At 65.7% G+C, this 40,953-nt stretch carries 28 protein-coding genes and 1 pseudogene; 15 read left to right on the top strand and 14 right to left on the bottom strand.

Annotation, left to right across the window (positions count from 1 at the left end; genetic code table 11):
* The 4 genes from AC6LJW_RS23845 to AC6LJW_RS23830 all read right to left on the bottom strand — a co-directional run.
* On the bottom strand, positions 1–849 hold an 849-nt coding region (locus AC6LJW_RS23845), incomplete at its 3' end, for a hypothetical protein (RefSeq protein WP_498088424.1).
* A 14-nt stretch (positions 850–863) separates the two neighbouring features.
* Entirely contained in the window at positions 864–3,434 is a 2,571-nt protein-coding gene (locus tag AC6LJW_RS23840) for a fimbria/pilus outer membrane usher protein (protein WP_498088423.1), read from the bottom strand.
* 138 nt (positions 3,435–3,572) lie between these two features.
* Positions 3,573–4,310, bottom strand: coding sequence for a fimbria/pilus periplasmic chaperone (locus tag AC6LJW_RS23835; RefSeq protein ID WP_498088422.1), 738 nt, complete (start codon positions 4,308–4,310; stop codon positions 3,573–3,575).
* 79 nt (positions 4,311–4,389) lie between these two features.
* Positions 4,390–4,929, bottom strand: a complete 540-nt coding sequence (locus AC6LJW_RS23830) for a fimbrial protein (protein ID WP_498088421.1) — start codon at positions 4,927–4,929, stop codon at positions 4,390–4,392.
* A gap of 170 nt (positions 4,930–5,099) precedes the next feature.
* On the opposite strand from AC6LJW_RS23830, the gene AC6LJW_RS23825 reads away from it, so the two are divergent.
* Positions 5,100–6,212, top strand: coding sequence for a hypothetical protein (locus tag AC6LJW_RS23825; RefSeq protein WP_498088419.1), 1,113 nt, complete (start codon positions 5,100–5,102; stop codon positions 6,210–6,212).
* Positions 6,213–6,233: 21 nt separating this feature from the next.
* On the opposite strand, the gene AC6LJW_RS23820 is transcribed toward AC6LJW_RS23825, so the two are convergent.
* The 3 genes from AC6LJW_RS23820 to mdeB form a co-directional block, all read right to left on the bottom strand.
* On the bottom strand, positions 6,234–6,686 hold the full coding sequence (locus AC6LJW_RS23820; RefSeq protein WP_056567830.1) for a DUF2214 family protein: 453 nt from the start codon (positions 6,684–6,686) through the stop codon (positions 6,234–6,236).
* Positions 6,687–6,783: 97 nt separating this feature from the next.
* Complete coding sequence (locus AC6LJW_RS23815; protein ID WP_056567827.1) at positions 6,784–9,084, bottom strand: NADP-dependent malic enzyme; 2,301 nt, start codon at positions 9,082–9,084, stop codon at positions 6,784–6,786.
* A 224-nt stretch (positions 9,085–9,308) separates the two neighbouring features.
* Complete coding sequence (mdeB, locus tag AC6LJW_RS23810) at positions 9,309–11,996, bottom strand: alpha-ketoglutarate dehydrogenase (protein ID WP_498088418.1); 2,688 nt, start codon at positions 11,994–11,996, stop codon at positions 9,309–9,311.
* 210 nt (positions 11,997–12,206) lie between these two features.
* Here mdeB and AC6LJW_RS23805 point away from each other — a divergent pair, with 210 nt between their 5' ends.
* Positions 12,207–14,258 (top strand): OPT family oligopeptide transporter, encoded by a 2,052-nt coding sequence (locus AC6LJW_RS23805; protein ID WP_427986463.1) that lies wholly within the window; start codon positions 12,207–12,209, stop codon positions 14,256–14,258.
* Between the two features lie 365 nt (positions 14,259–14,623).
* Here AC6LJW_RS23805 and AC6LJW_RS23800 read toward each other — a convergent pair whose 3' ends face one another.
* From AC6LJW_RS23800 to AC6LJW_RS23785, 4 genes and pseudogenes are all read right to left on the bottom strand, one after another.
* Entirely contained in the window at positions 14,624–15,865 is a 1,242-nt protein-coding gene (locus AC6LJW_RS23800; protein WP_498088417.1) for a M20 family metallopeptidase, read from the bottom strand.
* 4 nt (positions 15,866–15,869) lie between these two features.
* A pseudogene (locus AC6LJW_RS23795) lies at positions 15,870–17,129 on the bottom strand (hydantoinase/carbamoylase family amidase); the annotation flags it as partial.
* 62 nt (positions 17,130–17,191) lie between these two features.
* Positions 17,192–18,136, bottom strand: coding sequence for an allantoinase PuuE (gene puuE, locus AC6LJW_RS23790; RefSeq protein WP_427986461.1), 945 nt, complete (start codon positions 18,134–18,136; stop codon positions 17,192–17,194).
* 121 nt (positions 18,137–18,257) lie between these two features.
* Positions 18,258–19,166 (bottom strand): LysR family transcriptional regulator, encoded by a 909-nt coding sequence (locus AC6LJW_RS23785; RefSeq protein ID WP_498088416.1) that lies wholly within the window; start codon positions 19,164–19,166, stop codon positions 18,258–18,260.
* A gap of 147 nt (positions 19,167–19,313) precedes the next feature.
* Between AC6LJW_RS23785 and AC6LJW_RS23780 the strand changes: the two genes are divergently transcribed.
* Positions 19,314–20,555: an MFS transporter gene (locus AC6LJW_RS23780; protein WP_498088414.1), complete on the top strand. Its 1,242-nt coding sequence runs from the start codon at positions 19,314–19,316 to the stop codon at positions 20,553–20,555.
* A 14-nt stretch (positions 20,556–20,569) separates the two neighbouring features.
* Here the strand turns inward: AC6LJW_RS23780 and AC6LJW_RS23775 are convergent, their stop codons facing one another.
* Positions 20,570–21,586: a 1-aminocyclopropane-1-carboxylate deaminase gene (locus tag AC6LJW_RS23775; RefSeq protein WP_056567807.1), complete on the bottom strand. Its 1,017-nt coding sequence runs from the start codon at positions 21,584–21,586 to the stop codon at positions 20,570–20,572.
* Positions 21,587–21,779: 193 nt separating this feature from the next.
* On the opposite strand from AC6LJW_RS23775, the gene AC6LJW_RS23770 reads away from it, so the two are divergent.
* The 12 genes from AC6LJW_RS23770 to AC6LJW_RS23715 all read left to right on the top strand — a co-directional run bounded on the left by AC6LJW_RS23770 (position 21,780) and on the right by AC6LJW_RS23715 (position 37,686).
* Positions 21,780–22,250: an Lrp/AsnC family transcriptional regulator gene (locus tag AC6LJW_RS23770; protein WP_056567804.1), complete on the top strand. Its 471-nt coding sequence runs from the start codon at positions 21,780–21,782 to the stop codon at positions 22,248–22,250.
* Positions 22,251–22,577: 327 nt separating this feature from the next.
* Positions 22,578–25,445, top strand: coding sequence for a 2-oxoglutarate dehydrogenase E1 component (locus tag AC6LJW_RS23765; RefSeq protein ID WP_056567801.1), 2,868 nt, complete (start codon positions 22,578–22,580; stop codon positions 25,443–25,445).
* Between the two features lie 103 nt (positions 25,446–25,548).
* Positions 25,549–26,778: a 2-oxoglutarate dehydrogenase complex dihydrolipoyllysine-residue succinyltransferase gene (gene odhB, locus AC6LJW_RS23760; RefSeq protein WP_056567799.1), complete on the top strand. Its 1,230-nt coding sequence runs from the start codon at positions 25,549–25,551 to the stop codon at positions 26,776–26,778.
* Between the two features lie 134 nt (positions 26,779–26,912).
* Positions 26,913–28,340: a dihydrolipoyl dehydrogenase gene (gene lpdA / locus AC6LJW_RS23755; protein WP_056567795.1), complete on the top strand. Its 1,428-nt coding sequence runs from the start codon at positions 26,913–26,915 to the stop codon at positions 28,338–28,340.
* A gap of 84 nt (positions 28,341–28,424) precedes the next feature.
* Positions 28,425–29,516: a cell division protein ZapE gene (zapE, locus tag AC6LJW_RS23750; protein ID WP_056567791.1), complete on the top strand. Its 1,092-nt coding sequence runs from the start codon at positions 28,425–28,427 to the stop codon at positions 29,514–29,516.
* A gap of 112 nt (positions 29,517–29,628) precedes the next feature.
* Complete coding sequence (locus tag AC6LJW_RS23745) at positions 29,629–30,162, top strand: sigma-70 family RNA polymerase sigma factor (protein ID WP_498088413.1); 534 nt, start codon at positions 29,629–29,631, stop codon at positions 30,160–30,162.
* Entirely contained in the window at positions 30,155–31,129 is a 975-nt protein-coding gene (locus AC6LJW_RS23740; protein WP_498088412.1) for a FecR domain-containing protein, read from the top strand. Before AC6LJW_RS23745 ends, AC6LJW_RS23740 begins: the two co-directional genes overlap by 8 nt.
* A gap of 78 nt (positions 31,130–31,207) precedes the next feature.
* Entirely contained in the window at positions 31,208–33,736 is a 2,529-nt protein-coding gene (locus AC6LJW_RS23735; RefSeq protein WP_498088411.1) for a TonB-dependent siderophore receptor, read from the top strand.
* Between the two features lie 176 nt (positions 33,737–33,912).
* Positions 33,913–34,218 carry a DUF3649 domain-containing protein gene (locus AC6LJW_RS23730; RefSeq protein ID WP_156395225.1) on the top strand — a complete coding sequence of 102 codons (306 nt, stop codon included), beginning with the start codon at positions 33,913–33,915 and terminating at the stop codon, positions 34,216–34,218.
* Positions 34,215–35,924, top strand: coding sequence for a PepSY-associated TM helix domain-containing protein (locus tag AC6LJW_RS23725; RefSeq protein WP_498088410.1), 1,710 nt, complete (start codon positions 34,215–34,217; stop codon positions 35,922–35,924). Before AC6LJW_RS23730 ends, AC6LJW_RS23725 begins: the two co-directional genes overlap by 4 nt.
* Positions 35,921–36,244: a DUF3325 domain-containing protein gene (locus AC6LJW_RS23720; protein WP_056567777.1), complete on the top strand. Its 324-nt coding sequence runs from the start codon at positions 35,921–35,923 to the stop codon at positions 36,242–36,244. Before AC6LJW_RS23725 ends, AC6LJW_RS23720 begins: the two co-directional genes overlap by 4 nt.
* Positions 36,245–36,330: 86 nt before the next feature.
* Entirely contained in the window at positions 36,331–37,686 is a 1,356-nt protein-coding gene (locus AC6LJW_RS23715; protein WP_056567775.1) for a tryptophan--tRNA ligase, read from the top strand.
* Positions 37,687–37,750: 64 nt separating this feature from the next.
* On the opposite strand, the gene AC6LJW_RS23710 is transcribed toward AC6LJW_RS23715, so the two are convergent.
* Both AC6LJW_RS23710 and tex read right to left on the bottom strand, forming a co-directional pair.
* Positions 37,751–38,257 carry a hypothetical protein gene (locus AC6LJW_RS23710; RefSeq protein WP_498088409.1) on the bottom strand — a complete coding sequence of 169 codons (507 nt, stop codon included), beginning with the start codon at positions 38,255–38,257 and terminating at the stop codon, positions 37,751–37,753.
* Positions 38,258–38,593: 336 nt separating this feature from the next.
* Positions 38,594–40,924 carry an RNA-binding transcriptional accessory protein Tex gene (gene tex, locus AC6LJW_RS23705; protein ID WP_498088425.1) on the bottom strand — a complete coding sequence of 777 codons (2,331 nt, stop codon included), beginning with the start codon at positions 40,922–40,924 and terminating at the stop codon, positions 38,594–38,596.
* Positions 40,925–40,953 lie beyond the last annotated feature (29 nt).

Genomic DNA, 40,953 nt, shown 5'->3' with positions numbered 1-40,953 from the left:
GAATTCAACGCCGACGCCTGTCGCCGTTGAATTCGCATCCAGGCCGATAACCGTGTTTGCGGCGTCCACGATAGGCGTGACGGCATCGATCTGGTAGTGAATGGCGCTCATGCCTGCGGGGCAGCCGTTCAACGAAATATCGAACCCAACAAGCTGACTGGAAGAGCCCGTTCCCTTGAATACCGACGCCTGGGGAGACCCGAGGGATACGGAAACGTTGGGCGTGGTGCAGGCCTGCGACATCAGTAACACCGCCATGGTGACAAACTGGATCTCCACGCCGGGGTCCTGAGCGAGCATGCTGCCGACTTCATTCGAGAACGATGCCGCGCTTGCAATGGTTGTCGGCGGAACGATGCCGGTGGCTACGGGGCCCGTTTTGACGAACATCGCGCGTAGCTGCCCGCCGTTGGTGAGCGCGCCCTGCATGTTGCATCCCCGGGTTCTCCAGGTTCGGTTGAGGGCTTGGAATGCCGCCCATCCGCAGCCGTTGACGTAGCTCCGGGCGCCAATGATGATACCCAGGCCATCGACGCCTGTCGCATGGACGTCATAGGTGATTCCGTCAACGACCTTCGTCTGCCCCGCGCTGGGAACGACGGTGTGCATACCGGTTGCCGTGGTGGCGCCTCCGGAAACGCTGCAGTTGAACCAATCGGTAGTGGCTGCGGTTGTCAGCCAGTCGGTGAGGGCCGTGCCGATGGCCGCATCACGGGGTATCGTGATGTGAGGCGGCGTGTTCACGGAAACCGAGCTTATCGTCTGGGTGCAGGTCGAGGCCGCCCACGAGGCCGTGGAACCCAACAAGGCAAGCAGCCCGATCGCCGCACGCAACATGGTCTTGTTCATCAATATTCCCATCATCAATTTTTGGCGATCCGTGCTGGCGCCGTCTTGTCGCAGAGCAGCCCGCTCGCCTGGGGCAGCGATGCATCCTTGAGACGCTGCTCGGTTAGGGCATAGCCAAACGTGCAAGCTTCGCCATCGTTCGCGCCCCATTTCACGGTCAGGATGCCCTGTGTGTCCTTCAACCCGCGCGCAAGCACGCGGCCGCCTTGCGCCACGACACCCACGCTGTTTCCGTCGGCGTCCTGCACGTCGGCGCCAAACGGAAGGGGCTCTCCGCTGCGCGTGGCCACCGTCAGCAGCGCCGCGCTTCCCGCGTTTTCGGTTTCGAAGCTCAGCCGGACCACCGCGCCGGCGGTGGGGGCCACATGTTGCTCGGTCGCCTTGAGTTCGACGTTCAGCGGCAGGCCCTTGGGGTCGAGCTCAATGCTGTTTCTGGCGTAGGGCGTCAATGCCGATACGACCCCGCGGCCCTTGGAATCCAGGCGCACCCCGCTGCTGGTGAGCACCCGCGCGCCAGCGGCGTCTTTCGCCTCGACGATTGCGATTGTTTCGCCGGCGTTTGGCGTCATGACGACGCCGCCGCCATACGCCACGACGCCGCCGGAAAGGCTCGCGCCGTATTGCGTGTAGTTCGAGCTGGTGCTGGCGTTGGCCGACACGGCGGCCACCGGCGTGCGGTACGAGGCGTTCGCCGCGATGTTGGTGTTGGCCGGACCACTTGACGACATGGCACGCCCGGCGCTCACGCCATAGTTGAATGCGTTGTCGGCGCCGAGGGCCCCCGCCACCGATTGCTGGATGCTGCTCGAACCGTCCGATCCCTTCTGCATGCTGGTCGACGCGTAGACCGGGTTTTGGTTGCGGCCCAACGGAATGCCCACGTTGAGCATGACCTGGTTGTCCCACTTCTGCGTACCCACGTTGAGCTGACGCGTCGCCGACACGCTGTAGTTCACGTTCTTGTAGCTGTTGCTGTAGCCGGCCTGGATCTGGGTGTCGCGGCCGCGTTTGTCCCAGTAATCCTGCGTCGATCCGGTGAAATGGATGGATCCATAGCCCTGCGGCAGTTTCTGGTTGATGGTCGCCTGCAGGCGGCCGCGCTGCGTTCCATACTGGCCTGCGCCTTGCCCGTGCTCCTGCCGGGATCTCAGTTCCATGGCGTCGGCCATGCTGAGGTAACCGCGGCTGGAATAGCGATAGGCGCCCAGCGTGAGACTGGTGCTGGTGGGCTCCAGAAATTTGGAGTAGCTCAGTTTGACGCTTTGTCCATTGCGGTTCTTTTCTTTGGACAGGCGCGTGGCCGCCTGGGTGATGTCCAGCCCAAACGCGCCGAAATCCGTGTTCAACGCGGCGCCGCCCAGTACGGCGCCGTAGCCTTGCGCCGCGGTCAGACCGCCGTAGGCGGTCACGAGATTGCTGATGCCATGCTGCACAGTCGCTTGCGCCATCAGGGGCCGATCGGCCGTCTGCGGCGTGCGGTATTGGCCAGCGGTAACGCTGTATCGGGTCACGCCCGGGCGCAAGGAATTCACGGCGCCGGAGAAAGGAACCCGGGAGACCAGGACGCGGCCGTCGGCTTCGTTGACCACCATTTCCAGATCGCCGCCGTATCCCGTGGCATACAGGTCGTCGATGATGAACGGGCCGGGGGCCACGGTCGTTTCGTAAATGATGTTGCCGTTCTGGCGGACCTGGACGCGCGCGTTGGTGTTGGCGATGCCGCGCAGCGTCGGCGCGAAGCCGCGCTGCGATTCGGGATACATGCGATCGTCGCTGGACATCTGCACGCCCCGGAAGCCGACGCTGTCGAACGTGGACCCGTCCGTGAATGCATCGCCGATGACCAGCTGGCTTTTCATGCCGGTGACGTTGCGCCGCAGATTGGTCTGCACGCTTTGATACTGCAGGCCGCTCTTGCTGTCCTTGGTCGCGTTGCCGGTGTGGCGCAGGCGCCAGGGGCCGACGTTCGCGCCGGCGTTCAGACCCGCAAAGCTCTGTGTCGAAGCCTTGCCATCGGCGCGAGAGGTGTAGAAGTTGGTGTTGTAATTCAATAGCGCGGCCGGCACCCCTTCGTCCCAATGCTTGGCGTCCACGAAACCGCGGCCCTGTCGGACCAGCGACGCCTGCGGCACCGTCACGTTCAGCCGCTGCTCGCCCGCATCGAACTCCGCGCGCGCTTCCTTCACCAGGTCGGTCAGCGCGACGCATTGGTCGCCGGACAACTGTCCGGCGCGCGGGGCGTCGACCTTGGCGAGATCGATGCCCGCCAGCTCCACCAGCGCCTGGTCGAAGCACGCTTGAAGCGGCGCATTTGCGGAAGCAGGTTTGCCGATGCGCACGTCAGAACGTCCCAGCCAGCGGTCGTTCACCAGCACGTCGAGGCGGTAGGTGCCCGGGATCGCGCTGTTTGAGCGCGAGAACTGGCTGACGTCCACGTTCGCGCCGCCCAGAAAGGCATCGTTGAACTCCACGTCCGCTTCCACGGCGGCGAGCTCGATGCTGCCTGCGGCCCAGGCAGTTGCGCTGAGCAGGCTTAGCGTGATCGCGGCGAGCGCGAAATGCGGCGTGGTAGCAAGACGTTCCATGATAGGCACGGGCGTGATCAGGCGCGGCGCTGCCGGCAGGCTGGTGCCGGCCGATCGTGCCGCGTTGCTGGCGTCGGGAATGGGGTTGGTGAGCGGACAGCCGGCCGGTCGAGCCGGGCCGGTAATGCTTATGTCGCGCTAGGTGGCGCTGACGGACCGGGCGCCTTTGACCGCGCCGCCATGGTCGTTCAGGAAGCGGTACGTGACTTCGGCATTTGCGCCCTGGACCACGTCGCCCACAAGGGGAAGGATCTTTTTTTCGCCCGGGGCAAGCATGTCCCCGTCGGTGAACTTGGCGCGCTTGCCGTTGCTTGCCACGTTTACCTCGATGAAGGTGACGTGATACGGCGTGGGGTTGGTGGCTTCGATGGCGTTGCGGTTGCCGGACTTGACCAGGCGCCAGCTGACCTGCGAGGGCGCGTCCTCGGCCTTGCCTTTGAGCCCCGCGGGCCGATAGAACAGCTTGATCCGCGACCGGAACGCCATCTGCAAGAGGTTCTGATTGGCTTTGTCCTTGGGCGGGATTTCCAGCACGTTGAGCCAGAAGACGGATTCCTTGTCCTGCGCCATCGGTTCGCCCGTATGCATCAGGCGCAAGGTCTGGCCCTTGCCTTGGTCGATTCGGGTGACGGGCGGCGTCACGATAAACGGCACCTGGATGGATCCGGGCGCTGCCTTGGCGTCGCCCTTGTCGATCCAGGCTTGGGTGAGGGCGGGTTGGTCGCCCTCGTTCTTGAGCTTGACGTTGACTTCCGCCTGCCCGGCCTCATAGACGATCCGCGTACTGCCAATGACGACGGATGCGGTTGCCGGCGCGGCGGCGAAGATATGACCTGCCAACGCTCCGGCAGCTAGGACTACTTGGAATGGGTTCATCGGTTTCCTCGGACTGTAAATGGGGCTTGACTACTGATCCGGGCGTCTTCAGGGCAACGCAAAGGCCAGGCCGGACGGCTTATTGATAAATGATGGTGTACTTGGCGGTGGCGGTTACGTTGCCTGCGCCGGCTTGGCCGAGCGCGAAGTACTGGGCCCGGTAATGAAGCGCGGCCTCGCCACTGTTCAAGGAAACGGCTTTGGAGTTCTGGGCTTCGTCGGCCACGGTGACGTCGATAGGCGTTTCGTCGCTATTGAGGAGGCGGATTTCAACGTTGCTTGCGCCACCTGCGGCGGTGGTCAGGTTGCCGGTTGCGGCATTGCCGTTGGCGCCGGGTTCAAACAGCGTGTGAACCGTGCCCGTATCGGGGGTGCAGGCCGTCAAGCGGATGGTGAAAGGCGTGGTGCCGGCCGTTTGACCTGCCGTCGTCAATGCATCGACACCGACCGTGGGCATGAGCACGTTGAAGCTCTTGCTGCCTGTGCCGTTGCCATCGATGGTGCAGGTGTTGGCGGAGACCGCGCCCGTGAAGGTGATCGTGCCGTCCGCGGCCAATGCCGGTTGCGAAGTGGAAGCGAAAGCGCCGATGGCCAGCGCAATGAATACCTTGGATTTCATAAGTTGATTTCTATCAAAAGGGCTGAAAAGCAATGCGCCGACGGTGCTGTTCAGAGGTTCATGGCGTACATCTCGGCGACATGTGTGATTACAGTCGGTCCTAGAAGCGGCGTCTTTAATAAAATTCTGATAATTCGCCAGAGAGTAATTTTGCGGATAGCATCACCGCCATGATTCCGATAGCACTTCCCAGCGCCAACTTTTTCATCTTGCTTACCGCCGGCTTTTTCGCCGGGCTCCTGCTGTTAGGGTGGGTGCTGGTTCTGGCAGTCAGCCGCGGCGCGCGGCGCGCGGTTCGCAAGTATTGGAAGACGTCGGCCGTCCTCTGCCTGGTGCTGCTGGTGCCGTTCAGCTTCTACGCGTGGTTCCAGACCATGATGTGGCAGCTCGAGCGGGAGATCGAACGCGGTGAAGCGGCGCGCAATGTGATGTTGCAGCAGCCCACGACGGTAAGCGGCGTCGAGATGCCGGCGGGGACACGCCTGAAGCTGCAGGACGAAGGCAAGCTCGATACCTACGTCGAGGCCAGTTTTCCGCAAGCCGTGTCCATGCTGGGTGTAGAGGCGACCTGGGTGCGGCGCTATCTGGATGCCGAGTATGAAAAGGAAACGTATGCGCTGTTGGGCAGGCATCCGCGTTCGGTGATCCTGCGCGGTGCCGGCGTGCAGACGGTGCAAGGCTGGCATTGCGACGCCACGCAGGACATCAAGTTCGACGTGATGCCTGACGGCGCCATCAAGGCGTTCGAGGAATGTGTGCTGGCGGACGGCAATCGGGCCGCGGGCCTGGAGATCGCACCGGGCGCCGTATTGCGCGGGTCGGACGGCACCGTCTATGTCGATGGGTCGCGCGACCCGGACCGCTGGCGAGTGGAAGTGAAGGGCGAGACGGCCGTGCAGGTGTTCGGGCTATATCTGAGCCGGCCCAGCCTCTACCTGGATGCGTCGCGCGAAGTGCTGCGGGTCACGGATGCGGAGCTGGCATGCAGCACGCCGTTTGGCGGCGTGACCTATGCCGCGGGCACGCAATTCAAGACGGCTCGGCGCAAGGCTTCGGGCGAGCGTGAGCCGTACCCGGGCATCCTTGTTTTTTCGCCGTGGGATGGCCAGGCCGCCAAGCGACCGGGACATGAGGACGTGCCCGAGGGCCAGTCCGTGATGCAGACGTTGCAGGGCGAGGTGATCGACATCGTGGAGAACGAAGCGGCGGGGGTGTTCCGCTTCGACACGTTCATCGTCGATGGCAAGGAGCCGGAACGCCCTGCGCGGGCGCGCTGCCCCTAGCAGCCGCGATCCGCCAACCCATCAATAGCCGATGCCCCGCGCCATCAGCACCGCGAAGAGCGGCAGGAAGATGAACAGGTGTGAGGCGATCATCACCCAGCGCCGCGCGCGTTTGATCTCGGGCAGGGCGGGGACGAACTCGGGCTGCTGGCGACGTTGTTTTGCCCAGCGCAGGAACGTGAGCGTGGGCGGGATGGAACAGAGCGCGATGACGACGAAGAGCGAGATCTTGGCGTGGAACCAGGGATTGCTCATGTAGAACACGGCGCCCTTGGCGCCCAGCGTCAGCCGCAGCACGCCGGTGACCAGGACCAGGATCGCGGACACGCCGTAGAGGCGGTCGTAGATGATGAGGCGTTTGACGCCGGCTGGCGTCAGGTCGGGCCGCAGCAGAACGGCTTCGGCGGTCAGGACCACCACCAGTACGAAGATCGCCAGGTAATGGAACCAGGCATACATTGCATCGGCCAGCATGTCGTCTCCAGGTAAAGGACAAGCTAGGTTTTACCATCCCGAATGAAAACGGGCGCACCGTTGGGAGCGCCCGCGTGTCTTCAGTGAGACGCTGCGATCAGCGGCGGCGCTTCTTGGCTTCTTCCGCGGCTTCCTGCTGCGCGTCCACCACGGCCAGCGCCGTCATGTTGACGATGCGGCGCACGGTGGCGCTGGTGGTCAGGATGTGCACGGGACGCGCGGCGCCCAGCAGGATCGGACCCATCGCGACGCCATTGCTGCCGGTCATCTTCAGCATGTTGTACGTGATGTTGCCGGTGTCCAGATTGGGCATGACCAGCAGGTTGGCGCGGCCCTTCAGCGTGCTGTCCGGATAGGCCAGGACGCGGATCTTTTCGGACAAGGCGGCGTCGGCGTGCATTTCACCGTCGACTTCGAGGTCGGGCGCGCGGTCTTGCACGATCTGGCGCGCGGCGGCCATCTTGCGCGACGATTCGGTGACGCGGCTGCCGAAGTTCGAGTGCGACAGCAGGGCGATCTTGGGCACCACGCCGAAACGCAGCATTTCGTCGGCGGCCTGGATGGTGATGCTGGCGACTTCGTCAGCCGAGGGGTTCTCGTTGACATGCGTGTCGGTGACGAACAGCGTCTGGTCGGGCAGCATCAGCACGTTCAGGGCAGCGTACGTCTGGCCTTCCTTCTTGCCGATGATTTCGTCGATGTACTTGAGCTGGTTGTCGTACTTGCTGGCCACGCCGCACAGCAGCGCGTCGGCATCGCCACGGCGCAGCAGCATCGCGCCGATCAGCGTGTTGTGCTTGCGGATCATCGCCTTGGCGATGGCCGGCGTCACGCCTTCACGGCCCTTCAGCTGGTAGTACGCGTTCCACGTCTCGTTGAAGCGGCTGTCGTCTTCGGGATCGACGATCTCGAAGTGCTGGCCGGCGACGAGGCGCAGGCCGGCCTTCTGGATGCGCATCTCGATGACGGCGGGACGGCCGATCAGGATCGGGAACGCCAGCTTTTCGTCGGCGACCGTCTGCACGGCGCGCAGGACGCGTTCGTCTTCGCCGTCGGCGTAGATGACGCGCTTGGGCGCCTTCTTGGCTTGAGCGAACAGCGGACGCATCAGCTGGCCCGAGTGGTACACGAAGCCCATCAGCTTCTGGCGGTAGGCTTCGATGTCTTCGATGGGACGGGCGGCGACGCCGGAGTCGGCGGCAGCCTGTGCCACGGCCGGGGCGATCTGCACGATGAGGCGCGGATCGAACGGCTTCGGGATGATGTACTCGGGGCCGAACGACAGTTCCTGGCCGGCGTAGGCGCGGGCGACTTCATCGTTCTGCTCGGCCTGCGCCAGATCGGCGATGGCCTTGACGCACGCCAGCTTCATTTCCTCGGTGATGCGCGAAGCGCCAGCATCCATGGCGCCGCGGAAGATGAAGGGGAAGCACAGGACGTTGTTGACCTGGTTCGGGTAGTCCGAGCGGCCCGTTGCGATGATGCAGTCCGGGCGCGCGGCCTTGGCGATTTCGGGGCGGATTTCCGGTTCCGGGTTGGCCAGGGCCAGGATCAGCGGGCGGTCGGCCATGGTCTTGACCATGTCGGCCGTCAGCACGCCGGCGGTGGAGCAGCCCAGGAACACGTCGGCGCCATTGACCACGTCGGCGAGCGTGCGCGCGTCGGTCTTTTGCGCGTAGCGCTTCTTGTTGGCTTCCATGTTCTCGTCGCGGCCGTCCCAGATGACGCCACGCGAGTCCACCACGAAGATGTTTTCGCGCTTGATGCCCAGGTGGACCAGGAGGTCCAGGCAGGCGATGGCGGCGGCGCCGGCGCCCGAGCATGCCAGCTTGACCGAGCCGATGTCCTTGTTCACGACCTTCAGGCCGTTCAGGATGGCGGCCGACGAAATGATGGCGGTGCCGTGCTGGTCGTCGTGGAAGACGGGGATCTTCATGCGCTCGCGCAGCTTCTTCTCGATGTAGAAGCACTCGGGCGCCTTGATGTCTTCAAGGTTGACGCCGCCCAGCGTGGGTTCCAGCGCGGCGATGATGTCGACTAGCTTGTCCGGGTCGTTTTCGGCGAGTTCGATGTCGAACACGTCGATGCCGGCGAATTTCTTGAAGAGGCAACCCTTGCCTTCCATCACGGGCTTGGCGGCCAGCGGGCCGATGTTGCCCAGGCCCAGCACGGCGGTGCCGTTGGTGATCACGCCCACGAGGTTGCCGCGCGACGTGTACTTGGAGGCCGCGTCATCGCCTTGGTCGAAAATGGCCATGCAAGCCGCAGCCACGCCGGGGGAGTAGGCCAGGGACAGGTCGTCCTGGTTGGCCAGGGTCTTGGTCGGGGTGACCGAGATTTTGCCGGGAGTGGGATAGGCGTGGTAGTCCAACGCCAGTTTGGTAAGAGTTTCGTCCATGGGATCGGGGCCTGAAAGGGCTAACGGAAAAAGACAGGGATGAAAAAAACAGGGATGCCAAAAGGCGGGCTCGCGGCCCGCCGTATTCTTTGCGAAATGCTTGGGGAACACCCGTATTTCACCAGAAAGCGCGGGTGCTTGGTTGCTGCACTGCAGCGAGTGTTCGCTTTGGTTAGCTTTTAATCAAGCAAACACATGCGCTGCGTCAGTCCGATGGTCGAGGGTCAGACTTCCCAAGGCGGCGCCTGGCGGCTGCCGGCATTCAGGGATTCGCGCAGCGCGCGCGCGTCGTCCTGCCTGCCCAGGCTGTCCAGCGCGTACAGGGCGATCCAGTCCGCGCTCACTTCGAAGAAATCGCGCAACCTTGCCCGGGTGTCGCTTCGCCCGAACCCGTCCGTGCCCAGCGTGCGGTAGGGCGCGGTGACGAACGCGCGGATCTGTTCGGGCACGGCGCGCACGTAGTCGCTGGCGGCGATCACCGGCGCGCCGCTGTCGCCCAGGCACGCGCGCACCCAGTCCTGATCCGCGGGGGCGTCCAGGCCCAGCACGCGGGCGCGCTCGGCCTGCCGCCCGCTGCGGGCCAGCTCGGAAAAGCTGGTGACGCTCCAGACCTCGGCGTCCACCCCGAATTCGTCGTGCAGGCGCGTGGCGGCCTGCTCGGCCTCGCGCAGCATGGGGCCGGCGGCCAAGAGGCGCACCTGCGCCTTGCCGCGCGCGGGCCGCAGCCGGTACAGGCCGCGCAGGATGCCTTCGCGCGTGGCCGGGTCCTGGGGCATGCCGGGCTGCGCCAGGTTTTCGTTCGTGACGGTCAGGTAGAAGAATTCGTCGCGCTGTTCGTCCAGCATGCGATGCATGCCATGTTCGACGATGACGGCGACTTCGTAGGCGTAGGCCGGGTCGTAGGCGCGGCAGTTGGGCACGGTGGCGGCCATGATGTGGCTGGAGCCGTCCTGGTGTTGCAGTCCCTCGCCGCCCAGCGTCGTGCGGCCCGACGTGGCGCCGATCAGAAAGCCCCGGGCGCGCTGGTCGGCCGCGGCCCAGATCAGATCCCCGATGCGCTGGAATCCGAACATCGAGTAATAGATATAGAAGGGCAGCATCGGCAGGCCGTTGACCGAATAGCTGGTGCCCGCCGCGGTCCATGACGAGATCGCGCCGGCCTCGGTGATGCCTTCTTCGAGGATCTGGCCGTCGCGGGCCTCGCGGTAGTACAGCACCGAGCCGATGTCCTCGGGTTCGTAGAGCTGGCCCTGCGCGGAATAGATGCCGATCTGCCGGAACAGGTTGGCCATGCCGAAGGTGCGGGCTTCATCGGCGACGATGGGCACGATGCGCGGCCCGACGGTGGCGTCTTTCAGCAGCGCGGTGAGCATGCGCACGATGGCCATCGTGGAGGACATTTCCTTGCCGTCGGCGGCCAGGGCGAAGCGCGCCCATTGGTCCGCGTCCGGGGGCGCGAGCCGTGGGGCCTCGGCGTTGCGGCGCGGGATGTAGCCGCCCAGCGCGACGCGGCGCGCCTGCAGGTGGCGCATCTCGGCGCTGTCGTCGGCGGGCCGGTAGAACTTGAGCGCCAGGCAGTCGGCATCGGAAATCGGCAGGGCGAAGCGGTCGCGGAAGGCGAGGAGCGCCTCGTCGTCCAGCTTTTTCTGCTGGTGGGTCGTCATCTTGCCCTGGCCCGCCGTCCCCATGCCGAACCCCTTCTTGGTCTGCGCGAGGATGACGGTGGGCTGGCCGCGGTGGCGCGCGGCGCGGTGGTAGGCCGCGTGGATTTTCACCATGTCGTGGCCACCGCGGTGCAGCCGGTCGATGGCGTCGTCGGACCAGTCAGCCACCAGTGCGGCGAGTTCCGGATTCTGGTTGAAGAAATGGGCGCGGTTGAAGGCGCCGTCGTTGGCCGCAAAGGTCTGGAACTGGCCGTCCACCGTGTTGGCGAACGCGCGAGCCAGCGCGCCGCCCGTGTCACGGCGCAGCAGCGCGTCCCAGTCGCTGCCCCAGACCAGTTTGATGACGTTCCAGCCCGCGCCGGCGTACAGGGTTTCCAGCTCGTCGATGATGCGGCCGTTGCCGCGCACCGGACCGTCCAGGCGCTGCAGGTTGCAGTTGACGACGAAGATCAGGTTGTCGAGCTTTTCGCGCGCGGCCAGCGTGAGCGCCGCGATGGATTCGGGCTCGTCCATTTCGCCGTCGCCGAAGATGCCCCACACCTTGCGGTCGGCGCCGGGCACCAGCGATCGGTGCTCCAGGTAGCGCATGAAGCGCGCCTGGTAGATCGCGTTGATGGGGCCGATGCCCATGGAACCGGTGGGGAACTGCCAGAAGTCCGGCATCAGCCACGGGTGCGGGTAGGACGACAGGCCCCGCAGGCCGCGCGTGGTGGCCGTGATTTCCTGGCGGAAGTGCGCCAGGTCGTCTTCGCCCAGAAAGCCTTCCAGGAAGGCGCGCGCGTAGACGCCGGGCGCCGAGTGCGGCTGCATGTAGACGATGTCGCCGGGGTTGCCGTCCGAGCGCGCGCGGAAGAAATGGTTGAAGCCGACCTCGAACAGGTCGGCGGCCGACGCGTAGCTGGCGATGTGGCCGCCCAGCTCGCCATGCGCCTGGTTGGCGCGCACGACCATGGCCAGCGCGTTCCAGCGGTTGATGCGGGCGATGCGCTCTTCGACGGCCAGGTTGCCGGGGAAGGGCGGTTCCTGGTCGGCGGGAATGGTGTTCAGGTAGGCGGTGCGGGTCTGGCTGTTGGCGCGCAGGCCGAGCGAGGCGGCATGGCCCAGCACGCTGTCCAGCACATAGCCGGCGCGATCGGCCCCGTCTGCCTCCAGCAGGGACTGCAGCGCTTCGCGCCATTCGGCGGTTTCTGCGGGGTCGGCGTCGTCTTGGAGGGCCGTTCCGGAAAGAGGCTGGCGAGGGTCGAGCATGGTAAGTCGTCTCCTGTTTTTTCCTCATGCTAGACCCATGCGCCAGGCATGAGGCATCGAAATCCCCGGCCGGATCCAGCGCTTTCAGCATAATGTGTCGTCATGGGCGGGCGCCACGGCAGGTTCTACTGCGAGTTCGTGCTTACGGCTGGTGACCACTGGGTGGACGGCGAAGCGCTAGAATTCGCCGCTAACAATAGGGAGAAACCCATGACTGAGCCCATCCGCGTTCCGCCGGAGGTCACACTGCCCGAGCTGACCTTCCGCGGCGTCCTGCTCGGCGCGCTGATCACCGTCATCTTCACCGCCTCGAATGTGTTCCTGGGGCTGAAGGTGGGCCTGACGTTTTCCTCCGCCATCCCGGCGGCGGTGATCTCGATGTCCGTCCTTCGCATGTTCAAGGACGCCAACATCCTTGAAAACAACATGGTGCAGACGCAGGCCTCGGCGGCCGGCACGCTGTCGGCCATTATCTTCATCCTGCCGGCGCTGGTCATGATGGGCCACTGGCAGGGCTTTCCGTTCTGGCAGACGCTGGGGATCTGCGCGGCCGGCGGCATGCTGGGCGTGATGTTCACGATTCCGCTGCGGCACGTGATGGTGGTGCAAAGCAATCTGCCGTATCCGGAAGGCGTGGCGGCGGCGGAGATTCTGCGCGTCGGCAGCGCCGAGCGCGCGCAGGACGCGCCGCAGCACGCCGCGGGCGCCTCGGCCAAACCCGCCGCCACCGGCATGGGCGACATCGTCGCGGGCGGTGTCGCGGCGGCCGTGGTCAGCTTCGCCGCCAACGGCCTGCGGGTCCTGGGCGACAGCGTCAGCGGCTGGTTTGCTTTGGGCGGCGCGGTGTTCCGGCTGCCGATGGGTTTTTCACTGGCCCTGCTGGGCGCCGGCTACCTGATCGGTATCGTCGCCGGGCTGGCGATGTTGACGGGGTTGGTGATCGCGTGGGGCATCGCGGTGCCCATCCTGACCGCCATGGGCGACATGCCCGCGGGCGCAACGCTGGCGTCGTACGCCACCGGTCTGTGGTCCTCGCAGGTGCGCTTTATCGGCGCGGGCGTGATCGCCGTGGGCGCGATCTGGACGCTGGCGACGCTGTTCGTGCCGATGGCGCGTGGCGTGAAGGCGTCGTTTTCGGCATTGACCAAGGAAGGCGCTGCCCGCGCCGGTACCGCGCCGCGCACCGAGCGCGACCTGTCGGCCGGCTGGATCTCTGCGGTGACGCTGGTGCTGGTGGCGATCCTGGTCTTCACGTTCCAGGTGTTCCTGTCCGGCACGCCGCTGTCGTCGGGCGCCATCTGGAAGCTGGTGGCCTACGCGGTGCTGTTCGCGTTTGTGTTCGGCTTCTTGGTGGCTGCGGCCTGCGGCTACATGGCCGGCCTGGTGGGTTCGTCGACCAGCCCGATCTCCGGCGTGGGCATCGTCGCCATCGTGCTGGTGTCGGTGCTGATGCTGGGCGTGGGTGGCGACCTGATGGCGCTGGAGAACGGCGTGCAGATGGCGATCGCGCTGGCGATCTTCAGCACGTCGGCTGTGGTGGCGGTGGCGTCCATTTCGAACGACAACCTGCAGGACCTGAAGACCGGCTGGCTGGTGGGCGCGACGCCGTGGCGCCAGCAGGTCGCGCTGCTGATCGGCTGCGTGGTCGGCGCGGCGGTGATCTCGCCGGTGCTGGAGCTGCTGTACAACGCGTATGGTTTCGCGGACGCAATGCCGCGTGAGGGCATGGACCCGTCTCAGGCGCTGTCCGCGCCGCAGGCCACGCTGATGCTGGCGATCACGCGCGGCATCTTCACGCATCAGCTCAACTGGACCATGATCCTGATCGGCATGGCCGTCGGGGTGGCGCTGATCGCGGTGGATGAAATCCTGAAGCGCACGTGCAAGGTCGCGCGCATTCCCGTGCTGGCGGTGGGCATCGGCATCTACCTGCCGCCGACCGTGGCCGCGCCCATCGTGGCGGGCGCGCTGCTGGCGTGGCTGCTGGAAGGCGCACTGCGCCGCCGCGCTGCCGCCGCCGGCCAGCCCTACGACAGCTATGCCGAAGCGGCCAACCGCCGCGGCGTGCTGCTCGCCTCCGGGCTGATCGTGGGCGAGAGCCTGGTGGGCGTGCTGATGGCCGCGATCATCGGGGCCGCGGGGTCCGAGGCGCCACTGGCGATTGTTGGCGAAGACTTCGCCGGCATGGCGTCCTACCTGGGGCTGGCCGTGTTTGTCATGGTGGCGGTGCTGTTCTGGCGGCGGGTGATGCGGCTGGCGTAAATCCGCGGAGCGGACACCAGCGATGCACCGTCAGGTGTCTGACACCCGCGTGAGACGGTCTGCAATGCGCCGGGATGCGCCAGGGGTGTCAGACACCGGTGTTGCAGATGTGCCGTCAGGTGTCTGATACCCGCGTGAGACGGTCTGCAATGCGCCGGGGTGTGCCAGGGGTGTCAGACACCGGTGTTGCAGATGTGCCGTCAGGTGTCTGACACCCGCGTGAGACGGTCTGCAATGCGTCGGGGTGTGCCAGGGGTGTCAGACACCGGTGTTGCAGATGTGCCGTCAGGTGTCTGACACCCGCGTGAGACGGTCTGCAATGCGCCGGGATGCGCCAGGGGTGTCAGACACCGGTTCTTTTGGTGTCAGACACCCACGCCCCGTTGCAGCAAATCCGCCAGCGTACGCGCGATCACTTTCGTTGCGCGGCGCAGGTCTTCCAGATTGATGCGTTCGTCGTTGCGCTTTGCGTGCGATTCCAGCACCGTGCGGGGACCCGCGCCGTAGATCACGCCGGGGATGCCGGCTTCGGCGTACAGGCGCACGTCGGTGTACAGCGGCGTGCCCATCGCGGGGATGGGTTCGCCGAACACGGCCTCGCCATGTTGCTGGATGGCCTGCACCAACGGCTGCGCGCCGGGCAGCGGGCGCATCGAATTGGCCAGCAGCAGCCGCTTGATGTCCACGCGGATGCCGGGACATGACGCCGCGGTTTCCTCGATGATGCGCCGGATGTCGGCCTCGACCTCGGTGGCGTTTTCTTCGGGGATCATGCGGCGGTCCAGTTTGAAACTGACCTTGCCGGGCACCACGTTCGTATTGGTGCCCCCTTCGATCCGCCCCACATTCAGGTACGGATGCGAAATGCCCGGGACTTGCGACGTGATCTTGCGGTACTCCGCATTCTGCGCATACAACGCATTCAACAGTGCGACGGCGCCTTGCAGGGCGTCGACGCCGCTGCTGGGAATGGCGGCGTGGGCCATCTTGCCGTGCACCGTCACCTCCATCTGCAGGCAGCCGTTGTGCGCGGTGACGACTTCATAGCTGAAGCCGGCCGCGATCAGCAGGTCGGGGCGCGTAAGCCCCTGCGCCAGCAGCCAGCCGGGGCCCAGCAGGCCGCCGAATTCCTCGTCATAGGTGAAGTGCAATTCCACCGCGCCGCGGGTCGGCTTGGCGATGGCTTCCAGCGCCCGCACGGCGAACGTGAAGCTGGCGAAGTCGCTCTTGCTGACCGCTGCGGCGCGGCCATACAGGCTGCCGTTGTCGATCTCGGCGCCATAAGGATCGTGCGTCCAGCCGTCGCCGGGCGGCACCACGTCGCCGTGGGCATTGAGCGCGATGCGCGGGCCGTCGCCGCCGTATTCGCGCCGCACGATGAGGTTGGTGATGGACTGCATGCCGTAGTCCTGCACGGCCTGCGCAGGCACGGGATGCGCTTCGGCTTCAAGGCCAAAGCCCTGCAGCAGTTCCGCGGTGCGCACGGCGTGCGGCGCGTTGTTGCCGGGCGGCGTGTCGGTGGGCACGCGCACCAGTGCCTGCAGGAAGCGGACTTCTTCGTCGAAATGGGCGTCCACCCAGGCGTCGAGTCGAGCGTAATCGGTCATGGCGTTATGTCGAGGTTTCGTTGGCCAGCGCATCGAGCAGGCCCAGCATGGCCTGCGCGGCAAGTTCGATGTCGTCGCTGGTGGTGGATTCGCTGGGGTTGTGGCTGATGCCGTTGTTCTGGCCGCGCACGAACAGCATCGCTTGCGGCATGATCTCGTGCAGCTTCATGGCATCGTGGCCCGCGCCGCTGGGCATGCGGTGCACGGTCAAGCCCAGCGCGCCGACCGCGTGTTCCCAGCGCTGCTGCCAGCGCGGATCGCTGGGCGCGGCGGCGGCACGCATGGTTTCTTCCAGCGTGTAGCGCAGGCCGCGCCGCTTGCAGATGGCGGCCAACTCGGCCAGCACGTCGTCGACCAGCGCGTCGCGCTGCGCATCGCTGGGGGCGCGCAGGTCCAGGCTGAATCGGCACTCGCCCGGCACGACGTTGATCGACCCGCTGGGCACCTCGAACATGCCCACCGTGCCGACCGAGTCGCCATCGCGGGCGGCGCGCCGTTCGACAAAGAGCGTCAGTTCGGCGGCGGCCACGGCGGCGTCGCGCCGGCGGTCCATGGGCGTGGTGCCCGCATGGCTGGCCTGACCCAGAATCTGCACCTGATGGCGCACGCAGCCGTTGATCGAGGTGACGACGCCGAGCGGCAGCCCCATTTCGTACAGCACGGGGCCTTGTTCGATGTGGACCTCGACAAAGCCCAGGTAGCGCGCCGGATCGCGCCGCAGGCCGGCAATGCCGTTGATGTCCAGGCCCGCGTGCAGCATGGCGTCGCGCATGGTGATGCCGTCGGCGTCCTTCTGGTCCAGCCATTCGGGCTTGAAATCGCCGATCAGAGCGCCCGATCCCAGGAACGTCGCGCGGTAACGCTGGCCTTCTTCTTCGGCGAAGGCGATCACCTCCACGTCGAAGGGCAGCCGCCGGTTCTGGCGGTGCAGCGCGCGCACGCAGGCCATGGGCACGAAGATGCCGAGCCGGCCGTCGTACTTGCCGGCGTTGCGTACGGTGTCGAAATGGCTGCCCGTCATCAGGACCGGCGCGCCGGCCTGGGCAGCGCGGTAACGCCCGACCACGTTGCCGACGGCGTCGATGCCGACCTCGTCAAAGCCGCAGTCCTGCATCCATTGGGAGATGCGCGCGGCGCAGGCGCGGTGCGCGTCGGTCAGGTAGGTGACCGTGAGCAGGCCTTTTTCGGCATAGCCGGGATCGCTATAGACGCTGAGCTCCTCGTGCCAGTCCCAGATGTCCTTGCCCATTCCGGGTTCGCCGAAGCGCTCCTGCGGGCGCGGCTCGACGTTCGGATCGTTCAGATTGTTAGCCATGGTCGTCCTGTTCAACGGTCGGAGGTGTAGGGGTGCGTGGCTTTCCAGTGGCGCGCGATGTCCAGCCGGCGGCAGACCCAGACGCGGTCGTGGCGCGCGATGTGATCCAGAAAGCGTTGCAGGGCGACGATGCGTCCGGGGCGGCCGAGCAGACGGCAGTGCATGCCGATGCTGAGCATCTTGGGCGCCTCGTCGCCTTCGGCGTAGAGCGCGTCGAAGCTGTCCTTCATGTACTGGAAGTAGGGCTCGGCGTGCGAGTAGCCCTGCGGCAGCGCGAAGCGCATGTCGTTGCAGTCCAGCGTGTAGGGCACGATGAGCTGCGGCGCGGTCGAGCCATCGGTCTTGCGCACCCGCATCCAGAAGGGCAGGTCGTCGCCGTAGTAATCGCTGTCGTATTCGAATCCGCCGTCGTCGGCGACCAGCCGGCGCGTGCGCGGGCTGTCGCGACCGGTGTACCAGCCCAGTGGCCGCGCGCCGGTCAGCGTCGTGATGGCGTCGATGGCCAGCCGCATGTGCTCGCGTTCGGTGGCTTCGTCCACGTCCTGGTAGTGGATCCAGCGCCAGCCGTGGCAGGCGATCTCATGGCCCAGTTCCACGAAGGCAGCCGTCAGATCGGGATGGCGTTGCAGGGCCATGCCGACGCCGAACACCGTCAGCGGCAGTTGCCGCTTCTCGAATTCGCGCAGGATGCGCCACACGCCCGCCCGCGACCCGTATTCATAGATGCTCTCCATGCTGAGATGCCGGTCTGGATAGCTGGCCGGGTTGAACATCTCGGACAGGAACTGCTCGGAGCCGGCATCGCCATGCAGCACGCCGTTCTCGCCGCCCTCTTCGTAATTGAGCACGAACTGCACGGCAATCCGCGCGTTACCCGGCCATTGCGCGTGGGGCGGATTGCGCCCGTAGCCGACGAGGTCGCGGGGGTAGGGAAGCGTGGAGTCGTAGACGGGCATCGGCGGTCGCAGGAAGGAGGAATGATCGGCCACGTGCTGACGCAGGTCTGATCATGTATACAAAGTATGTACATCAAATACCAGCCCACGGCCATCGGCGAATGCCCCGACGCCGCGTATGTCACGCCGTCGCGGCGTCGGCATCCTTGAACAACTTCGCGCCCATGAAGTCGATGAATACCCGGAGCTTGGGCGCCAGATGCTTGCTGGACGCCCATAGCAGCCGGAACGTGCCCTGGTGTTCGACATGGCCGTCCAGCATCGAAACCAGGTCGCCGCGCTGCAGGGCGGGCCGCACGAGAAAATCGGGCAGGCACGCGATGCCCAGGCCCGCCACTGCCACATCCAGCAGGGCCGCGGACGTGTTGCACACCATCGACACGGGCAGTGTCCACTCGGGCGACCCGGCGTCGCGCGTCAACGGCCACGGTTCGAGTTTTCCGGTGCTGGGAAATCGGTGCTGCAGGCAGGCGTGATGCTGCAGGTCCGCCGGACTGCGCGGCGTGCCGCGGCTGGCCAGATAACCCGGCGCCGCGACGAGCAGCAGGCGATAGTTGCCAACGGGACGCGACACCAGCCGCGAGTCCGTCGGTTCGCCAGTGCGCATCACGACGTCGAATCCTTCGTTGATGACGTCCACCAGACGATCCGAGAAATCCACGTCCAGTTCGATGGCCGGGTAGCGGTGCATGAAGGCCGTCAATGCCGGCATGACCAGCATGCCGACCAGCGGAAGGCTGATGCGCAATCTGCCTTGCGGCGCCTGGCGGGTTTCGGAAAGTTCCAGTTCGGCGGACTCGAGCTCGCACAGGATTCGGCGGCAGCGTTCCAGGAAAACGGCGCCCTCGGCCGTTAAGGTGATGCTGCGCGTGCTGCGATGGAGCAGGCGCACGCCCAGGCGCGTTTCCAGCCGGCAGACGCTTTTGCCCACGGCCGACGCCGACACGCCCAGATGGCGGGCGGCGTCGGAATAACTGCGCAATTCCGCGGCCTGCACAAAGGCTGCAATGGCGCTGAGCGATTCGACCATGATGCGATTCAGGACAATTTGTCCGATATGTTTTGAACGTCGGCATTATTGTCCTGAACCGCGCCAGCCGCCAACATGGCTGCCTTCACACAACACGCGCCGGCGTTGGGCCAATCCGCCCACCGCCGGCCGGACAAAAGGCAGAACATGGCAGGTTTTCAGGCGGTGGCCCCCGGTCCCGGCGCGCACGAGGCGCGTCTTCCCATTGCAGCACTGCTGGCCCTGGCGCTGGCCGGTTTCGTCACGATTCTGACGGAAGCCCTGCCAGCCGGCCTGTTGCCGCAGATCAGCGCGGGACTGGATATTTCCGAAGCGATGGCCGGACAGTGGGTGACGATCTACGCGATCGGTTCGCTGGTGGCCGCGATACCCTTGACCGCCGCGACGCAAGGCGTGCGCCGGCGCCCGTTGCTGCTGGCCGCGATTGCTGGCTTTGTCATCGCCAACACCATCACCACGGTGTCCGCCAGCTACGTGCTGACGATGGCGGCACGCTTTGTTGCTGGCGTGTCCGCCGGGCTGCTGTGGGCGCTGGCCGCGGGGTATGCCGCGCGCATGGTGCCGGAGCGCCAGAAGGGGCGCGCCATCGCCATCGCCATGGTGGGCACGCCTTTGGCGTTGTCGCTTGGCGTGCCGGCGGGGACCTTCCTGGGCAATCTGGTGGGATGGCGCTGGTGTTTCGGCATCATGAGCGCGCTTGCGCTGATGCTGATGGTGTGGGTGCGCATCCAGGTGCCGGACTTCGCGGGGCAGGCCACGGGCAAGCGCGCGCCGCTGCGCCGCGTCTTCACCCTGCCCGGCGTGCGCGCGGTGCTGTTCGTGGTGTTCGCGTTCGTCCTGGCGCACAACATTCTCTATACCTACATTGCGCCCTTCCTGGCGGCGCGCGGCATGGACGATCGCACGGACATGATGCTGCTGGTGTTCGGCCTGTCGTCGTTGATCGGCCTCTGGGTCATCGGCGTCCTGATCGACAGCCATCTGCGCGCCATGACGCTGGCCAGCACGGCGCTGTTCGCGTTGTCCGCGCTGGCCCTGGGCATCAGCGGCAAGAATTCCGTCGTCGTGATCACGGCGGTGGCGGCTTGGGGATTGGCGTTTGGCGGCGCGCCGACGCTGTTCCAGACCGCGCTGGCCAAGACCGCGGGCGAGTCGGCCGATGTGGCGCAGTCGATGCTGGTCACGGCCTGGAACCTGGCGATCGCGGGCGGCGGCGTCATCGGCGGCATCCTGCTCGAAGGCGTGGGCGTCGCCGCGTTTGCGCCGGCCCTGTTGGTGTTGCTGGCGGCGACGCTGATCGTGGCGGGGGCGGCGCGCCACCATGGGTTTCCCATGGCGGCCGGCCCGGGCGACAACATCACCGCAAGTCCCCGCAAGGCCACCCCGTGACCCCGAACCCGCCGCTATCCGTTGCGGTACAGAAAGCTGTAGGCGTTGATCGCCGGCACCCCTCCCAGGTGCGCATACAGGACCTTCGAGCCGGCGGGAATCTCGCCTTTGCGGATGATGTCCATCATCCCCTGCATGGATTTTCCTTCGTACACGGGGTCGGTCATCATGCCTTCCAGCCGGGCGCACGTGCGGATGGCGTCGTTGGTTTCGGCTGAGGGCAGGCCATACGCGGGATAGGCGTAGCGCGTGTCCAGCACCACGTCCGTGTCTTCGATCGGCTTTTTCAGTCCGACGAGGTCGGCGGTGCGCCGCGCGATGCGCAGGACCTGCGCGCGCGTCTGGTCCGGCGTGGCGGATGCGTCGATGCCGATGACGCGGTCGGCGCGGCCGTCGGCGGCAAAGCCCACCACCATGCCGGCCTGCGTGCTGCCGGTGACCGCGCAGACGACGATGTAGTCGAACTTGAATCCCAGTTCGGCTTCCTGGCGGCGCACCTCTTCGGCAAAGCCCACGTAGCCCAGGCCGCCCAGCTCGTGATCGGATGCGCCGGCCGGAATGGCGTAGGGTTTGCCGCCGCGGCGTTTCACCTCTTCCAGCGCCTCTTCCCAGCTGCGGCGAAAGCCGATGTCAAAGCCCTGATCGACCAGGCGCACGTCCGCGCCCATGAGGCGGCTCATCATGATGTTGCCGACGCGGTCGTAGACGGCATCGGAATAGTCCACCCAGTTCTCCTGAACCAGCACGCAGGCCAATCCCAGTTTGGCGGCGACCGCGGCGACCATGCGCGTGTGGTTGGACTGGATGCCGCCGATGGTGACGAGCGTGTCGCAACCCTGTTCCAGCGCCTGCGGAATCAGGTATTCGAGCTTGCGCAGCTTGTTGCCGCCGAAGGCGAGGCCGCTGTTGCAGTCCTCGCGCTTGGCGTAGATCTCGACCTTGCCGCCGAGATGCTGCGAAAGCCGGTCCAGCTTTTCGATCGGGGTATCGCCGAAGGTCAGGCGATGACGGGGAAAACGTTGCAGATCCATGGTGGCTCCTGGTGATCCTGGCGGCCCCGCGCTTCTCGGCAGGGTTCGCAAAAATCATAGAAATCATGGGGTTGAGCGGTCAATTGCGTATTTTTTCAATCCACCAAATCAGAAGTTCATTAATCTCGATTAATGGATTTAATATTTCCAAAATAAAAACGCCGGCGAAATTTAATTTTCAGGGACGTTATCAATGACCGCTGTTTTCACGCTGGACCGCATCGACCGCCAGATCCTGCGCATTCTTCAGGACGACGCGCAGATCACCAATCTGGACTTGAGCGCACGCGTGCACCTCAGCCCCGCCGCCTGCCTGCGGCGCGTTGAACGGCTAAAGAGCGAAGGCGTCATCCGCAAGACGGTCGCGCTGCTGGAACCCGCCGACGTGGACATGGCCACACTGGTCATCGTGGGGGTGGTGCTGGATCGCTCGACGCCCGATTCGTTCACCGACTTCGAGGAAGCGGCCAAGGGCATCAGCGGCTGCCTGGAATGCCACCTGGTGGCGGGGGAGTTCGACTATTTCCTGATGTTGCGTATCCGGGATCTGGAACGCTTCAACAAGCTGCATGCGGGCGAGATCATCAAGCTGCCCGGCGTGCGCCAGATTCGTACTTTTTTCGTACTCAAAGAGATCATGTCGACCACCGCGCTACCGGTTTGACGAGGCGTAAACGCAACACTCATCTTTTCCGCTATTTGAAATGACGCGCTGCCGCATTTTGGATTGACGGATTTTGGAGGCGCGTAGACGGCGAATTTGAAGGGGTTGGACGGACATTCCGTTGCCGCATGACAGCATTCCGAAAGGCCTTTTGCGTCACAGAAACGCAGGAAGACGCCCGTAAACTCAAAGGGTTATACTTCTCGACCATAGGCTTTCAAGGCTTGTACGCGCCTTCTGCCCCTGCTATCCGCTTAACGGGAAGCCCGTGTCGCGGAAGGTTTTCCTGCATCGTCTCGAGTGAAGCACTCGTATAGGTGAAGCGATATGTCTTCGGAAATAGAATCTCTATCCACGTCTTATCTCTTTGGGGGTAATGCCCCGTATGTTGAGGAGCTTTACGAAGCCTACCTCGACAATCCCGGTTCGGTTCCTGACAATTGGCGCGAATACTTCGACCAGTTGCAGCACGCTCCCGCTACCGACGGCCAGGAATCCACTCGTGACCAGGCCCACGCTCCCATCGTCGAATCGTTCGCCCAGCGCGCCAAGGCCAATGCCTTCGTGCAACGCTCCGCCGAACCCGACCTGAGCGTCGCCAGCAAGCAGGTCTCGGTGCAATCGCTGATTGCCGCCTACCGCTCGCTGGGCTCGCGCTGGGCCGATCTGGACCCGCTCAAGCGCCAGGAACGTCCGCCGATTCCGGAACTCGATCCCGCCTTCTACGGCCTGACCGAAGCCGATCTGGACCAGACCTACTCGGCCACCAACACCTACTTCACGACCGCCAGCACGATGACGCTGCGCGACATCCTGAAGGCACTGCGCGACACGTACTGCCGCAGCATCGGTGCAGAATTCACGCACATCTCCGACCCCGCCGCCAAGCGCTGGATCCAGGAACGCCTGGAAACCACGCTGGGCGCGCCCACGTATTCGCCGGAAGAAAAGCGCCACATCCTTCAGCAGCTCACCGAGTCCGAAGGTCTGGAACGCTTCCTGCACACCAAGTACGTCGGCCAGAAGCGCTTCTCGCTGGAAGGCGGCGAAAGCTTCATCGCCTCGATGGACGAAGTGGTCAACCACGCCGGTGAAAACGGCGTTCAGGAAATCGTGGTCGGCATGGCCCACCGCGGCCGCCTGAACCTGCTCGTGAACATCATGGGCAAGATGCCCGGCGACCTGTTCGCCGAGTTCGAAGGCAAGCACGCCGAAGGCCTGACCGACGGCGACGTGAAGTACCACAACGGCTTCTCGAGCGACCTGTCCACGCGCGGCGGCCCCGTCCACCTGTCGCTGGCGTTCAACCCCTCGCACCTTGAAATCGTCAACCCCGTCGTCGAAGGCAGCGTCCGCGCCCGCCAGGAACGCCGTGGCGATGGCGAAGGCAAGCAAGTGCTGCCGGTGCTGGTGCACGGCGACGCGGCCTTTGCCGGCCAGGGCGTCGTGATGGAAACCCTGAACCTGGCCCAGACCCGCGGCTACGGCACGGGCGGCACGCTGCACATCGTCATCAACAACCAGATCGGTTTCACCACGTCCGACCCGCGTGACTCGCGTTCGACGCTGTATTGCACCGACGTGGTCAAGATGATCGAAGCCCCGGTGTTCCACGTCAACGGCGACGACCCCGAAGCCGTGGTGTTCGTCACCAAGCTGGCCCTGGACTACCGCCTGCAATTCCGTCACGACATCGTTGTGGACATCGTCTGCTTCCGCAAGCTGGGCCACAACGAGCAAGATACCCCGTCGCTGACGCAGCCCCTGATGTACAAGCGCATTGGCCATCACCCCGGCACGCGCAAGCTGTACGCCGACAAGCTGACCACGCAAGGCGTGCTGGCCGACGGCGAAGCCGATCAGCTGGTCAAGGACTACCGTCAGCTCATGGAAGACGGCCAGCGCACCATCGAACCGGTGCTGACCGACTACAAGAGCAAGTACGCCATCGACTGGTCGCCGTTCCTGGGCGCCAAGTGGACCGACCAGGCCGACACCGCCGTGCCGCTGGCTGAACTGAAGCGAATCGGCGAACGCATCACCACCGTGCCGGAAGGCTTCACGGTGCACCCGCTGGTCGCCAAGCTGCTGAACGACCGCCGCACCATGGCCAAGGGCGAAATGAACCTGGACTGGGGCATGGGCGAACACCTCGCCTTCGCGACCCTGGTGTCCTCGGGCTACGCCATCCGCATCACCGGCCAGGATTCGGGCCGTGGCACGTTCACGCACCGCCACGCCGTGCTGCACGACCAGAACCGCGAACGCTGGAACGACGGCACCTTCATTCCGCTGCAGAACGTGTCGGAAGGCCAGGCGCCGTTCACCGTGATCGACTCCGTGCTGTCCGAAGAGGCAGTGCTGGCGTTTGAATACGGCTACTCCAGCGCCGAGCCCAACACGCTGACCATCTGGGAAGGCCAGTTCGGCGACTTCGTCAACGGCGCTCAGGTCGTGATCGACCAGTTCATCAGCTCCGGCGAAGCCAAGTGGGGCCGCCAGTCGGGCCTGACCCTGATGCTGCCGCACGGCTACGAAGGCCAGGGTCCCGAGCACTCGTCGGGCCGCATCGAGCGCTTCCTGCAGCTGTGCGCCGACAACAACATGCAAGTGGTTCAGCCGACCTCGGCTTCGCAGATCTTCCACGTTCTGCGCCGCCAGATGATCCGCCCGTTCCGCAAGCCGCTGGTGCTGTTCACGCCGAAGTCGCTGCTGCGTAACAAGGACGCCGGTTCGCCCCTGACTGATCTGGCCGGCGGCAGCTTCCGCCCGGTCATCGGCGAGGTCGACGAGGCCATCGACGCCAGCAAGGTCAAGCGCGTGCTGGCTTGCTCGGGCAAGGTCTACTACGACCTGGTCAACGCCCGCCGCGAGCGTGGCGCCGACAACGTCGCCATCGTCCGTGTCGAACAGCTCTATCCGTTTGCGCACAAGTCGTTCGAAGCCGAACTGCGCAAGTACCCGAAGGCTACCGAAGTGATCTGGGTGCAGGACGAACCCCAGAACCAAGGCGCCTGGTTCTACGTTCAGCATCACGTGTACGAGAACATGGTCGAAGGCCAGAAGCTTGGCTACGCAGGCCGTGCCGCGTCGGCATCGCCGGCCGTGGGCTACCTGGCCAAGCACCAGGAACAGCAGAAGGCTCTGATCGAGACGGCCTTCGCGCCCAAGTTCAAGGTCATGTTGACGAAGTAACCTTTACTTGATGCACGCGCCGCGGGCGGCAAGTGTTCCGGAACCCCGTTTCGAACCTTGCCGCGCCGCGTGACAAGAACACACTCTCTACGGAATAAACAAAATGGCTATTACCGACGTCGTCGTTCCCCAACTTTCCGAATCCGTTTCCGAAGCGACCCTGCTGACCTGGAAGAAGCAGCCGGGCGCTGCCGTTGAAGCCGACGAAATCCTGATCGAAGTCGAAACCGACAAGGTCGTGCTGGAAGTGCCGGCCCCCGCCTCGGGCGTGCTGGCCGAAATCGTCAAGGGCGATGGCAGCACCGTGACCTCCGGCGAAGTGCTGGCTCGCATCGACACCGCCGCCAAGGCCGGTGCCGCTGCCACCGCGCCCGCCGAAGCCCCCAAGGCCGCTGAGCAAGCCGCCGCCGCCCCCGCCGCTGCCGCACCGGCATCGACGGCCGCTGCTGGCGTCGCGTCGCCCGCCGCCTCGAAGATCCTGGCCGAGAAGGGCGTTGACGCCGCTTCCGTGGCTGGCTCGGGCCGTGACGGCCGCGTGACCAAGGGCGACGCCCTGGCCGCCAGCGCACCCGCCAAGGCCGCACCGGCCAAGGCTGCCGCCGCGCCCGCCCCGACCACGCTGTCGCTGGATGGCCGTCCGGAACAGCGCGTGCCGATGAGCCGCCTGCGCGCCCGCATCGCCGAGCGCCTGCTGCAATCGCAGCAAGAAAACGCCATCCTGACGACGTTCAACGAAGTCAACATGCAGGCCGTCATCGACCTGCGCGCCAAGTACAAGGACAAGTTCGAAAAGGAACACGGCATCAAGCTGGGCTTCATGTCGTTCTTCGTCAAGGCCGCCGTTGCCGCGCTGAAGAAGTACCCGCTGATCAACGCCTCGATCGACGGCAAGGACATCATCTATCACGGCTACTTCGACATCGGTATCGCTGTCGGCAGCCCGCGTGGCCTGGTGGTGCCGATCCTGCGCAACGCTGACCAGCTGTCCATCGCCGACATCGAGAAGACCATCGCCGACTTCGGCCGCCGCGCCGCTGACGGCAAGCTGGGCATTGAAGAAATGACCGGTGGCACGTTCTCGATCTCCAACGGTGGCGTATTCGGCTCGATGCTGTCGACCCCGATCATCAACCCGCCGCAATCGGCCATCCTGGGCGTGCACGCCACCAAGGATCGCGCCGTCGTCGAAAACGGCCAGATCGTCATCCGCCCGATGAACTACCTGGCTCTGTCCTACGACCACCGCATCATCGACGGCCGCGAAGCCGTGCTGGGCCTGGTCGCCATGAAGGACGCCCTGGAAGATCCGCAGCGCCTGTTGCTGGACCTGTAATCTCGACGCCCCTGGCCGGCGCCGCGCCCGACCCGATGGTCGCGCGGCCCCCCCGGGCCGGCTCCCCGCCGGCCCGCAGCCTGACCGCGCTGGTCGGGGCGTGCTCCACCCCCTCATTCATTCGCGAGAACACTATGTCCAAACAATTTGACGTCGTCGTGATTGGCGCAGGCCCCGGCGGCTACATCGCCGCCATCCGCGCCGCGCAACTCGGCATGTCGGTCGCTTGCATCGACGCTTGGCAGAATGGCCAAGGCGGCCCGGCTCCCGGCGGCACCTGCACCAACGTCGGCTGCATTCCGTCCAAGGCGCTGCTGCAATCGTCCGAACACTTTGAACAAGCCAACCACCACTTCGCCGAGCACGGCATCGAAGTCAAGGGCGTCAGCCTGAAGCTCGACACGCTGATCGGCCGCAAGAACACGGTGGTCAAGCAGAACAACGACGGCATCCTGTACCTGTTCAAGAAGAACAAGGTCACGTTCTTCCACGGCAAGGGCGCGTTCAGCGGCCAAGTGGAAGGCGGCTGGGCCATCAAGGTCACCGGCACCGCCGAGGAAGACCTGGTTGCCAAACACGTCGTGGTCGCCACCGGCTCGTCGGCGCGTGAACTGCCCGGCCTGCCGTTCGACGAAAAGGTCGTGCTGTCCAACGACGGCGCACTGAACATCGGCGCCGTTCCGAAGACGCTGGGCGTCATCGGCGCCGGCGTGATCGGCCTGGAAATGGGCAGCGTGTGGCGCCGCCTGGGTTCGGAAGTCACGATTCTGGAAGCGATGCCGGAATTCCTGGCTGCCGCCGATGGGCAAGTGGCCAAGGAAGCCCTCAAGGCTTTCACCAAGCAAGGCCTGAATATCCAGATGGGCGTCAAGATCGGTGAGATCAAGGCGACCGCCAAGTCGGTGACCGTGCCTTACGTCGACGCCAAGGGCGCCGAGCAGAAGCTGGTCGTGGACAAGCTGATCGTCTCGATCGGCCGCGTGCCCTACACCGGCGGCCTGAACGCCGACGCCGTGGGCCTGAAGCTGGACGAGCGCGGCTTTGTGGCCGTCGACGGCGACTGCAAGACCAACCTGCCGAACGTCTGGGCAGTGGGCGACGTCGTGCGCGGCCCGATGCTGGCGCACAAGGCTGAAGAAGAAGGCGTGGCGGTGGCCGAGCGCATCGCCGGCCAGCACGGCCACGTCAACTTCGACACCGTGCCGTGGGTCATCTACACCTCGCCGGAAATCGCCTGGGTCGGCAAGACCGAGCAGCAGCTCAAGGCCGAAGGCCGCGAGTACAAGGCCGGCAGCTTCCCGTTCCTGGCCAACGGCCGCGCCCGTGCGCTGGGTGACACCACCGGCTTTGCCAAGGTGATTGCCGACGCCAAGACCGACGAAGTCCTGGGCGTGCACATCGTGGGCCCGATGGCCTCGGAACTGATCTCGGAAGCCGTGACGATCATGGAATTCCGCGGCGCCGCCGAAGACATCGCCCGCATCTGCCACGCGCACCCGACCCTGTCGGAAGCCGTGAAGGAAGCCGCTCTGGCCGTGGACAAGCGTGCGCTGAACTTCTAAGCCGCGTCTGACTTCTGCAAGACCGGGGGCGGGTTCCAGGACCCGCCCTTTTCTTTATTCCCTTCAGCCTGATCCGGTTCCCCTATGAACGTCAGCGACTACTACGAACACGCATTGGCCGAACGCGGCTACAAGCCCGACGACGCGCAGAAGAAGGCGATCGACCGCTTGCAGCGCTATTACGACGAATGGGTCAAGTTCAAGTCGATGCGCTCGAACGCGCTGAAAAAGCTGCTGAACCGTCCCGACGTGCCGCGCGGCGTGTACCTCTGGGGCGGCGTGGGCCGCGGCAAGAGCTTCCTGATGGATGCCTTCTATGCCACCGTGCCCGTCGTGCGCAAGACGCGCCTGCACTTTCACGAGTTCATGCGCGGCGTGCACCGCGAACTGGAGGAAGTGAAGGGCATGCAGGATCCGCTGGACGAGGTCGCCAAGCGCGTGGCCAAGCGTTACCGGCTGATCTGCTTTGACGAATTCCACGTGTCCGACGTGGCGGACGCGATGATTCTTCATCGCCTGCTGCTCAAGCTGTTCGAATACGGCACGTCATTCGTGATGACGTCCAACTACGAACCGTCCACGCTGTACACGGACGGCCTGCACCGCGATCGCGTGCTGCCCGCCATCGCGCTGATCCAGTCGCGCATGGACGTGATGAACGTGGACGCGGGCATCGACTATCGCCGCCGCTCGCTGGAACAGGTGCAGAGCTATCACACGCCGCTGGACGACAACGCCCAGAAGGCGCTGCAGTCGGCCTTCGATGCGCTGGCGGATACGCCGCCGCAGGACCCGGTGCTGCACATCGAGCATCGCGAGATCCGCGCGCTGGCGCTGGGCGGGTCGGTGGTGTGGTTCGACTTTGCCACGCTGTGCGGCGGTCCGCGCTCGCAGAACGACTACCTGGAGCTGGCCAACCGCTTCCATGCCGTGATCCTGTCGGGCGTGCCGCGCATGGGCCCGCGCCAGGCGTCCGAGGCGCGCCGCTTCACCTGGCTGATCGACGTGTTCTACGACCACCGCGTCAAGCTCATCATGTCGGCCGAGTGCGAGCCCGAAGAGATCTACACGGAAGGCGCGCTGGCCAACGAGTTCCACCGGACGGTGTCGCGCATTCTGGAAATGCAGTCGCGCGAATACCTGGAATCCGAGCGCCGACTGACCGTGACGTTGTAGTAAAGCCTCATCCGGTCCTCATTTCGTGAGCAGGGGGGCGCAATCATTGTTAATGCAAGTCATTATCAATTAAGATTTTGGGACTTTTGGTTCAGCGCCGCAGTCTCATTCCGTGTCTTCCACCTTGCTTTCCTCATCGGCCCCGTGCGTCGACGCCCAGGTCGCGCCTGTCGATGGCCTGTATCGCGATCATCGCCCGTGGCTGTTCGGGTGGCTGCGCCGTAAGCTGGGCTGCGAACACCGCGCGGAAGATCTGGCCCAGGACGTCTTTGTCCGGGTGATCCAGGGTCGCAAGCAGGTGCGCGCCAGCGAGGCGCGCGCGCTGCTCACCACCATTGCAAAAGGGTTGGTGGTCGATCATCAGCGCCATGCCGCGCTGGAACATGCGTATCTGGCCTATCTGGCCACCGTTCCCGAACCCTATGCGCCGTCGCCCGAAGCGCAGGCCGAGCAACTGCAGGCGCTGATGCAGTTGGACCGCCTGCTGGACGGGCTGCCGCCCAAGGCCCGCGCGGCCTTTCTGCTGTCGCAGCTGGACGGCCTGACGTATCCGGAGATTGCCGAGCGCCTCGATGTGTCGCTGAGCTTGGTGCAGCAATACATGGTGCGGGCGATGTCCGCGTGCTATGCGGCGATCCATGCCTGACGCAGCGAACGGAGCGCGCGTGGACGCGCGGCCCTCCGATGCGGTCGTGCGCGAGGCCATCACCTGGTGGGCGCGGCTGCAATCCGGGATCGACGATGCGGCCGAGCGCGCGTCCTGTCACGCCTGGCTGGCCCAGGACCCGGCGCATCGCGTGGCGTGGGACCGGCTGCAGGACATCGGCCGCGATGCGCGCCGCGTGCCCGCGGCATTGGCGCATACCGCGTTGAATGCGCCCGCCTCGCGCGGCCGGCGCGCCGCGCTGCGCAGCCTGCTGGCCGGCGCGGGCATCGCTGCCACCGGGTGGGCGGGTTACCGCCATGCGCCGTGGCAACGGCTGGTCGCCGATTACAGCACCGGCGTGGGCGAACGCCGTGCGCTGGCGCTGGCGGACGGGCTGCGTGTCACGCTGAACAGCGATACCGCGGTGCGCGTGAACATCAGCGGAAGCACGCGCGACATCGACCTCTTGCGTGGCGAGCTGCTGGTGCAGGCCGAGCCGCGCCCCGGCGTGCAGGCGCTGCGCGTCGACACCGGTTATGGCGAGCTGCGCGCCGAACGCGCGCGGTTTGACCTGCGGCGCACGGCAGAGGGTTCGCGCGTGGGCGTGTACGAAGGCAGCGTTGCGCTGCTGCGCCAGGGGGTGGTGATGCAGCTCAGCGCCGGAGAACGGCTTGTCTACGCCGGCGACGGCGAGGTGCGGCGCGGTGCGTCGGACCCGGATCGCCTGGCATGGGTGGACGGGATGGTCGTGGCCAAGGAGTGGCGGCTGGACGATTTTGCCGAGTACCTGGCGCGCCAGCGGGTGGGCGTGATCCGCGTTGACCCCGCGGTGGCGTCGTTGCGGTTGTCGGGCGTGTTTCCGCTGGACGACGCCGAGCGCGCGCTCAAGGCGCTGGAGCATACGCTGCCGATCGCGGTGACGCGCCGCACGCAATATTGGCTTCAGGTCGGACCCAGCGGCGCCTGAGTTACAAATTTTCTTGCCGGCGCATTGCAGGTTTTGCATCCCCGTACGGAAAGCAGAAAGAAACCACCGTACAGGGAGATGTTTGTGTCCGCTTCAATCCACCCCCGCCTGCGCGCACCGATGACCGCCGGCCGCAAAGCCGTGCTGGCCGCGACCTGCGCTGGGGCGCTGTTTGCCGGTGCGCCGGCGGCCTGGGCGCAGCCGGCGTCCGCGGCAGGCGCTTCGGCCACCGCCAATGGCCAGCGCAGCTACCAGATTCCCGCAGGACCGCTGGCCGACGCGCTGACCCAGTTTGCGCGAAGCGCCGGGGTGGTGCTGTCGTTCGACCCAGCGCTGGTGCGCGGCCGGCGCTCGGAAGGATTGAACGGTTCGTATACGGTGGGCGCGGGCTTCTCGCGCATCCTGGCGGGCAGCGGCCTGCTCGCGCGCGCGCAGTCGGGCAACACCTGGACGCTGGCGCCCGCGCCGGTCTCCACGGGCGACACGCACACGCTCGCGCCGGTGACGGTGACGGGCATGTCGGAGAGCGCCTTTGCGCCCACGGTCGGCTACGTGGCCACCGCCAGCGCCAGCGCCACCAAGACCGATATCCCGCTGATCGAGACGCCGCAGTCGGTGTCCGTGGTCACGCGCGAGCAGATCACGGAGCAGGGCGCCCAGACGCTGAATCAGGTGCTGCGCTACACGGCGGGCGTTGCCACCGAGTCGCGCGGCGCCACGGCGACCCGCCTGGATCAGTTCAACGTGCGCGGATTCTCGGCCTCCACGTACCTGGATGGGTTGCGTGTGTTCGGCGGCCGAGATGCGCTGCCGCAGGTGGATGCCTTCCGCCTTGAACGCGTGGATGTGCTGAAGGGGCCGGCGTCGGTGATGTACGGGCAGGGCGGCCCGGGCGGCGTGGTGAACCAGGTCAGCAAACGCCCGCTGGAAGAGTCGCTGCGCGAAGTGGAGCTGCAGGTCGGCAACTACGACTTCCGCCGCGCCAACTTCGACTTCGGCGGTCCCATCGACGAAGAGGGCAAGTACCTGTATCGCCTGGTGGGCTCGGGCTATATGTCCGACGGCCAGGTGCAGGACACGAAGGAGCGCCGCTACTTCGTGTCGCCGGCGTTCGCGTACAAGCCCAATGCGGACACGTCTCTGACCATCCTGACCAACTTCCAGCACGATCCCGACATGGGGTCGTACGGCGCCGTGCCGGCCATGCGCACGCTGCTGCGCGCGCCGGACGGCTTCCGTCTGCCGGCCAACTACTACGACGGCGACGCCAATTTCGAAAAGAGCGATCGCAAGAGCTATTCGCTGGGCTACATCCTGGACCATCGCTTCAACGACACCTTCAAGGCGTCGCAAAGCTTGCGCTGGACGCATTCGGACGCCAAGTACCGCAGCGTCTACGGGGCGATGACCAACTTCTATGGGTACACGGACCGCACCTACCTGTACCATCAGCGCGCCTCCATTGCGACGGACGTGGATGTCGGGGCGCTGACGATCGACAACAACCTGCAGGCGCGGTTCAACACGGGCAAGATCGGCCACAACGTGCTGGTGGGCTTCGACTACCAGCATGTCAAGACCGACACGCTGTCGGGCTTTGGCTCCGCGCCCGCGCTGTACGTGAAGAACCCCGACAACTTCCAGAACATTCCCGTGCCGGCGTTCTCCAGCGACGCGACCACCACGCAGTATCAGACGGGCGTGTACTTCCAGGACCAGATCAAGATCGACCGCCTGTCGTTTCTGCTGGGCGGGCGCTATGACTGGTCGCGCAATGTGGGTGAAACGACCGCAATCGCTTCCGGCCGCGTCACCCCGTCGAAGCTGAACGCGGAAGCCTTCTCTGGCCGGTTCGGCGCCATCTACAACTTCGACAACGGTGTCGCGCCGTATTTCAGCTATTCGGAATCCTTCGAGCCGCAGTCGGGCACGGGCTGGAACAACACGCCATTCAAGCCGATCGAGGGCAAGCAGTACGAAGTGGGCATCAAGTACCAGCCGCCGGGTTCGGCCACGCTGCTGACGTTCGCGGCGTTCGACATCCGCCGCGAAAACATGACGACCACCGATCCGGATCCGACGCACGTGTGCGGCACGGCCGGCGGCCGTTGCTCGATCCAGGCGGGCGAGCTGCGCACGCAGGGCATCGAACTCGAAGCCAAGACCGAGCCGATGCGCGGTCTGTCGCTGATTGCCGCGTACTCGGTCATGAACAACGAGTACACCAAGGCCTATCCGAATGCGGCGGGCTTCGATCTGACCGGCAAGACGCCTGCCGCGCTGCCGTCGCAGCAGGCGTCGGCGTGGGCGCGCTACCAGCTTCAGGAAGGGCCGCTGGCCGGCCTGGGCGTTGGCGGCGGCGTGCGCTATATCGGTTCGTCGTATGCCAACGAGGCGAACACGCTGAAGGTGCCGAAGGTCACGCTGGTGGACCTGATGCTGGACTACGACCTGGGCCGCGCATCCCCCGCGCTCAAGGGCATGCAGGTCGCGCTGAACGTGCAGAACCTGTTCGACAAGGAGTACATCGCGTCGTGCTCCGGCGAATCCTGGTGCTGGTTTGGCTACCAGCGCTCCATCAAGGCAAGCTTGCGGTATCGCTGGTAAAACAGGTCGGAAAGGCGGCTCCCCGGCGAGCCGCCTTTTCTTTTGGTCCGAGACTGCCGCTCCTGTCTTAACGAGAATCGTTATAATTCAGGCCTTATACAGGGAAAGGCGGATAAGCTCGCAAACCCCGTCCCCTCCCCGGGTCCGCCACGGGCCCGCAACTACTTAGAACTCCCGTGAAAGCTCCCGCAGCCGGCGCAGGCATGATGCGCTACAGATTGGCCGTTTTCTCTCGCGCGACGGCCGCCATCCTGGGCGGCTATGCCCTGGCTTCGGCGGCGGCTGCCTGTCTGGCGGTCTGGCTACCCATGGGTCGCGCCGACGCCGTGACCGCGGCGCAGATGCTGTCCTTCGTGGTCTACGCTTGCGGCGTGATCTGGGTGTTCGCCACGCGCAACGCCTGGCGCGCCTGGGCCGGCATCCTGGGCCCCGCCGCGTTGCTGGGCGGATTGTTCCTGGCGCATCGGCTGGTGGCGGCATGAAGGCGGCCAAGCACAAGCATCCCGGCGAAGAGGGGCTGCGCCAGTCCATGTCGTGGCTGCACACGTGGGCCGGCCTGATCTTTGGCTGGGTGCTGTTCGCCATGTTCCTGACCGGCTCGCTGGCCTTCTTCCGGCCCGAGATCACACGCTGGATGCAACCCGAGATCCAGGTGCAGCCGGCGCCGGCGGTCCAGGCCGTCGCCACGGCGCAGCGCTATCTGGCGGAACACGCGCCCGACGCCAAGCGCTGGTTCATTGCGCCGCCCTCGGACCGCGAGCCCCTTATCCAGTTGCTGTACCAGGTGCCCAAGCCCAAGCCGGGCGAACGCGGCTTCGTGCGCGTCAAGCTGGATGCGGCCACCGGCGAGCCCGTGACGGCGCGCCAGACGCGCGGCGGCGACTTCTTCTACCGGTTCCATTTCGAACTGGAGACCGCGTTCCCCTGGGGAAGGTGGCTGGCCAGCATCGCGGGCATGTTCATGCTGGTGGCAATCATCAGCGGCATCATCACGCACAAGAAGATATTCGCGGACTTCTTCACCTTCCGGCCCGGCAAGGGCGGCCAGCGCGCCTGGATGGACGGCCACAACGTGCTGTCGGTGCTGGGCCTGCCGTTCCACCTGATGATCACCTTCAGTGGTCTGGTGCTGTTCATGGTGATGCTGATGCCGGCGGGCATCCAGGCCGTCTACGACAATCCGCGCCAATTCACGAGCGAGGTCTTCAAGGCCAACAAGATCACGCCGCCGCTGAATCAGCCGGCGCCGCTGGTCGATATCGCGCCGCTGGTGGAGCAGGCGCAGCAGCATTGGCAGGGCCGGCTTGGGCGGGTGACTGTCAACAATCCCGGCGATGCGGGCGCCACCATCACGCTCCTGCGCAATGTGGGCGATGGCGTGTCGTATGGCCTGCTCGCGCCCTTCATGCGCTTTGACGGCGTGACGGGCGCGCTGCAGGAATCCGAGGACGATCACAGCGCCACGGTCGTGACCACGGGCGTCATCACTGGCCTGCACCTGGGCTTGTTTGCCGAACCGCTGCTGCGCTGGTTCTATTTCATCGTCAGCCTGGCCGGCACGGCCATGGTGGCCACGGGCCTCGTGCTGTGGATTGCCAAGCGCCGCCAGAAGGCGCGGCCGGGCGACACACGTGAGGCCTTTTCGCTGCGTCTGGTGGATGGCCTGAACGCCGGCACCATCGCGGGCGTCGTGTTCGGCGTGGCCGCGTTGTTCCTGGCCAACCGGTTGTTGCCCGCCGACATGCCCGGCCGCCAGGTCTGGGAAGTGCGCGCCTTCTTCATCGCGTGGGGTCTGTCGCTGGCCTACGCGTTTCTGTTCCAGCGGCGCAAATGGCAGGACCTGCTGGGCATCGCCGCCGCCGCGCTGGCGCTGGTGCCCGTGGTCAATGCGCTGACCACCGACCGGCACCTGGGCGTTTCCTTGCCGCAGGGCGACTGGGTGATGGCGGGCTTTGACCTGACGTGCCTGGCCAGCGCCCTGTTCTTTGCCTGGATGGCGGTCAAGGCCGCCCGCGCCCGCAGGGCGCCCGCCGGAACGGCTGGCAAGCCGCGCGCCGCGCGCAACGAGGCGGTCAAGGCCGCCGTCGCCGCCACTGCCCCCACCCCAGCAACCGCCGCTGCCCACGAGCCTGCCGTCCCGGCCGCCGTGCACCGGACCGCTTTTGAACCGCGAGGTGATACGCCATGACGCTTGCCGCCTTCTGCCTGGCCTATGCAGGGTTTTCCGCCCTTTGCCTGGGCATGGACCGTCACTACGAAGACCTGTTCGACCGCGCCTTGCCGCGCCGCCACCGGCTGCCGCTGCGGCTGTTCGGCTGGGCGTCGCTGGCGCTGTCGCTGTGGGCGTCGGCGGCGGTCTGGGGCTGGAGTTACGGCACGGTCGAATGGATCGGCATCCTCAGCATTGCCGGTCTGCTGCTGATCTGGTTCCTGACCTTCCGGCCGCGCGCCGCGCTGACCGCAGGCGGATTGTGCGCGCTGGCGGCGCCCGTGCTGGCTGTGCTGTAAACGCGGGTCCCCGGGGCTTTCCCAGGCAGGGCCGCTCGGCGGCACGTTACACTGACGGCTTCCCCTAGCAACCGCCTTCTCGCCTCATGAACACCCGCGTCCTTACCGGCATCACCACGACTGGAACTCCCCATCTCGGCAACTACGCGGGCGCGATCCGTCCGGCAGTGCAGGCCAGCACGCAGCCCGGCGTGGACGCATTCTTCTTTCTGGCGGACTACCACGCGCTGATCAAGTGCGACGACCCGGCGCGCGTGGCGCGCTCGCGTCTGGAAATTGCCGCCACGTGGCTGGCGGTGGGCCTGGACCCCGAGCGCGTGACGTTCTACCGCCAGTCGGACATCCCCGAGATCCCCGAACTGAGCTGGCTGCTGACCTGCGTGACCGCCAAGGGCCTGATGAACCGGGCGCACGCCTACAAGGCCTCGGTGGACCAGAACGTGGCCAAGAACGTGGATCCGGACGACGGCATCACCATGGGGCTGTTCTCGTACCCGATCCTGATGGCCGCGGACATTGTCATGTTCAACGCCAACAAGGTGCCGGTGGGGCGCGACCAGATCCAGCATCTGGAAATGGCCCGCGATATCGCGCAGCGCTTCAACCACCTGTACGGGCGCGACTACTTCGCGCTGCCGGAAGTGGTCATCGAAGAAGACGTGGCCACGCTGCCGGGGCTGGACGGCCGCAAGATGTCCAAGAGCTACAACAACACCATTCCGCTCTTTGAAGGCGGCAAGAGCGCATTGCGCGCGTCGGTGATGCGCATCGTGACCGATTCGCGCGAGCCCGGCGAACCCAAGGACGCTGAATCCTCCCATCTGTACACGCTGTATCGCGCATTCGCCACGTCCGAGCAATCGGCGGCGTTCCGCCAGCAGCTCGAGGCCGGCATGGGCTGGGGCGATGCCAAGCAGGCGCTGTTCGAACACCTGGAAAACCTGCTGGCCCCGATGCGCGAAAAGTACGTCGACCTGATGGCCAATCCGGGCCGCATCGAAGACATCCTGCAGGCTGGCGCGGCCAAGGCGCGCAAGCTTGCCGTGCCGTTCATGCAGGAACTGCGCGAGGCCGTGGGCCTGCGCAATCTGGGCGCCGCCGCCACGGCGGGCAAGGGCGCCCAGGGCAAGAAGGAAAAATCCAAGGGCGCGCGTTTCGTCAGCTTCCGCGACGAGGATGGGGGCTTCCGCTTCCGCCTGCTGGCGGCCGACGGCGAGGAACTGCTGCTGTCTCAGCGCTTTGCCGATCCCAAGGAAGCGGGCGCGCTGATGCGCCGCCTGCAGTCCGAGTCCGCGGACAGCGTCCTGCAGGCCAATGCCCAGGGCTATGCGGTGGTGATCGACGGCGTGACGGTTGCCTCCGCGCCCGACGGCGTGCGGGGCGAACCCGCTGCAGGCATCGCGCGCACGCGTGAAGCGCTGCTGTCGCTGGCGCAGGAATAATCAGTAGCCAGCGGCCGGCAACCGATGGACGAAGACGGCGCGGGCAATCCGCGCCGTTTTGCATTCAGTTCAGGCGTGCGCTGGTGACGATGCGCCCGTCGCGCACCTGAAAGCGCTGCACGCGGCGTTGCCCCGCGATTTCAAGCTGGTCGCCGTCCGAATAGCCCGTGACGTTGGGACAGTCCAGCCATTCCGGGTTGATGAACGGGAAGTACTTCAGCGTGCCGCTGCCCTCGCTGGCGAAGTCGAACGTGGTGTTGGCCACGACCTCGGGATCCCATTGGCTGGCATCGTAGGTGATCACGCATCCGATGCCGATGCGGTAGATGATGCTGGCGCCCATGCTGGCGAATCCCAGCGCGCCCACGTGCAGTTGGGCGCCATTGCGCAATTCGATGATCCGGCCACCCAGGCGCTCCAGCGTGATGTGCTTGAAGGTGACCTCGGTGCCGTCGACGATCAGATGCGAATACTGACCCAACGTCACGTCGCCATAGATGCCGCTTGCCGTGGCGTCCTTGTCGGTGATCGTGGCGGTTTCATTGGCAGCGAGGGTGATGGTGCTGAGCATGGCGGACGGATCTCCGGGCTATCGGGGGGCGCGCTCTTGTTCTGATGCTGCACCCCGACTGACGTTACGCGCAGAAGCTCGCCTGGCCGTGGGTTTGTGTCGCCGGTGATCGCCCTGGGTTTTTAACCGTCTTCGGCGCGAATTTATTATTTAGACACAATTGGATATTTTCACTTATTTCTGCGATTTCGAATTGAGGGAACGCAACGAAAGCGGGCGTTCTACGGGTAAGCCCTAGGCTGCGGCAACGCGGCTGAAACGGGGCCGCGCAAAGAAAATCCCGGCGCCTGGGCGCCGGGATCTGGGTAATGCAGAGGATCCGGAGGGATCAGCGGATCAGCGCTTGAGCTTGGCGAACGCGTCCGCCATGGCGCTGTTCATCGACGCCGCGGCGCCGCCGCCAGCTGCGTTGCGGCCGCCATCGCCTTGACGGCGCGGACGGTCGCCGCCCTTGGGCGCATCGGCGCTGCGGCGGGCCGGCGCGGCCGTGTCGTTCAGGCGCATGGTGAGCGCCACGCGCTTGCGCGCGGCGTCCACTTCCAACACCTTGACGCTGACCGTCTGGCCCACGCGCACCACGTCGCGCGGATCCTTCACGAACTTCTCGGCCAGCGCCGAAATGTGAACGAGGCCGTCCTGGTGCACGCCGATGTCGACGAACGCGCCGAAGTTGGCCACGTTGGTCACCACGCCTTCCAGCACCATGCCCGGATACAGGTCGTTCAGCGTTTCCACGCCTTCCTTGAACTGCGCCGTCTTGAACTCCGGGCGCGGATCGCGGCCGGGCTTTTCGAGTTCGGCGAAGATGTCCTTGACGGTCGGCAGGCCGAAGCGCTCGTCGGTGAAATCCGACGGCGACACGCCCTTCAGGGCTTCGCGCTGGCCGATGATCTGCTTCACCTCGGTCTTGATCTTGGCGACGATGCGCTCGACCACCGGGTAGGCTTCGGGGTGGACAGACGAGGCGTCCAGCGGGTTGTCACCATTGGGGATACGCAGGAACCCGGCAGCCTGTTCGAATGCCTTGTCGCCAAAGCGAGGCACCTTGCGCAGGATGTCGCGCGTGGGGAAGGCGCCGTTTTCGTCGCGGAAAGAGACGATGTTCTTGGCCAGCAGCGAGTTCAGGCCGGACACGCGGGCCAGCAGCGCGGCCGAAGCCGTGTTCACGTCCACGCCCACCGCGTTCACGCAGTCTTCGACCACGGCGTCCAGCGAGCGCGCCAGTTCGCGCTGGTTGACGTCGTGCTGGTACTGGCCCACGCCGATGGCCTTGGGGTCGATCTTGACCAGTTCGGCCAGCGGGTCCTGCAGGCGGCGCGCAATGGACACCGCGCCGCGCAGCGTCACGTCGAGGTCGGGGAATTCCAGGGCGGCGGTTTCGGAGGCCGAATACACCGATGCGCCGGCTTCGGAAACGACGACGCGGGTGACCTTCAGGTCGGGGAAACGCTCCATCATGTCGCCCACGAGCTTTTCGCTTTCGCGCGAGGCCGTGCCGTTGCCGATGGCGATCAGGTCCACGCTGTGGCGCGCCACCAGCGCGGCCAGCGTGTTGATCGTGCCTTCGCGGTCGCGGCGCGGTTCAAACGGGTACACGGTGGTGGTGTCGACGACCTTGCCGGTCTTGTCGATGACGGCGACCTTGCAGCCCGTGCGGATGCCGGGATCCAGGCCGAGCACGGCCTTCGGACCGGCCGGCGCGGCCAGCAGCAGGTCTTTCAGGTTGGCTGCGAACACGCGGATGGCCTCGGTTTCGCCGCTTTCGCGCAGGCGGCCGATCAGTTCGCTTTCGAAGGCGGTCAGGAGCTTGACGCGCCAGGTCCAGCGGCAGACTTCGCCAAGCCAGCGCGCGCGCGGCGTGGCGTCCAGCGCGAAGAGGCCGTTGCCAAGCTTCAGGAAGTTGGCGATGCGGGCCACGCACGGATGCGGGGTCTGGGCTTCGAGGTCGGCTTCCAGGCCAAGCCGCAGCTCGAGCACGCCTTGCTGGCGGCCGCGCAGCAGCGCCAGAATGCGGTGCGAGGGCAGGGTGCGCAGCGGCTCGTTGAAGTCGAACCAGTCGCGGAAGTTGGCGCCTTCGGTTTCCTTGCCCTCGATCATCTTCGAGTACACGAGGCCCGTGGACCACAGGTGCTCGCGCATGTCGGCCAGCAGGTCGGCGTTTTCGGCGTAGCGTTCGGCAAGGATGTCGCGCGCGCCATCGAGCGCCGCCTTGGCGTCGTTGATGGCGGCTTCGGGATTCAGGTATTGCGCGGCCAGGGCGGCGGGATCGCAGGCGAGATCGGCCAGGATGGCATCGGCCAGCGGCTCGAGGCCGGCTTCGCGGGCGATCTGGGCGCGCGTGCGGCGCTTCGGCTTGTACGGCGCGTACAGGTCTTCCAGGCGCTGCTTGGTGTCGGCGGCGGCGATTTCCTGCTGCAGCTCGGCCGTCAGCTTGCCTTGCTGCGAAATGGATTCCAGGATGGCGCCGCGGCGGTCTTCGAGCTCGCGCAGGTAGCCCAGGCGGACTTCCAGGTTGCGCAGCACGGTGTCGTCCAGGCCGCCGGTCGCTTCCTTGCGGTACCGGGCGATGAAGGGCACGGTGGCGCCGTCATCCAGCAGTTCCACCGCCGCGGCGCCATCCTGGAATCCATTTCGCAGCAAGGCAAGCTGACGGCCGAGCTGCAGCAGGAAATCGCCGCCGCCGACACCAAGCAGCG

It is taken from the genome of Achromobacter sp. 1012554356, from assembly GCF_059760815.1.
The sequence above is the reverse complement of the archived record's forward strand: the minus strand, read 5'-3'. Positions and strand labels throughout refer to the sequence as shown.

Coding starts and splice junctions, on each gene's coding strand:
- AC6LJW_RS23825 (WP_498088419.1), top strand. CDS start 5,100: ATGATTCCGATAGCACTTCCCAGCGCCAACTTTTTCATCTTGCTTACC.
- AC6LJW_RS23715 (WP_056567775.1), top strand. CDS start 36,331: ATGAACACCCGCGTCCTTACCGGCATCACCACGACTGGAACTCCCCAT.
- zapE (WP_056567791.1), top strand. CDS start 28,425: ATGAACGTCAGCGACTACTACGAACACGCATTGGCCGAACGCGGCTAC.
- AC6LJW_RS23815 (WP_056567827.1), bottom strand. CDS start 9,084: ATGGACGAAACTCTTACCAAACTGGCGTTGGACTACCACGCCTATCCC.
- AC6LJW_RS23820 (WP_056567830.1), bottom strand. CDS start 6,686: ATGCTGGCCGATGCAATGTATGCCTGGTTCCATTACCTGGCGATCTTC.
- AC6LJW_RS23785 (WP_498088416.1), bottom strand. CDS start 19,166: ATGGTCGAATCGCTCAGCGCCATTGCAGCCTTTGTGCAGGCCGCGGAA.
- AC6LJW_RS23740 (WP_498088412.1), top strand. CDS start 30,155: ATGCCTGACGCAGCGAACGGAGCGCGCGTGGACGCGCGGCCCTCCGAT.
- AC6LJW_RS23835 (WP_498088422.1), bottom strand. CDS start 4,310: ATGAACCCATTCCAAGTAGTCCTAGCTGCCGGAGCGTTGGCAGGTCAT.
- AC6LJW_RS23800 (WP_498088417.1), bottom strand. CDS start 15,865: ATGACCGATTACGCTCGACTCGACGCCTGGGTGGACGCCCATTTCGAC.
- AC6LJW_RS23765 (WP_056567801.1), top strand. CDS start 22,578: ATGTCTTCGGAAATAGAATCTCTATCCACGTCTTATCTCTTTGGGGGT.
- puuE (WP_427986461.1), bottom strand. CDS start 18,136: ATGCCCGTCTACGACTCCACGCTTCCCTACCCCCGCGACCTCGTCGGC.
- AC6LJW_RS23770 (WP_056567804.1), top strand. CDS start 21,780: ATGACCGCTGTTTTCACGCTGGACCGCATCGACCGCCAGATCCTGCGC.
- AC6LJW_RS23840 (WP_498088423.1), bottom strand. CDS start 3,434: ATGGAACGTCTTGCTACCACGCCGCATTTCGCGCTCGCCGCGATCACG.
- AC6LJW_RS23830 (WP_498088421.1), bottom strand. CDS start 4,929: ATGAAATCCAAGGTATTCATTGCGCTGGCCATCGGCGCTTTCGCTTCC.
- AC6LJW_RS23710 (WP_498088409.1), bottom strand. CDS start 38,257: ATGCTCAGCACCATCACCCTCGCTGCCAATGAAACCGCCACGATCACC.
- AC6LJW_RS23720 (WP_056567777.1), top strand. CDS start 35,921: ATGACGCTTGCCGCCTTCTGCCTGGCCTATGCAGGGTTTTCCGCCCTT.
- lpdA (WP_056567795.1), top strand. CDS start 26,913: ATGTCCAAACAATTTGACGTCGTCGTGATTGGCGCAGGCCCCGGCGGC.
- mdeB (WP_498088418.1), bottom strand. CDS start 11,996: ATGCTCGACCCTCGCCAGCCTCTTTCCGGAACGGCCCTCCAAGACGAC.
- AC6LJW_RS23735 (WP_498088411.1), top strand. CDS start 31,208: ATGTTTGTGTCCGCTTCAATCCACCCCCGCCTGCGCGCACCGATGACC.
- AC6LJW_RS23725 (WP_498088410.1), top strand. CDS start 34,215: ATGAAGGCGGCCAAGCACAAGCATCCCGGCGAAGAGGGGCTGCGCCAG.
- AC6LJW_RS23805 (WP_427986463.1), top strand. CDS start 12,207: ATGACTGAGCCCATCCGCGTTCCGCCGGAGGTCACACTGCCCGAGCTG.
- AC6LJW_RS23780 (WP_498088414.1), top strand. CDS start 19,314: ATGGCAGGTTTTCAGGCGGTGGCCCCCGGTCCCGGCGCGCACGAGGCG.
- odhB (WP_056567799.1), top strand. CDS start 25,549: ATGGCTATTACCGACGTCGTCGTTCCCCAACTTTCCGAATCCGTTTCC.
- AC6LJW_RS23775 (WP_056567807.1), bottom strand. CDS start 21,586: ATGGATCTGCAACGTTTTCCCCGTCATCGCCTGACCTTCGGCGATACC.